Source organism: Ruegeria sp. CK1, from assembly GCF_056536545.1.
In genome coordinates, this window is record NZ_JBQFPX010000005.1 from 169,441 (window position 1) to 227,111 (window position 57,671).

At 56.7% G+C, this 57,671-nt stretch carries 55 protein-coding genes (2 of these 55 only partly in view); 19 read left to right on the forward strand and 36 right to left on the reverse strand.

What is annotated here, in order from left to right:
• On the forward strand, positions 1-846 hold the 3' portion of the coding sequence (locus ACR0L3_RS13580) for a tyrosine recombinase XerC (RefSeq protein ID WP_480746274.1). The gene continues 75 nt to the left of window position 1, outside the view; the window shows 846 of its 921 coding nt (coding positions 76-921); the start codon falls outside the window, past its left edge; its stop codon occupies positions 844-846.
• An 82-nt stretch (positions 847-928) separates the two neighbouring features.
• Complete coding sequence (locus ACR0L3_RS13585; protein WP_480746275.1) at positions 929-1,642, forward strand: CDP-alcohol phosphatidyltransferase family protein; 714 nt, start codon at positions 929-931, stop codon at positions 1,640-1,642.
• On the opposite strand, the gene ACR0L3_RS13590 is transcribed toward ACR0L3_RS13585, so the two are convergent.
• From ACR0L3_RS13590 to ACR0L3_RS13635, 10 genes are all read right to left on the reverse strand, one after another.
• A complete protein-coding gene (locus tag ACR0L3_RS13590) occupies positions 1,627-2,094 on the reverse strand; it encodes a hypothetical protein (protein ID WP_480746276.1) in 468 nt (155 codons plus the stop codon). The genes ACR0L3_RS13585 and ACR0L3_RS13590 overlap by 16 nt on opposite strands.
• A gap of 76 nt (positions 2,095-2,170) precedes the next feature.
• Entirely contained in the window at positions 2,171-2,626 is a 456-nt protein-coding gene (locus ACR0L3_RS13595) for a methylated-DNA--[protein]-cysteine S-methyltransferase (RefSeq protein WP_480746277.1), read from the reverse strand.
• An 81-nt stretch (positions 2,627-2,707) separates the two neighbouring features.
• Positions 2,708-5,620, reverse strand: a complete 2,913-nt coding sequence (gene ileS, locus ACR0L3_RS13600; RefSeq protein ID WP_480746278.1) for an isoleucine--tRNA ligase — start codon at positions 5,618-5,620, stop codon at positions 2,708-2,710.
• Positions 5,621-5,784: 164 nt separating this feature from the next.
• Positions 5,785-8,484, reverse strand: a complete 2,700-nt coding sequence (locus tag ACR0L3_RS13605; protein WP_480746279.1) for a DUF2339 domain-containing protein — start codon at positions 8,482-8,484, stop codon at positions 5,785-5,787.
• 81 nt (positions 8,485-8,565) lie between these two features.
• Entirely contained in the window at positions 8,566-9,060 is a 495-nt protein-coding gene (locus ACR0L3_RS13610) for a DUF2269 family protein (RefSeq protein WP_480746397.1), read from the reverse strand.
• Positions 9,060-10,343: an SDR family oxidoreductase gene (locus ACR0L3_RS13615; RefSeq protein ID WP_480746280.1), complete on the reverse strand. Its 1,284-nt coding sequence runs from the start codon at positions 10,341-10,343 to the stop codon at positions 9,060-9,062. The genes ACR0L3_RS13610 and ACR0L3_RS13615 overlap by 1 nt, the downstream gene beginning before the upstream one ends.
• 117 nt (positions 10,344-10,460) lie before the next feature.
• Positions 10,461-11,171, reverse strand: a complete 711-nt coding sequence (locus ACR0L3_RS13620) for a VIT1/CCC1 transporter family protein (protein ID WP_480746281.1) — start codon at positions 11,169-11,171, stop codon at positions 10,461-10,463.
• Between the two features lie 54 nt (positions 11,172-11,225).
• The gene (locus ACR0L3_RS13625; RefSeq protein WP_480746282.1) at positions 11,226-12,215 is read right to left on the reverse strand and encodes a YcjF family protein; all 990 of its coding nucleotides are present in this window, start codon (positions 12,213-12,215) and stop codon (positions 11,226-11,228) included.
• Entirely contained in the window at positions 12,208-12,663 is a 456-nt protein-coding gene (locus ACR0L3_RS13630; protein WP_480746283.1) for an N-acetyltransferase family protein, read from the reverse strand. The genes ACR0L3_RS13625 and ACR0L3_RS13630 overlap by 8 nt, the downstream gene beginning before the upstream one ends.
• A complete protein-coding gene (locus tag ACR0L3_RS13635) occupies positions 12,660-14,072 on the reverse strand; it encodes a YcjX family GTP-binding protein (RefSeq protein WP_480746285.1) in 1,413 nt (470 codons plus the stop codon). The genes ACR0L3_RS13630 and ACR0L3_RS13635 overlap by 4 nt, the downstream gene beginning before the upstream one ends.
• 107 nt (positions 14,073-14,179) lie before the next feature.
• Here ACR0L3_RS13635 and truA point away from each other — a divergent pair, with 107 nt between their 5' ends.
• The gene (gene truA, locus ACR0L3_RS13640; RefSeq protein ID WP_480746286.1) at positions 14,180-14,947 is read left to right on the forward strand and encodes a tRNA pseudouridine(38-40) synthase TruA; all 768 of its coding nucleotides are present in this window, start codon (positions 14,180-14,182) and stop codon (positions 14,945-14,947) included.
• Here truA and ACR0L3_RS13645 read toward each other — a convergent pair.
• The 3 genes from ACR0L3_RS13645 to ACR0L3_RS13655 form a co-directional block, all read right to left on the reverse strand.
• Entirely contained in the window at positions 14,944-15,873 is a 930-nt protein-coding gene (locus ACR0L3_RS13645) for a nickel/cobalt transporter (protein WP_480746287.1), read from the reverse strand. The genes truA and ACR0L3_RS13645 overlap by 4 nt on opposite strands.
• Complete coding sequence (locus ACR0L3_RS13650; protein WP_480746288.1) at positions 15,858-16,457, reverse strand: DUF1007 family protein; 600 nt, start codon at positions 16,455-16,457, stop codon at positions 15,858-15,860. Before ACR0L3_RS13650 ends, ACR0L3_RS13645 begins: the two co-directional genes overlap by 16 nt.
• Before the next feature lie 121 nt (positions 16,458-16,578).
• Positions 16,579-17,385: a thioesterase family protein gene (locus tag ACR0L3_RS13655; RefSeq protein ID WP_480746289.1), complete on the reverse strand. Its 807-nt coding sequence runs from the start codon at positions 17,383-17,385 to the stop codon at positions 16,579-16,581.
• 148 nt (positions 17,386-17,533) lie between these two features.
• Between ACR0L3_RS13655 and ACR0L3_RS13660 the strand changes: the two genes are divergently transcribed.
• The gene (locus ACR0L3_RS13660) at positions 17,534-18,469 is read left to right on the forward strand and encodes a 2-hydroxyacid dehydrogenase (RefSeq protein WP_480746290.1); all 936 of its coding nucleotides are present in this window, start codon (positions 17,534-17,536) and stop codon (positions 18,467-18,469) included.
• 7 nt (positions 18,470-18,476) lie between these two features.
• Here ACR0L3_RS13660 and ACR0L3_RS13665 read toward each other — a convergent pair whose 3' ends face one another.
• The gene (locus tag ACR0L3_RS13665) at positions 18,477-18,833 is read right to left on the reverse strand and encodes a hypothetical protein (protein WP_480746291.1); all 357 of its coding nucleotides are present in this window, start codon (positions 18,831-18,833) and stop codon (positions 18,477-18,479) included.
• Positions 18,834-19,008: 175 nt separating this feature from the next.
• On the opposite strand from ACR0L3_RS13665, the gene ACR0L3_RS13670 reads away from it, so the two are divergent.
• From ACR0L3_RS13670 to ACR0L3_RS13680, 3 genes are all read left to right on the forward strand, one after another.
• Entirely contained in the window at positions 19,009-19,842 is an 834-nt protein-coding gene (locus ACR0L3_RS13670) for a bifunctional allantoicase/(S)-ureidoglycine aminohydrolase (RefSeq protein ID WP_480746292.1), read from the forward strand.
• A gap of 90 nt (positions 19,843-19,932) precedes the next feature.
• The gene (locus tag ACR0L3_RS13675) at positions 19,933-20,256 is read left to right on the forward strand and encodes a hypothetical protein (protein WP_480746293.1); all 324 of its coding nucleotides are present in this window, start codon (positions 19,933-19,935) and stop codon (positions 20,254-20,256) included.
• Positions 20,257-20,310: 54 nt separating this feature from the next.
• Positions 20,311-21,297 (forward strand): type I glyceraldehyde-3-phosphate dehydrogenase, encoded by a 987-nt coding sequence (locus tag ACR0L3_RS13680; protein ID WP_480746294.1) that lies wholly within the window; start codon positions 20,311-20,313, stop codon positions 21,295-21,297.
• Positions 21,298-21,393: 96 nt separating this feature from the next.
• Here ACR0L3_RS13680 and ACR0L3_RS13685 read toward each other — a convergent pair whose 3' ends face one another.
• Both ACR0L3_RS13685 and puuE read right to left on the reverse strand, forming a co-directional pair.
• Positions 21,394-21,882 (reverse strand): ureidoglycolate lyase, encoded by a 489-nt coding sequence (locus ACR0L3_RS13685; protein WP_480746295.1) that lies wholly within the window; start codon positions 21,880-21,882, stop codon positions 21,394-21,396.
• Positions 21,879-23,297 (reverse strand): allantoinase PuuE, encoded by a 1,419-nt coding sequence (gene puuE / locus ACR0L3_RS13690; protein ID WP_480746296.1) that lies wholly within the window; start codon positions 23,295-23,297, stop codon positions 21,879-21,881. Before puuE ends, ACR0L3_RS13685 begins: the two co-directional genes overlap by 4 nt.
• A 161-nt stretch (positions 23,298-23,458) precedes the next feature.
• On the opposite strand from puuE, the gene uraH reads away from it, so the two are divergent.
• Entirely contained in the window at positions 23,459-23,815 is a 357-nt protein-coding gene (gene uraH, locus ACR0L3_RS13695) for a hydroxyisourate hydrolase (RefSeq protein ID WP_480746297.1), read from the forward strand.
• 73 nt (positions 23,816-23,888) lie between these two features.
• Here the strand turns inward: uraH and ACR0L3_RS13700 are convergent, their stop codons facing one another.
• Complete coding sequence (locus ACR0L3_RS13700) at positions 23,889-24,803, reverse strand: LysR family transcriptional regulator (RefSeq protein ID WP_480746298.1); 915 nt, start codon at positions 24,801-24,803, stop codon at positions 23,889-23,891.
• Between the two features lie 96 nt (positions 24,804-24,899).
• On the opposite strand from ACR0L3_RS13700, the gene ACR0L3_RS13705 reads away from it, so the two are divergent.
• The 3 genes from ACR0L3_RS13705 to ACR0L3_RS13715 all read left to right on the forward strand — a co-directional run bounded on the left by ACR0L3_RS13705 (position 24,900) and on the right by ACR0L3_RS13715 (position 32,162).
• Positions 24,900-26,123, forward strand: coding sequence for a urate hydroxylase PuuD (locus ACR0L3_RS13705; RefSeq protein ID WP_480746299.1), 1,224 nt, complete (start codon positions 24,900-24,902; stop codon positions 26,121-26,123).
• A 157-nt stretch (positions 26,124-26,280) separates the two neighbouring features.
• Entirely contained in the window at positions 26,281-28,083 is a 1,803-nt protein-coding gene (locus tag ACR0L3_RS13710) for an autotransporter assembly complex protein TamA (protein ID WP_480746300.1), read from the forward strand.
• The gene (locus ACR0L3_RS13715) at positions 28,080-32,162 is read left to right on the forward strand and encodes a translocation/assembly module TamB domain-containing protein (RefSeq protein ID WP_480746301.1); all 4,083 of its coding nucleotides are present in this window, start codon (positions 28,080-28,082) and stop codon (positions 32,160-32,162) included. The genes ACR0L3_RS13710 and ACR0L3_RS13715 overlap by 4 nt, the downstream gene beginning before the upstream one ends.
• On the opposite strand, the gene ACR0L3_RS13720 is transcribed toward ACR0L3_RS13715, so the two are convergent.
• The 5 genes from ACR0L3_RS13720 to ACR0L3_RS13740 all read right to left on the reverse strand — a co-directional run bounded on the left by ACR0L3_RS13720 (position 32,159) and on the right by ACR0L3_RS13740 (position 39,034).
• Positions 32,159-32,668, reverse strand: a complete 510-nt coding sequence (locus ACR0L3_RS13720) for a thioesterase family protein (protein ID WP_480746302.1) — start codon at positions 32,666-32,668, stop codon at positions 32,159-32,161. The two genes, ACR0L3_RS13715 and ACR0L3_RS13720, sit on opposite strands and share 4 nt — an antisense overlap.
• Positions 32,661-33,449, reverse strand: coding sequence for a cyclase family protein (locus ACR0L3_RS13725; protein WP_480746303.1), 789 nt, complete (start codon positions 33,447-33,449; stop codon positions 32,661-32,663). The genes ACR0L3_RS13720 and ACR0L3_RS13725 overlap by 8 nt, the downstream gene beginning before the upstream one ends.
• A 114-nt stretch (positions 33,450-33,563) precedes the next feature.
• Positions 33,564-36,350 carry a formate dehydrogenase subunit alpha gene (gene fdhF / locus ACR0L3_RS13730; RefSeq protein ID WP_480746304.1) on the reverse strand — a complete coding sequence of 929 codons (2,787 nt, stop codon included), beginning with the start codon at positions 36,348-36,350 and terminating at the stop codon, positions 33,564-33,566.
• A gap of 13 nt (positions 36,351-36,363) precedes the next feature.
• Positions 36,364-38,067: an NAD(P)H-dependent oxidoreductase subunit E gene (locus ACR0L3_RS13735; protein ID WP_480746305.1), complete on the reverse strand. Its 1,704-nt coding sequence runs from the start codon at positions 38,065-38,067 to the stop codon at positions 36,364-36,366.
• An 85-nt stretch (positions 38,068-38,152) separates the two neighbouring features.
• Positions 38,153-39,034 carry a LysR family transcriptional regulator gene (locus ACR0L3_RS13740; RefSeq protein WP_480746306.1) on the reverse strand — a complete coding sequence of 294 codons (882 nt, stop codon included), beginning with the start codon at positions 39,032-39,034 and terminating at the stop codon, positions 38,153-38,155.
• Between the two features lie 156 nt (positions 39,035-39,190).
• Here ACR0L3_RS13740 and ACR0L3_RS13745 point away from each other — a divergent pair, with 156 nt between their 5' ends.
• The gene (locus tag ACR0L3_RS13745) at positions 39,191-39,703 is read left to right on the forward strand and encodes an ester cyclase (protein ID WP_480746307.1); all 513 of its coding nucleotides are present in this window, start codon (positions 39,191-39,193) and stop codon (positions 39,701-39,703) included.
• Positions 39,704-39,751: 48 nt separating this feature from the next.
• Here the strand turns inward: ACR0L3_RS13745 and ychF are convergent, their stop codons facing one another.
• A complete protein-coding gene (gene ychF / locus ACR0L3_RS13750) occupies positions 39,752-40,849 on the reverse strand; it encodes a redox-regulated ATPase YchF (RefSeq protein WP_480746308.1) in 1,098 nt (365 codons plus the stop codon).
• A gap of 198 nt (positions 40,850-41,047) precedes the next feature.
• On the opposite strand from ychF, the gene ACR0L3_RS13755 reads away from it, so the two are divergent.
• From ACR0L3_RS13755 to ACR0L3_RS13785, 7 genes are all read left to right on the forward strand, one after another.
• Positions 41,048-41,533 carry an acyloxyacyl hydrolase gene (locus ACR0L3_RS13755; RefSeq protein WP_480746309.1) on the forward strand — a complete coding sequence of 162 codons (486 nt, stop codon included), beginning with the start codon at positions 41,048-41,050 and terminating at the stop codon, positions 41,531-41,533.
• Between the two features lie 78 nt (positions 41,534-41,611).
• On the forward strand, positions 41,612-42,403 hold the full coding sequence (trpA, locus tag ACR0L3_RS13760) for a tryptophan synthase subunit alpha (RefSeq protein WP_480746310.1): 792 nt from the start codon (positions 41,612-41,614) through the stop codon (positions 42,401-42,403).
• 136 nt (positions 42,404-42,539) lie between these two features.
• Complete coding sequence (locus ACR0L3_RS13765; protein ID WP_480746311.1) at positions 42,540-43,706, forward strand: alpha-hydroxy acid oxidase; 1,167 nt, start codon at positions 42,540-42,542, stop codon at positions 43,704-43,706.
• A gap of 121 nt (positions 43,707-43,827) precedes the next feature.
• Entirely contained in the window at positions 43,828-44,484 is a 657-nt protein-coding gene (locus ACR0L3_RS13770) for a 50S ribosomal protein L25/general stress protein Ctc (protein ID WP_480746312.1), read from the forward strand.
• Positions 44,485-44,611: 127 nt separating this feature from the next.
• Entirely contained in the window at positions 44,612-45,292 is a 681-nt protein-coding gene (gene pth / locus ACR0L3_RS13775; protein WP_480746313.1) for an aminoacyl-tRNA hydrolase, read from the forward strand.
• Positions 45,293-45,373: 81 nt separating this feature from the next.
• Positions 45,374-46,537, forward strand: coding sequence for a serine hydrolase domain-containing protein (locus ACR0L3_RS13780; RefSeq protein ID WP_480746314.1), 1,164 nt, complete (start codon positions 45,374-45,376; stop codon positions 46,535-46,537).
• A 9-nt stretch (positions 46,538-46,546) separates the two neighbouring features.
• The gene (locus ACR0L3_RS13785; RefSeq protein WP_480746315.1) at positions 46,547-46,924 is read left to right on the forward strand and encodes a DUF2237 family protein; all 378 of its coding nucleotides are present in this window, start codon (positions 46,547-46,549) and stop codon (positions 46,922-46,924) included.
• Between the two features lie 82 nt (positions 46,925-47,006).
• Here ACR0L3_RS13785 and trpB read toward each other — a convergent pair whose 3' ends face one another.
• The 13 genes from trpB to metK form a co-directional block, all read right to left on the reverse strand.
• Complete coding sequence (gene trpB / locus ACR0L3_RS13790) at positions 47,007-48,254, reverse strand: tryptophan synthase subunit beta (protein WP_480746316.1); 1,248 nt, start codon at positions 48,252-48,254, stop codon at positions 47,007-47,009.
• Between the two features lie 70 nt (positions 48,255-48,324).
• Positions 48,325-48,657, reverse strand: coding sequence for a hypothetical protein (locus ACR0L3_RS13795; RefSeq protein ID WP_480746317.1), 333 nt, complete (start codon positions 48,655-48,657; stop codon positions 48,325-48,327).
• 47 nt (positions 48,658-48,704) lie between these two features.
• Entirely contained in the window at positions 48,705-49,346 is a 642-nt protein-coding gene (locus ACR0L3_RS13800; RefSeq protein WP_480746318.1) for a phosphoribosylanthranilate isomerase, read from the reverse strand.
• A 9-nt stretch (positions 49,347-49,355) separates the two neighbouring features.
• Positions 49,356-49,706: a lipopolysaccharide assembly protein LapA domain-containing protein gene (locus ACR0L3_RS13805; protein WP_480746398.1), complete on the reverse strand. Its 351-nt coding sequence runs from the start codon at positions 49,704-49,706 to the stop codon at positions 49,356-49,358.
• A 6-nt stretch (positions 49,707-49,712) separates the two neighbouring features.
• Entirely contained in the window at positions 49,713-49,997 is a 285-nt protein-coding gene (gene ihfB / locus ACR0L3_RS13810) for an integration host factor subunit beta (RefSeq protein ID WP_037310872.1), read from the reverse strand.
• 271 nt (positions 49,998-50,268) lie between these two features.
• On the reverse strand, positions 50,269-51,945 hold the full coding sequence (rpsA, locus tag ACR0L3_RS13815) for a 30S ribosomal protein S1 (protein WP_480746319.1): 1,677 nt from the start codon (positions 51,943-51,945) through the stop codon (positions 50,269-50,271).
• A gap of 248 nt (positions 51,946-52,193) precedes the next feature.
• Complete coding sequence (locus ACR0L3_RS13820) at positions 52,194-52,409, reverse strand: DUF6525 family protein (protein WP_480746321.1); 216 nt, start codon at positions 52,407-52,409, stop codon at positions 52,194-52,196.
• Positions 52,410-52,598: 189 nt separating this feature from the next.
• Positions 52,599-53,123, reverse strand: coding sequence for a hypothetical protein (locus ACR0L3_RS13825; RefSeq protein WP_480746322.1), 525 nt, complete (start codon positions 53,121-53,123; stop codon positions 52,599-52,601).
• 254 nt (positions 53,124-53,377) lie between these two features.
• Entirely contained in the window at positions 53,378-53,995 is a 618-nt protein-coding gene (locus ACR0L3_RS13830; RefSeq protein ID WP_480746323.1) for a (d)CMP kinase, read from the reverse strand.
• Positions 53,992-55,338 carry a 3-phosphoshikimate 1-carboxyvinyltransferase gene (gene aroA / locus ACR0L3_RS13835; protein ID WP_480746324.1) on the reverse strand — a complete coding sequence of 449 codons (1,347 nt, stop codon included), beginning with the start codon at positions 55,336-55,338 and terminating at the stop codon, positions 53,992-53,994. The genes ACR0L3_RS13830 and aroA overlap by 4 nt, the downstream gene beginning before the upstream one ends.
• A gap of 98 nt (positions 55,339-55,436) precedes the next feature.
• The gene (locus ACR0L3_RS13840) at positions 55,437-56,510 is read right to left on the reverse strand and encodes an amidohydrolase family protein (RefSeq protein ID WP_480746325.1); all 1,074 of its coding nucleotides are present in this window, start codon (positions 56,508-56,510) and stop codon (positions 55,437-55,439) included.
• 87 nt (positions 56,511-56,597) lie between these two features.
• Complete coding sequence (trmB, locus tag ACR0L3_RS13845; RefSeq protein WP_480746326.1) at positions 56,598-57,311, reverse strand: tRNA (guanosine(46)-N7)-methyltransferase TrmB; 714 nt, start codon at positions 57,309-57,311, stop codon at positions 56,598-56,600.
• 94 nt (positions 57,312-57,405) lie between these two features.
• On the reverse strand, positions 57,406-57,671 hold the end of the coding sequence (gene metK / locus ACR0L3_RS13850; protein ID WP_480746327.1) for a methionine adenosyltransferase. 916 nt of this gene lie beyond the right edge of the window; 266 of the gene's 1,182 nt are visible here — the last part of the coding sequence; the start codon falls outside the window, past its right edge; it ends in the stop codon at positions 57,406-57,408.

Here is a 57,671-nt window from a genome sequence, read left to right on the forward strand (position 1 = left end):
TCTGCAAACACACAGACCGCTTATCGCGGCGACGTCACCGATTTCCTTTCCTTCATGACCCTGCACCACAGCGAAAGGCAGGGTTTGGCTGCTTTGGCACGGATCACTGTATCTGACATGCGTGCTTGGATGGCTGATCAGCGTGCCGCAGGTGTCGGCGCACGTTCCCTCGCCCGCAAGCTGTCGGCTGTCAAAAGCTTCTACCGCTGGCTGTCCGAACGTGAGGGGTTCGAACCGACTGCTGTCCTGTCCACTCGCGCACCGAAATTCACCAAGAAACTACCCCGCCCTCTGGCCGAGGACGCCGCGCGCGCCATGATCGACACGGTCGAATTACAATCGTCCAACAATTGGGTCGCAGCACGTGATTTGGCTGTTGTCACCCTACTCTATGGCTGTGGGCTGCGCATATCCGAGGCGCTCTCATTGACGGGAAAAGACGCACCACTGCCTGCGACCTTGCGTATTGTCGGAAAAGGCAACAAGGAACGAATTGTTCCCGTTCTACCCGCAGCCCGCACAGCGGTGGACCGTTACATTCAGCTTTGCCCGCACCCACAAGCGAATGATAAGGCCTTGTTTAGGGGCGTGCGCGGCGGCCAACTGAACCCCCGCGCAATTCAGGACGTAATGTCCAAAGCCCGCATGCAACTCGGCCTACCCGCGACGGCCACGCCCCACGCTATGCGGCACAGTTTCGCGACCCACCTTTTATCCGCCGGAGGAGATCTGCGCGCGATTCAGGAACTGCTTGGTCACGCTTCACTTTCAACCACTCAGACCTATACAGCCGTTGATACTGCGCGGCTGATGGAAGTTTACAACCACGCCCACCCCAAGGCCTGACGCACTGCATCGTGGCGTCAGGCATTCACCGAAGTCCGGCTTTTGGTTTGCATCTGCCGAACGCATCGTCCATGACACCTGTATGACACTCAGATTCAAAGCACTTTCCGTCCATCTGTTCACCGCGACCGGCGCCGTTTTTGCCATGTTGGCTATGCTGGCCGCAGTCGAGGAAAAATGGAGCCTGATGTATCTGTGGCTGGTGGTCTCGTTTATCGTGGACGGAATCGACGGTCCTCTGGCGCGGCACTACCACGTCAAGAAAAACGCGCCCGAGTTTGACGGGGTGCTTTTGGATCTGATCATTGATTATCTGACATATGTCTTCATCCCAGCCTTTGCGCTATTCAAATCCGGATTGATGGATGGCTGGACCGGCTGGTTCGCGATCATCGTGATTACCTTTGCCAGCGCGATGTACTTCGCCGACACTCGCATGAAAACAAAGGACAATTCCTTCTCTGGCTTTCCCGGATGCTGGAATATGTTCGTTATTGTCGTTTTCGCGTTAGAGCCCAATTTTTGGGTTATCTTACTGCTGGTTTCTGTCCTGTCGCTGGCAATGTTCTTACCGCTTAAATTCATTCACCCGGTCCGTACGGAAAGATGGCGTTCGGTCTCGTTGCCGGTCGCGTTCGCATGGACTTTCTTTGCTGGCTGGTCCGCGTGGGTTGATTTCCATCCGGAAAGCTGGGCGCACTGGGGTCTGGTCATAACCAGCCTTTACCTCGTGTTCGCAGGAATAGCGCAGCAAATCATTCCGCAGCGCAAAAGAGCGGACTACAAGACTTCCTGAACTTCGAACTCGGTACTGTTATGGGTGAATACATCACCCTCTTGAAGGCCGACCATAGCCAGGTAGATCGGGCTTTGGGTTGAGATGCCCATATAAGTTTTACCATCCACATCAAACCGCGTCGTCGACACACACACTACGAACCGACGATTATTGAACTTGACTACGGCGCCGGGCTGCACTGTATCTGTAACGCTGAAATCCGTATTTTCGATTACGTCAATCTTGGCATGATGCGCATGAACGGGGGCGTCAAAAGCCGCCGCCAGATCTGCATTCTCACGCGAGGCGGCGATGTCATCCTTGTCATGCCCTTCCCGGTCATCCAGTTGAGAATCCTTCAAAAACGCGTCGTAATGCGCTTGTGCGGTCGCCAATTCCTGCTCTTCCAGAGACATCAGTCGGTCGATAATGGCCTTTTTGCGGGTGGCCTGGTCAGTTTGGGCGGTCATGCAATTCGGTCCTTTGAATTCTCTATCTGATACAAATTGGGCCGCAACCAGCGGGATTGCAACAGATTTCCAACTTTCAGATCAGCAGTCCCGCCGCCCTTTCATGGCGTAACAGAGCAACTTTGGTCTCGACCCCGCCATCACCAGAGAAGCCCCCTAAACCGTTGGCAGCGAGTACCCGATGGCAAGGTATGATCACGGGGATCGGGTTGGCACCACACGCTTGGCCAACAGGCTGGGGTGGTTGGCCAAGTTCTTTAGCGATGTCGCCATAAGTACGGGTTTCGCCCAACGGAATGGCAAACATCAGATCGCAGACTTGGCGCTGAAATTCGGATCCGGCCACGTGATATGGCAGGTCGAACCGTTCCAGACGCCCTTGATCATAGGCCATCAACTGCGCAGCGGCCTCTTGCAACAATGGCGTTATCGGCCCTGCGGTTTTTCCATTCCACACCAGGCGCGTGATGGCGCCTTCAGTCTCTTCGACACCAAGGCGACCAAATTGGGTTTCAACAGCGATCATCGGCATAAGTACAGCGTTTCAGATCGCTGAAACCAGTGCAAGCGGTGAATGAAAAACCCCCGGACTGACGACCGGGGGGTTCAATGGTTAGCCGAGAGCGTCGTTACAACGCCCGCAAACGCCGGGATGCGCATGAAGACCCACATCCGGCAAGATTTTCCAGCACCGTTGGCACTTTGCACCTTCGGCCTTTTCGAACACCACCGCGACACCTTCAATTTCCGGTACGCGGAATGCCTCGGCCGGGGCCGGGTCGCCCGTGACAGTAAGGCCGGACGTGATGCACATGTCGTCTACGTCGAATGTCGCCAGCAGATCGCGGGTATCGCCATCTTCGACATGCACAATCGGGGCCGCTTCGAGGCTGGAACCGATCACCTTGTCCTGACGCTGGATTTCCAAGGCCGCAGTCACGGCCCGGCGCACGCGACGGATTTTGGCCATGCCCGCCTCAAGTTCTGCGTTGCGCCATTCGGCGGGTGTTTCGGGGAAGTCCACCAGATGAACCGAGCTGTCATCGCCAGGGAAGCGTTCCAGCCAAACCTCTTCCATGGTGAAGACCAGAACCGGTGCCAGCCATGTGGTCAGGCGGTGGAACAAGATATCCAGCACGGTGCGCGCTGCGCGGCGGCGCAAGTTGTCACCGTCGCAGTACAGCGCATCCTTTCGGACGTCGAAGTAGAAGGACGACAGATCGACCGTTGCAAAGGTGAACACGGCACTGAACACGCCTTGGAAATCGAACGCGGCATAGCCCTTGCGCACCTGCTCATCCAGCTCGGCCAAACGACTGAGCACCCAGCGTTCCAGACGCGGCATATCCTCGGGCGCGACGCGGTCGGCCTCGGTGAAATCAGCCAATGATCCCAGCATGAACCGCATGGTATTGCGTAGACGGCGATAGCTGTCCGCGGTGCCTTTCAGGATTTCCGGCCCGATCCGCTGGTCAGCGGTGTAATCGGTCTGAGCCACCCAAAGGCGCAGGATATCGGCGCCGTATTGCTTGACGACCTCTTCCGGCACGATGGTGTTGCCCAGCGATTTCGACATCTTGTTGCCCTTGGCGTCCAGCGTGAATCCGTGGGTCACAACGTTCCGATACGGCGCGCGACCCTTGGTGCCGCAGGCCTGCAGCATCGAGGAATGGAACCACCCGCGGTGCTGGTCGGTGCCTTCCATGTAGACATCGGCGATCCCGTCCTCGGTGCCGTCCTCACGGTCGCGCAGAACGAAGGCATGGGTCGAACCGGAGTCGAACCACACGTCCAGAACGTCGAAGACCTGATCGTAGTCCTCGGGATTGGCGATGCCGTCCAGCACCTGCTCTTTGAACCCGTCGGTGTACCAGATATCCGCGCCGTCTTTCTCGAACGCTGTCTTGATGCGAGCATTGAGTTCTTCATTGCGCAACAGATAATCCGCGTCGGTGGGCAGAGCGCCTTTCTTGGTGAAGCAGGTTAGCGGCACGCCCCAGGCACGCTGACGCGACAGAACCCAGTCCGGGCGCGCTTCGATCATAGAAAAAAGTCGGTTGCGACCAGTTTGCGGCGTCCATTTCACCAGCTCGTCGATCGAGCGCAGGGCGCGTTCGCGGATGGTGTCGCCCATCTCGCCCATGCCGTCATCCAGCTTGCGGTCGACCGAGGCAAACCACTGCGGCGTATTGCGATAGATGATCGGAGCTTTCGAGCGCCACGAATGCGGATAGCTGTGCTTGATCTTGCCACGTGCCAGCAGCCCGCCGACCTCGGCCAGCTTGTCGATAACGGCCTTGTTCGCATCACCCTCACCGCCCTTGCGGGACAGGATGTATTTGCCGCCAAAAAACGGCAGATCAGCGCGGAACGAGCCGTCATCCATCACATTGTAGGTGATGACCTGCTCAAGCATGCCAAGATCGCGGTAGAGTTCAAATTCTTCCATACCATGCGACGGCGCACAGTGGACGAAACCGGTGCCTTCGGTATCTGTCACAAACTCAGCCGCGCGGAAGTCGCGGATGTCATCCCATTCGCCATTGCCGCCCTCGGCCCCGGCCAGCGGGTGGGTCAGTTGGACACCTTCCAGTTCATCGGCGGTCACGTCGCGGACGCGGGTCCACTGGTCGTCGTTCAGACGGGCGCGGCCCAGCACATCGGCAGCCAGGTTGTCGGCCAGCAGGAACTTGTCGCCTACACTGGCCCAGCATTCCTCGGGCGCGCCGGTGACTTCGTATAGGCCGTAGGAGATGTCCTTGCCGTACACGACCGCCTTGTTCGACGGCATGGTCCACGGAGTCGTCGTCCAGATCACGACAAACGCATCATCCAGATCACCCGCATTCACGACCTTGAACTTCACCCAGATGGTGAAGCTTTCCTTGTCGTGATACTCCACCTCGGCCTCGGCCAGTGCAGTTTTTTCGATGGGCGACCACATCACGGGCTTGGACCCCTGATACAGCGTGCCGTTCATCAGGAACTTCATGAACTCGTCAGCGATCACGGCCTCGGCGTGATAGTCCATGGTAATGTAGGGATCGGCCCAGTTGCCGGTGATGCCCAGGCGCTTGAACTCTTCGCGCTGGATGTCGATCCAACCCTCGGCGAACTTGCGGCATTCCTGGCGGAAATCGACAACGTTCACCTCATCCTTGTTCTTGCCCTTCTTGCGGTACTGTTCTTCGATCTTCCATTCGATGGGCAGGCCGTGGCAGTCCCAGCCGGGCACATAGCGCGCGTCAAACCCCATCATCTGATGGGACCGCACGATCATGTCCTTGATGGTCTTGTTCAGCGCGTGGCCGATATGCAGGTGGCCGTTCGCGTACGGAGGGCCATCGTGCAGCGTAAAGGGCGTACGGCCTTCTTTTTCGCGCAGGCGGTCATAGACACCGATAGTTTCCCAGCGTTCCAGCCATGCGGGCTCGCGCTTGGGCAAGCCGGCGCGCATGGGGAATTCGGTTTTAGGCAGGTTCAGCGTGTCTTTGTAATCAGGTGTCTGGATCGTGTCGGCGCACATTGGGGGCGTCCTTTGGATGATCTGGTCGTACTAGGATCGAAGCGGTCGGTGCGAAGTCTCAAACACCTTTGCCCGGCGTCTCAGAAGGTCAGAGCGCCGGGGTTATAATTCGAATAATGATGGCCATCCGGTCATACATGGCCGCGCTTATAGGATGCCCGCGCCTAATGGTCCAGAGGTTCCGGGTCCTGCGGCGAATGGCGCAGCTTGGCCCAGCGGTTCAGCCATGCAAGCCCGGCGAGTGCGAGGCCCAGCGCCAACAATGAGAACACTCGGATCAACCCGCCCAACCCTGCAATATCGATCAGAAACACCTTGGCCACAGCCAGCCCGATCACCACCAGCCCCGCCTTGCGCATCAGGTCAGACCGGCGCGCCAAAGACTGATAGAACAGCGCCGCACCGATAACCAACAGCGCCATTGTATAGGTATAAAGCTCAGGCTGGCTTACGCCGTTGCCTTCGTACATGCCGCCAGCGCCCTGCCAAAAATGACGGATCACCAGGCCAAGCCAGACCGCCGCCAACAGGCCGCTCAGCCCCCAACTGGCACGCCTTAGCCAAAGCGGGGTTGCGTAGATCCGCCAGTTTGAGAAACCGATGACCAGAGCTGGAAGCAGATAAGCCACGGCCAATGTATTCAACACCGGTGGCCCCAAAACCGGCGGTGCAACTGTACTCAGCACCGGGTTTGCGTCCGTCAAAGCCTGAGCCAAGCGCAGCAGGCCGTGCCCGGCAAAGAACGCAGCCAGCAAGTAGCGAACATAGTTGAGCTTTCCGCCAAGTTCGAAGCGCTGAACTTGCGCAAAAGCAAGCAACAGCCAGATGACAGCCAGCAGCCCAAGCCCCCAGTGGCTGTTGGTGGCATTGCCTTCACCAAAGCTTTGAAGCCAACGCTCCAACAGCAAGGACAGCAATATACCTCCGGTCGCCCAGACAGCGCTTTCAAGTAACAGCGCTGCAACAGGACGATCCATTGGTCTGATCAGCAACCAACCCGCCAGGAAACCAATGGTGGCCGCTGCGTAAACCAACGCCATCTCGATCACTGGAGCGGTGCTTGCCCAGTCTAAACCCGGATTCAATACCAATCGTACCGTTACGGTGAACACCCCGACCCAGATGAACCAGCTCATTGGAGGCAGAGTAAATTTTCGGTCCAGTGCGGCCGCTATTACGACCATCACAACCAGGGCGATGGTCAGGGCTGCCGAACTCAGAACGATGATGCAGGCGAAAGAAAGGCAGGACAGCGCAGACAGAGCGGCCAATGCCGGACGTATACGACTGTCTCCATCGACACGCGCAAACCGCTCAGCGAAGACAACCATCAGAACGCCCAGAGCGACGGCGTGCAGCGCCCACGGGTAAGCCCCAATGACCACTGCCGGGTGCCATCCGATCTCAAGCGCGATGGCAAGTACAGGCGCGAAAACAGCCGCTGCTCCGGCCCAGATCGCGGCGTAAGTCTGCGCGCGCATTGATCGCCAAGCAGCAGTGATAGAAATCACCGCGCCCAATGCCGTCAGAATTGAAACCACCCAGGGGTAGTCCGCTTCGGGCGTTTCTGCATAGGTTTCGGAAAATACGCGCAGAACGATACCGTTGTCCCAACCATGCATCAAAACGAACCAAACAAGGCCCAGCGCAGGCAGCACAATCGCATCCTGAAGGGCTTCGGCCCGCTGGCCCCACAGCATAAACCCCAGCGTCAGCCCTGACAGCAGAGCAACGCCCAACCAGAATTCATCAGAACTGTCCGCCCAATGCACCGCAACGATCGCGGTACTGGCGGCAACTGCGGCAAAGGCCACGCGTGTTGGAAATTCCGGCCAGGCATCCCCCGTTTTGCGCCAGATGATTGAAGTTACCATCGATCCGCCGTGATCCGGCCAGATTCGACGGACGGGAATAGCAATGGCAACCACTGCCAGAGCCATAACGCAAATCAAATACGCGGCCTCGGTCGATGGCGAGGACAACACCAGCAGTAGGCAGGCGGAATAGGCGCCAAACAAGGTTAAAACCGAAATCCATGCCCAGCGCCGCACTGTGTCGATTCCGAGCCCTAACACCGTGATCACGAAGAAATAGGTGTAGAGCCAGGCAGGATTTTCCGATGTGCCCCCGACGACAAACGGAGCTGCAAACGCTCCGATCAAACCAACCGCGGCCAGTAAGGGGCCGTGAAACCAGCCCAGCACAAGTCCCACCAAGGCCAAAAGGACCATTGCGGCCAACGCAGCTTCGGGGCCGATCAGATCATATAGCTGTCGCGCGGCCAGAATACCTCCGAACAGGGTAACCAACCCTGCCCCGGAAAACACAGAAGGCAGATATGCCGTGGCCGAGGATTCGTCGTCGCCGTATTTACGCCTGATGACCTCGCCGACGACGATGAGTGCTGCGCCAAAAAGCAAAGCCCCAATTACTCGGGCGGACGGAGGCAGCAAACCGTTTTCCACTCCGTACTGCACCAGGAATATGCCTGCCAGAGCGAGTGACAGGGCCGAAACAGCATAGAACCAATTCTCGCGCAGCCAGTCTGTCAAAGCCGCAAATCGTTCTTCACGGAATACCACGGCAGCTGTCGGTGTACTTTCATCAGCAGGCTCGGCTGGTTTTGCTTTCGCGGCGCTCCAAGGTGCAGCCTTTGTCGTCTCTTCCGGCTTTTCGGTGGGTTTACGCGGCTCCGGGCGCGTCGCCGTGGGGGCTGTTTCAACCGCACCCTCTGCTACCGATAGAATTTGCTTTTCCAATTGCTCAACGCGCCTGCGTAGACGTGCATGGCTGACCAATAAAACAATGATGGCCACCGGAATGGCCAACACGATCAATCCGACAAGAACAAGCAAGGATTCCAAGTGGCTCTCCGAGTGGTTGCCGTGTCAGGCTACCCGAGGTGAACGCTGTGCAACAGTCAGAAATCCCAGAGAATTCGGGGATTATTTCCCAAATGGCAAAGTCCAATCAAAATCCGGGCGCGCGATCATCAACCAGACAATGGCCAACACTGCCACAAAGGCTGGAATACCGCATGTGAACCAGATGCGGAAAAGCCGATTATAGGAGTACGGCAGTGGTTCGGCATTCTCAGCCGCCATTCGTGCCAGGTTGCGCATCTGAACTTGTATCCACACAACCGGCAACCAGAACAAACCAGTTATCACATACAAAAACAGCGAAGCCAGAAGCCACCCCTCGGTAAGCGGCCAACCCAGCCGCCAAGCCAGCAAGCCTCCGGTTATTGGCTGCGCTATGACCGCTGTTGTCGTGAATACCAGGTCTGCTAGCACCACGGTCCCCGCCGTCTGAGCGATGAACCGGGCGTCCCCCGTGTGATGCGCGACGAGCATAAAAAACGCAATGCCGGCACCGGTTCCAAGCAAGACGCAAGCTCCGATAACGTGCAACCATCGAAGGATCAGGTCGGGATCCATCATCGTTTCTGCAACATCGGCCAGGCCACAAGCGATAGGACCATCGCCGGTAAGATTTTTGTGAGAGGGCCAAGTGGGTCCAACCACAAGGCGGGAACCGTAACGCTTGCTGCAATAAGGTAAACCATCGCGACACCAAATTGAACCAAGCATACGCGTGCAGCCCACGGACGCCAGAGAATGGCAAGTCCAAGCGCGACGTCCACCACCGACCAAAAGGCAACGCTCAACGTGGTATGCACAGTGCCCCAACCAGCGTTCGTCAGGACCTGCGTGGCCTGAGATAGGCCAAGAAGCCCGAACACGCCGGACAGTAGCCAGAACAGGCTCAAAACGCCCACGACCAGCGGCATCAACAGGGACATACGCGCGCTTAGCCGATGTTCACGCGAACTGGCCAGTTCTGCATATACTTGGCGCAAGGGTGCCATAGACCGGCCTGTCGCGGCACGATAGATTTCTGGGTTTCCAACGACTCCGCCAGCCATGATGTTCATTGCGTTACTACGCAAGGACGAGCGCCACCCTAAACGACCTAGTGCGTCCGCAGAGTGCGAAATCAGACGCGCCGCCCAAACAGGAATGTTCACTGTCATCCGTGCTGCTGGAAACCCCAACCAGCGACGTGTTTCTGCCAGTACGTCGGACAGTGGTGCAGGCGAATCCTCGACAAGATCATAGGTACCTTCCGCGATGTTTCCGGCAATGACTTCTACGACGGCATCACAGACGTCTTGCATTCCTACACATTGAACCGGCGCTTGCGAATACGCGACGGGCTGCACGATTGGCATAGCCGCTAGCATTCGCAGCAAAGCAGTTCCGCCATAGTCTGACTGCCCAATAACTAAACCGGGCTTAAGGATCCAAAGTGGCGCTCCACACGCGCGCAACGCTTGATCACCCGCTGCCTTCGTCTTCATGAAGTCCGTATCGGCATCGGCTTCGGCGCCAATGGCCGATACTTGGACAATGGCAATGTTCTTTGCAGCACAAGCCGTCCCTAAGGCTGCTATGGCAGTGTGGTGAACGGCCTCAAGGTCGTCGGCTGGACCATCCTGTAACGCTCCTGCACAATTGACGACACAATCTATGCCTGTGAGCACGGCATCCCAATCTTCAGGCTGCAAAAGGGTGCGCATGTCGCCTGGCACAAACAACACACTTGGCAAAACCTGAGCCGCCGTTTTCTTGCTGCGACCTAAGCCTGAGACCTGCGCTCCGTTGGCCCACAGCGACCGCGAAACGGCGGAACCGATAAAGCCATAAGCTCCTAAAACCAATATATTTTTGCTTTCTAAGCGCAATGTACGGACAATCTGTTTAAGCTTTCCGTCCCAGCCTAACGCGCCATCGATCTTTGACCAGCCTATTGTCGCAGCCTGCGACAATCTCGGCCGTTAAGGATGGAAAAGAGAGCCGACAAGATACGCAATCAGAGCCGCAGCACCGCCAATCACCAAAGTCTCTCCGCCAGATCGCCACCACGGAGACAACGACCAGCGGCTTTTGAAAGCCCCGATGGCGAAGAAAACACCCATGGTCATCCCAGCCGAAATTGCAAAGGCCCGATCAAGCGACAACAGGAATGGCAACAACGGCACCAATCCGGCCACGAGAAAGGCGAGAAACGTCGCAGTTGCGGCCTTGATTGGATGTGGATCGACGCTGCCCAGTCCGTATTCGCCCTCGATCATCAGGTTTATCCAGTTTTCATTGTTGGCCGTGATAGCATCTGTGGCGTCCTCAAGCACACGACCTGACAGCCCTTTCTGCGCCAAAATCTCACGTACCTCGCGCCGTTCTCCGTCCGGGTATTGAGTTATGTGGCGTTCCTCGATGGCGCGAATCCGGCGGATATTGTCCAATTCGGCCTTGGTCCCCGAGTAGTTTCCCGCCGCCATCGAAAACCCGTCGGCCAACACATTGGCCAGCCCGAGCGCTACAATAATAAATGGCGAAAGCCCGGCCCCAGCAACCCCAGCCACAATGGCGAAAGTGGTGACCGACCCGTCGATGCCGCCGTAAACAATGTCCCGCAGCACTCCGCGCCCCGGAGGCGCATTGATCCGTGCGGCAATTTCCTGCTGGCTGTGTCCGTGATCGGTCATGGCTGGCTCCGACGTTTTTATGCCAGCCAGCAGATCGAAAAACTTTGCGTCAGGTCAAGTTTTCGCAAACAACCCGCTGAGCGCGCGCTTAATCATACCGCGGGTTGAGGGTTTGTGCCGGTCTGAGAACGGCAAGGGGCGACAGACCTCCATCGCAGCCACTCCGACCCGCGCGCTCAGTGCACCATTTACCAGACCTTCACCGAAGCGGCGCGAAAGTTTGCTCAGAACCGAACCGCCCAGAACCGGTTCCAAAAGATCATCGCCCACGGCCACAGCCCCGGTTGCCACTAGGTGCACAAAGACCGCGCGGGTCAGCCGCCAACTGCCCAGAAAGCCCGCGCGACCACCGTAGATCTCGGCCACACGGCGGATCATCCGCAACGAAGTCGCAAGCGCCGTTGCTACATCCGCCAAGGCCAATGGAACCAACGCAGTCACGGTCGCTACCTGACGCGCGGCGGCCTCGACCTCGCGGCTGGCAGCCGCGTCTAACGGGGCCAGCAGCTCATCCTCGACCAAGGTTAACAACGTCGATGCGTCGAATTGCTCTCCCATCCGTTCGGCCAAGCGGTCGCGGCCCCATTGGGTTTCATCGCGCCCTTTGTAAAAGGCGATCAGACGGTTTGTCACCGCACGAGCTTGGGCGAGTTCCCCCTCCGCCAGGGCGGCGTCCGCCGCGCGGCGCATTCCGTCAACGCGCGACAACCTGCCAATGGCAGCCAATTCCCGAACCGCGATGATCAACGCGACCAGAACAAGCGCCCCCATCAGGCCAGTCACAATCCACCCCAATATTGGCGCGCGCATTAGCAAAGAAGTGACAAAATCCCACGCGGCAACTGAGACCACGGCACCGATCACCGCAAACGCCAACCCCCAGAACCAACGCGACAGGGTTGATGGCTTTCGGGTTGCAAGCCGCGCTGCAGTCTGCATCGCTTGCCCTTGTGGCTGCGCAATATCTGGAACCGGAGGGGCATTTGCCACGTCGGCTGCGGGCTCTTCCGCGTCAAGATCAATCAGGACAGGACCTTTAGCCATCGACAGCTCCTTCCCGATGCCAGACATATTCAATGTCGGGCAAGTTCTCATCATTTCGCGCCCCATCGCTGCGGGCGACCTCGGAAAATCCGTTGCGTTCATAAAACCGGCGCGCACGCTGGTTGGCTTGAAAAGTGAACAAAGACAGCTTCGCACGACGTGATTTGGCTTGTGCCAGCAATCGCTCACCGATCCCTTGTCCGCGCGCGTCAGGGGTTAGATATAGCGAGTGTATGTCATCGCCATTCATCGCCAGAAATCCAACAACACCGAAATCGGCTTCGGCAACGGTCACCCAGTCCTGATCAATCATCCGCCCGCAAAACGCGATGGTTTCTGCGCATGAGTGTAGTTCGGGCATCCATTCGTTTTCACGGGAAAACCCATGTAAAATTTGGCCAGCCGCACCGGCATCCGTGCTGCGGGCGGGACGGAAAATTACGGTCACAAGCGATCTCCGATCAGGAATTGCGCTGCCCGGTCCAAACGGATGTGGGGCGGGCCGTCGCCCGGGCGCAGTGTCAGATGGGCAGGCGCGAACGCCATGAAACCGAAATCGTCATTCAGCCAGCTCTCTGCCCCGTTCCGCGCCGGACCCAGTAAATGGGATGGGTCATCCGGCAGGTCACCGGGGTAAAACGCCGCCTGTTTACCATCAAGCAAGGTGCCCCTCACACAAGGTAACTCAGCGCCATTATGCGTCCGCAACTCCTCGGTCGTTGCTCGCAGAGCAGCCAACGATAGCGCCGCCGTCTCGGCCCCTGCAAAGCTGGCACGGTCGCGAGCATCGCGCGTTAACGCCTCCATGATATGCGTCAGACGCGGGTGTTGTGTATGGTGCAAGTGATCGGCCTTGGTGGCGGCGAACAAGATACGTTCGACCCTTTTGCCCAACAGCAATTGACTGAGCCACGCATTGCGCCCGGGCCGGAAGGCCGAAAGGATATCGGCCATCGCGCGGCGCATATCCTCGACCGCTTGTGGCCCCTTATGGATCGCGCCCAGCGCGTCAACCAGAACCACCTGCCGGTCGATCCGGGCGAAATGGTCCCGAAAGAACGGCTTTACGACCTGCGATTTATAGGCCTCGTACCGTCGCGCCATTTCGCGGTGCAAGCTGCGCCGGGGCGCGTGCCCCTCCACGTTCAGTGGCGCGAAGGTTAAAACCGGTGATCCCGCCAGATCTCCCGGCAGCAGGAATCTTCCCGGCGTGCAGTCATAGAACCCGGCATCGCGCGCAGCGCCGAGATAAGATGCAAATTCCTTAGCAAGGGTTTGCGCCTTGGGTTCGTCATGCGTTTCAACCGGATCGCTCGTGTTGGCCAAGTGAAGAAACGCGGCGGCCTCGGCACGTCCGGCGATGCGTTCCAGAGTCTCAGCGGACCAAGCCTCATAAGATTTTTCCAACAGCGCCAGGTCCAGCAACCATTCGCCCGGATAATCCACGATATCCAGATGAACCGTCCGCGGTCCCTGCAGACCCGCTAGCAACCCTGCCGGACGCGCTTTGAAAGACAAACGCAATTCCGACACGGCGCGCGTGCTGTCCGGCCAGTGTGGCTTTGCGCCGGTCAAGGCGGCCAAATGGTTTTCATAGTCAAAGCGCGGCACCGTGTCGTCGGGCTGCGGCTGTAGGTAGACCGAATTGATCCGACCCTCTTGTTGAGCGACCAAACCAGGCATCCGCCCCCGGTCCAACAGGTTCGCGACCAAGGAGGTAATGAACACCGTCTTACCCGACCGCGCCAATCCTGTAACGCCCAGACGTATGACTGGCTCGAAAAGTGTTTCTGACACGCGGTCGCCCACGGATTCGACGCCGCGCACAAGACTGTCTGCCAGTGATGAGATGACCAAACCGTCGCCCCGCTTTTATCGTTTCGCTCAAGATAGGTAGAGGTCGCCATACATGCCAGAGCTTTCCCGCCCTTGCCCCCTTTCGCGCAGCGGGTTACGAGCGGGTCATGCCTAGATACGCGCTAAAAGTCGAATACCAGGGGAAGCCGTTTGCCGGATGGCAACGGCAAAAAGAATTACCTTCCGTGCAGGGCGCAATCGAACAGGCCATGTCGCGCATTCAACCCGGAGATCACACCATCGCCGCCGCTGGCCGAACCGATGCAGGCGTTCACGCGCTTGGTCAGGTTGCCCATTGCGATTTGATCAAGGAATGGGATCCCTTCCGCCTGTCCGAGGCGTTGAACTATCACCTAAAGCCGCAACCAGTGGCCATTGTCAAAGCAGCACGGGTCGATGATGACTGGCATGCCCGGTTTTCAGCATTAGAACGGCAGTATCTGTTCCGCATCCTTATGCGCCGCGCGCCAGCGACCCATGAGGCCGGGCAAGTTTGGCAGATCAATCATCGCTTAGACGTCAGTGCCATGCAGGCCGGGGCGGACATGCTGATCGGAAGGCATGATTTTACAACCTTCCGCTCGTCTATCTGTCAGGCTGCCAGCCCTGTTAAAACACTAGACGAATTACGCGTAGAACAGGTTCAGGGATTTTCCGGACCCGAGATCCATTTCCACGTGCGCGCGCGCTCATTCCTTCACAATCAGGTACGAAGTTTCGTGGGTACTTTGGAACGTGTTGGCGCTGGCGCATGGTCGCCTGACGATGTGCGCGACGCGTTGGAAGCGGCCGACCGCTCAGCATGCGGACCGGTATGCCCACCGCAGGGTCTTTATCTGGCACGGGTCGGTTATCCAGACCCGGTTTTCGACTAGATCGCGCGCATCAACAAACCGCTGGCGATCACCGCGATTATCAATCCAGCCACCAGTTCTATGGTCGGGGCAAGCACCGCTGCAAATCGTGTGGCCGACGCCGAAGCCAGCAATCCTCCGCGAAGGCCAAACGATGTCCAACCGACAAGGGTTGTTATCATCGCGGTTCCCAACGACATCGCAAACGCGCCTGCGATGCCAACCATAGCAATACCCATCTGCCAAGTCAGAATTAGGACAAAAAGCGCCCCTGTGCAGGGACGAGCGGCAATACCTGCGATCAGTAGCAAGGCCTCGCGCAAGCTACCAACCTGGGCAACCTCTTCTGCAGTGGGGCCGTGGCGATGTCCGCAATCAGAACATACTGCGTGGCCATCGTGATCGTGATGGCGGTGGTGATCATGATGGTGGTGATGTTCGGTTTCGCTGCGATGCCGCCGGGCAAAGCTGCGGACAGCCCGAAAAACCAACCACAAGCCAATCGCAGCGATTGCGCCATAGCTAATCGGCGCCATGACCTGTTCGGTCGTTCCAACAAGGCTTTCGCGCGACATCTGAAAGACCAGAATTCCGGTGTAAACCAATACAATCGCCGTCACTGCCTGCCCCAAACTTGACAGCACACTTATCGCAGACAAGCGCCAAAACGCGACACTGCGACCCAAGCCATATCCGCCAATCAAAACCTTTCCGTGGCCGGGGCCGATGGCGTGAAAAAACCCATAGGCAAAGCATACAGTCAACAGCGTCGCGACCGCCTCGGGCTTTTCAGCCCGTGCTGCCCGCAAGGCGCGTGCGATTTGGTTCTGAAAATCACGCTGTTCACCAGCCGCCCAAGCGGCCAAGTTTTCAAAGCCACCGCTGCCCCAAAACCACAGCAGCACGCCGATGGCTATAGCGATCGGAATAATCAAGTATTTGGACATGAAACGAAAATCTCGGTCGCAAAGCTTTCTCCGACAAGCGGAATATCATTTTCCTCAAGGTCGTAGTTAGCGTCCAGTGTTAGCAGAAATGCCTGCATCTGGGCCAATTGCCCGTCAATATCGGGATCGATCCGATCGATCTGGCAGGTTACGGGGCCCGACACTGTGACAGGGCGGTTCAATTCGTAAGCCGTATAGTAACTTTCATCATAGGCCTTCGCAGTAAGTGACGATGCGGGCACCGCACCCCCTTCGACCGCACGCAGATGAGAGGTCACGACGCGCCCATCCTCGGTCGTTGCTGCAGGCTCCAACGGGCCAGATAGCGTAATTGGCACGCCATCCGCAAAAACGACAAGATCACCATTGTACCCTTCAACCCATTGCGCATCGAAACCCGACAAATACTGCTTTTCACTTTCGGTCAAAACACCATCTGCATCCTGATCAAGTTTCATATCCTCAAGGACCAGCAGCGAGTAGAACTCATCATAGGCCCAAGTCACCCGTACATGAGTCAATTGGCCGGAATCGTCCACCATGAACTCCAACCCGGTGTCGATAAAGACATGCGGGTGTGCCAAGACGGGGATCGGCAGGCAACATATCAGAAGGGTTACTATCCGGCGCATAGACGAAAGATAGGGCTAAGGCTGACAACCCGCAACGCGTTTCGCGTCGCGCACGCAGATTCCAGCCGTAGGCTCACGTCGGTGGAAACAAAACCAACGTCTGCAATGCCGTCCCAACTGGTCCTTCGGTGTCAAAAAGCACAGACTGAGACATCCCGATCCCAGAAGATTGCCAATGGCATATCGAATCCGATGCCAACCAGTCCGAGACGGGCTCTCGATGGATCTGAACGGTCAGATCGGTGTTCATGAACCCCATCTCGGTCGTCGGCGCGTTCCACGAAATACCGTTGCCACAATCGGCCAGCGGGCACAGTGATTGAATGGGCGACTGCTCCTCTCCTTCCAGCAACTTAGGCGTGCGCATCCAAACAGTTTTTGGTCCGGCCTCTTGATTGCCGCCCATCGGATAGAGCACCTGAGAATGGTGGGCGAATCCTGGTAGGTCGTGGCGCATCTCACCGATTGGAAAGGGGCCGGTCACAGTATCATCCAAACGTGGCGATGGCAGCGTCACATTCGGAACCGCCCCCAAATCGCGGCGCAGCAGATGCATGGTCGACGCCCTGGCACAAAGGGTGTCGTCCAGATCGTGTACAGTCACGCGCGTCGTCGCCAGTGTCTTTGTATGGCGGGTCGTTTCCGCCGCCACACGCAACCCAGCAAGAGGCAGCGGTCGGATCAGATCGACCGTTAAACGGGTCAGCATTTTCTCGGGCCCAACCTCCGTCTCTGCCGCGCGCACGATCAGGCCACTGACCGGCCCCGCATGACAGTGATCCGCAGACCACGGGCCGCGCGCAGGATCGTTGCCGACAAATGCTCCGTCTTTGCGCAGATGAAAATACGCCTGCTGGCTCAGGTCCTGTGTCCCGTTCATTGACTGCCTCAATCGCTTTATTCGCCCACTCGTCCCTGCGATCGGGCTTTACCTTCGAGCGTAGAATGACTTAGCTGCAGTTAAGATGTCCAGCCGGATAACGGGACGTTCTGACATTCAAAACCAAGGACAAATGGGGGAGCACAAGATGGCGTTGTTGATTGAGACCGGGCTGTCCGATTGGATTAGCGATAGCGACATTGCGCATGAGGTAGAGCGCCTGTTCCCCGGAACGGATGTGCGTACGCCAGAAAATCTTGGCAATCCCGACGACATCACGATGGTTGCGGTGGTTGGATTGCAAGACAATCATCCCGAACGTTTGCCCAATCTGAAACTGGTTCAAAAGCTGGGCGCCGGTGTAGAAACCATTGTCAGCAACCCCAACCTGCCTGACCATGTGCGCATCGCACGGCTAAAGCCGGACGCCCCTGCACAGGGTATCGCAGAATGGTTCGTCGCCTATATTCTGCGCCACCAGCGCCACATGACTTTTCACGAGGCCGCACAAAGCCGCGCGGAATGGGTGCCGAAGGCACCAATATACTCGCCCGATACTGTGGTTGGAGTGCTGGGCTTGGGCCATATAGGCGCGCGCAGCGCCAAGATGCTGCGGGCGGTGGGTTTTCAGGTCATGGGCTGGAGCCGCTCACCCAAGCAAATCGAAGGCGTTACCTGTCTGCACGGCGATGCGGCATTGCCCGAACTGCTGGACCAGTGTGACCACGTCTGCTCCATTTTGCCTTCGACCCCTCAAACCATCGGGCTGTTCAACTCAGATATGCTGGCCGCTATGAAACCCGGCAGCCAGTTGTTGAACGCCGGTCGCGGCGACCTGATTGACGAGACCGCTCTGATCGCCGCGCTCGACAATGACACGCCTGGCCATGCGGTTCTGGACGTTACCACAACCGAGCCGCTGCCATCCGACAGCCCGCTCTGGGCACATCCAAAGGTGACCATTACTCCGCATGTTTCGGGATGGCATCTGGGCGAAGCACTGGCCGATGTGGGTGAAAACTTCCAGCGTCTGAGTTCGGGCGAACCGCTGCTGCACGAAGTCGATCGCACGCGCGGATACTAGGCGCGGCTCAAGGCGTCAAAATCCAGTTGCCGTTTGCATCGCGGCAGCGTCGGGTCCTGATTTCCCTGCTCTGTTCTGTGCCTTCGGGTTGAATGAAGTGCTGCAAATGAACGCAGTTATCGCGGACATCCCGCACCCGGATTGTGCCTTTGGATCCGGAGTCATCGTTAACCCACGTGCTTTCTTCACCAACCCGCGGTGTACCGCCCGCCAGCATCGCGGCCGATGTTGCATTCAATACCTCGAAGTCCGCAGGGCTCAGCCCCATATCCGCAATGATTCGGGATATCGTTTGGGCCTGCACACTTGGGACCGATATCAGTATTGCGGCTGCCGCAACTGTAGAAAAAATCCAGGCTTTCATGATTGTCCCGCCTTTCTGAAATAGGTTTGCATTCAAGAATATACCGGCATTGAGTAAGGGCCAAGCCCTGTTGGGCGACCTTCAAATTATCCCGAACAAACCTATCGTGACTCGGCCGCTAGGACCAATGGCGCAATCACCGCATAGTGCCGAAACCAGAAATCAGAGGCACTCGATGGCACATCCCAAATATTACGCGCCTACAGGCGGTCACCCCGGTCAAGACCAGCTATTGACCGACCGCGCCATGTTCACCGAAGCCTATGCGGTGATTCCCAAAGGGACCATGCGCGATATCGTGACAAGCGCACTTCCGTTCTGGGAAAAGACTCGGCTCTGGGTGCTTTCTCGCCCCCTGAGTGGATTTGCTGAGACTTTCTCGCAATACATCATGGAAGTTCAATCTGGTGGTGGCAGTGACCAACCCGAAACCGACCCACTGGCGCAGGGCGTGCTGTTCGTGGTCGAAGGTTCCATAACATTGACGCTTAATGGTTCCCTGCATGAGTTGGGCACCGGCGGGTACGCCTATATCCCGCCCGAATCCGATTGGAGCCTGCAAAATCGAGCCGACGAAACTGCACGGTTTCATTGGGTCCGCAAAGCCTATCAGGCGGTTCCCGGTCTGCCCACGCCCGATCCAATTATCACCAATGAACGAGACGTTCACCCCGTTGAGATGCCTGGAACACAGGGGCGCTGGTCCACAACCCGCTTCACCGATCCTCAGGATTTGCGCCACGACATGCACGTGAACATCGTCAATTTTGAACCCGGCGGCGTTATTCCTTTCGCCGAAACTCATGTGATGGAACACGGGCTGTATGTGCTTGAAGGAAAGGCTGTTTATCGGCTCAATCAGGATTGGGTCGAGGTTGAAGCCGGCGATTACATGTGGCTGCGCGCCTTCTGTCCTCAGGCATGCTACGCAGGTGGTCCGGGGCGATTCCGCTATCTGCTTTACAAAGATGTGAACCGGCACATGCCGCTGTCACTACCTAATCGGTGACGATGAATTGACCATTTCTGACGCAGGGGTTCACAGAAGCGCATGAATCTGGTGAAATAACAGCGGTTTTTTAGCACTGGAGATTGTTCAATGGTACTGCGCGGATCCCTGCTGGCATTTGCAGCTGTAGTTGGCCTGACAGCCCTGGAGGCAACCCCTGTTGCCGCCAAAGAGGAAACCAAATCGGTCTTCGTCATGAGCCGCACTTGGGCCGTTACGCTGGTCTCGGATGCTCCGGTTGTTTACCGCGCCACGCGGGACAACAACAACCTGAACCCGTTTGGCCCGCCCCCGCGCCTGCGCACCATTCAGGCCATAGCAGCTATTCAGGCGGCAACCGGGTGCAAGCCCATCGTGGCCAGCATGTATCAAAACATCTCGGGTCAGTTCTATTCGCAGGTCAGCTGCAACTAAGCTTGACGCGAAACGGGCATTGAGGTCGGCGCAACGCGCTGCCATAGCTTGCGCATGAAACTCGCGATCAACGGATTCGGCCGCATTGGCCGCACGATCCTGCGGCAACTGCTGGCGTTGCCGTGGGGCAAGGATATGGAGCTGGTGCTGATCAACGATATCGCACCGCTTGAAACCTGTGCCTATCTTTTCAAATACGACAGTACCTTTGGACCGTACTCTGGCGCGGTTGAAATCGACAATGGAACACTTGTCGTCGACGACCACGCAATCCCCGTGACCCATAGCCATGACTTGTCCCGTGTCGACTTGACCGGCGTTGATGTTCTGATGGATTGCACCGGCGTTGCGCGAACCTCGGACGTGGCATGTCAGGGGGTGGTCGCGGGGGCAGGCAAAGTGTTGATCTCCGGTCCCTCGCCCGCTACCGAGGTTACCATCGTTTTGGGCGCGAACGAGGATCAATTAGGCGACGCGCGTATCGTGTCGAACGCGTCCTGCACCACAAACGGACTGGCGCCTCTGGTCAAGGTTTTGGATCGGATAGCAGGCATCGCCTCGGCTCACATGACGACGATCCATTGCTATACCAACAGCCAACCTATGATCGACGCGCCACGTGGCGATCTGGCCCGTTCGCGGGCCGGGGCATTGTCCATGGTTCCGACGACAACCAGCGCCACGCATTTGATTGACGAAGTCATACCCCACCTCGCCGGCCGCATCTCGGGCGCGGCAGTTCGCGTCCCTACCGCCAGCGTGTCTGCGGTGGATTTGGTCGCGACTCTTGAACAAGGCATGTCAGCGGCGGATTTTGAGGCTGAAATGCGCAAAGCCGTAGCGGAATCCTCGGTTCTGGGCTGGACCGATCACCCACTTGTGTCGTCGGACCTGCGGACGCGACCCGAATCCCTGGTGATCGCTGGCCCCGAGACGCGTGTGGTAGGTGACAAACAAATCCGCGTCTTTGGCTGGTATGACAACGAGTGGGGCTTTTCGGCGCGTATGCTCGATGTTGCGCGCCTGATGACCCAGTCCTGAGAGCATGATAATGCAGTGTGCGGGCCTGCCCGCGCGCTGCCACGCCCAACGGGTCTCAAGCATCTATGATGCGCTAGAGGATCGGCGGGAGCGCCTTCAAGCGGCCACCACCTCATAAGGTTCGTCGAACCAGACCTCTTCCAAATTGGCCCCTTCTCCAATTCGATCAACAACAGCGAACAACCCCGGAGCGTGCAATGGTGTCAAAACCCCATGCCACGTGCCCCGATGATAATTCACCCCCTGCCCCGGCGCAGTGATAAACGCAAAAGGTTCGCCGGGCTGTCCACCAACATCAGGCGCTACGACGACCAAAAAGGGGTGCTGCGTCATTGGAATGAACGCCTGACTTCCCGTTGGGTGCCGTTCGACCATGTCCAATTTATAGGGCAAGCTCCTTGGTTCTGCATCGAACAGGCTGATCCCGGCGCGACCGTCCGAAAAGTCCAGCAAGGCGCGATCATGATAACGGCCGCAGTGCCCTTGGTTGATGATTTTATCGGGGTCACCCGCAACTTCGACCACGTCTCCAAAGGGCGCAAAGATTTCGTGTGTTAACGGAACGGCAACTATCCGGCGGTTCATGACGGTGACAGGTCCTGCAGACGAAACTCAGCTATTCGTTCAACTTGACGGCAGGCCTCTGCGAATTCTGTATCGCGATCCTGATCAATACGTCGTTGGAACGCCTGCAGAATCGATGCCTTGTCGTGATCGCGCACCGCAATGATAAACGGGAACCCAAATTTCTCTGTGTAGCGTTGGTTCAAATCGGTAAACAACGCACGCTCTTTATCTGTAAGCGCGTCCAATCCGGCCGAGGCTTGCTCGGACGTACTTTCCTGAGTCAACCGCTTGGCCTGCGCCAACTTGCCAGCCAAATCTGGATGTGCGGTTAAGACACTCAAACGTTCTTCTTGCGAAGCAGAGCGGAACACACGGCTTAACGCATTATGCAGCCCGCCCGCGGTGTCATGCGCGGGGCCCAATTCCAACCCGTAGGCACGCTCTGCAATCCAGGCCGAATGCTCAAATATGCCTCCATAGGCATTGACGAAAACATCACGTTCCATCTGCGAAGGTTTCGGGTGCCGCACTGGCGGAATCTGCTCCGCCCAATGCTCAGCGATTTGCAACCTGGTTGCGAACCAAACATCCGAAAAACCGCGCGCATAATCCAAGAACCGCTTCAGGGCCATCACCCGTCCAGGTCGCCCTATCAGACGGCAATGCAGGCCGACCGACAGCATTTTGGGCGTCCCGGCCTCTCCTTCAGCATAAAGCGCGTCGAAACTGTCTTTGAGATAGGTGTAGAACTGATCGCCCGAATTGAACCCTTGAGGAGTCGCAAAACGCATATCGTTGCAGTCCAAAGTGTACGGAATGATCAACTGATCCCGCCCCCCGGTTTGCATCCAATAGGGCAAATCGTCAGCGTAAGTGTCCGCCACATAAGAAAACCCGCCCTCTTCCCCCACCAAGCGAACAGTGTTTTCCGAACAGCGCCCTGTATACCAGCCGCGCGGCCGTTCACCCACAACCTCGGTGTGCAGTCTGATGGCCTCGGCAATCTCGGCGCGCTCCTGCGCCTCGGGCATGTCTTTATGTTCGATCCATTTCAGACCGTGGCTGGCGATTTCCCAGCCTGCCGCCTTCATCGCCGAAACCTGATTCGGTGACCGGGCCAAAGCGGTCGCCACGCCATATACGGTGATCGGAATGTCTTGCATCAACCGATGCAAACGCCAGAACCCGGCGCGCGACCCGTATTCATAGATCGATTCCATGTTCCAATGACGCTGTCCGGGCCATGGCGCCACGCCGACAACCTCGGACAGGAAGGCCTCGGACGCGGCATCACCGTGCAGGATATTGTTCTCACCACCCTCTTCGTAGTTCAGCACAATCTGAACGGCCAGTTTTGCTCCGCCGGGCCAGTTGGCGTTTGGCGGAGTAGCTCCGTAACCGATCATGTCACGAGGGTATCGAGGCGGCTGCATGGTATCTTCCGTTCTTGGGCGTTTCGTCAGCCTTAGCCCAGAAACACGTATTTGATTATCAAACTAAACAAAACGCTCTTTCCGGTTCTTTCGGCATTTCCACTATTTTGAACTTTGCGTCAGACTGTGACAAAGCAAAAGACTTATCAAAGGAGGTCCTCGTGGCTGGTTATCTGACGACCCATGTTCTGGACACGGCACGCGGTTGCCCGGCCGAAGGGCTAAAGATCGCGCTTTACGAAATCACCGGCGAGAGTCGCCGAAAACTAGCAGAGACTGAAACCAATTCCGACGGTCGCACCAACAGCCCAATTCTGCCGCAAGCGGATTTTAAAACAGGCAATTACGAATTGGTCTTCTTTGCCGGAGATTATTTGCGCAAGACCGGTCAGACTGCAGAAGAGCCATTGTTTTTGGATCAAGTACCGATCCGTTTCGGTATGTCCGATGCAGACGCGCACTATCACGTACCGCTTTTGCTGTCGCCTTTCGGCTATTCGACTTACCGAGGCAGCTGAACCAATCTAGACAGGCTTTCACTCGTAGACTGCCCCTGCAGGACGCAGGCAGGGGTGAAAGATCGGTCTAGTCTCAAGTTTCAGAATTGCGCACGACTTTGCTGATCCGTGCGATCATGAAGTCCATGAACAAGCGTGCTTTTGGGTCCTGATGCCGACGGTGCGTGTAAAGGCAGGCCATCTGCACGGTGACCGGAGGTGTGTCGACCGCGACCGGTACCAGCCGTCCAGCCTTCAGGTGATCGGCCACCTCGAACACTGGCTTCATTGCAATGCCCTGCCCCGACAAAGCCCAGTCAGTCAGAACATCTCCGTCATCGCATTCAAACCGGCCGGACACTGGAAATCGTTTGGGACCTTCGGGCGTTTCCAATTGCCATTGGAACTCTGCCGCGCCCGGAAATCGCAGGTTCAGACATTCATGCTTGCCCGAGATCAAATCGGCACCGGTCTGCGGCATGCCGCACCGCTGCACATATTCTGGAGCCGCGCAGAGTACCCTCTGACAGTCCGCAATCTTGCGAATTCGCAACGTACTGTCCTCGGGCTGTCCGATGAAAAACGCCAAGTCCAGACCTTCAGTCGTCAAATCCACTGATCGATCTGTTAAGCGCAAGCGCACATCGATCTCAGGGTATTCTTTCAAAAAATCAGGCACATGCGGTGCCAATAGTCGACGCCCAACACCCAGTGGAGCCGCCACAAAAAGCGAGCCGCGCGGCGCTTCGGTCAGATGGACGACCTGCGCCTCGGCCTCGTCCACCGCGTCCAGAACAGCCACCGCACCGGGATAAAACGCCCGGCCCTGCTCGGTTGGACTAAGATTGCGTGTTGTCCGTTGAAACAGGCGCACTCCCAGATGGTCCTCAAGCTGAGAAATCCGCGCCGAAGTGACCGCAGGTGAAATCCGCAAATCTCGGCCAGCAGCAGACATGCTGCCCAGGTCGTAGACGCGGACGAAGGTGCGAATATTGTCGAGATAGGACATCTTATCGTTTTTTTTGATACAGTTTGACAATATACGGGAATACCGAAGAAAAGCCCATTTGCCTAGTGTGGCGGTAACTTACCGGAGAAACCCCTCATGTTCGAATTTGCCGTGTTCTGGGATTGGATGGCTTTCGCCGTGCGATGGCTGCACGTGATCACTGCTATCGCCTGGATCGGATCGTCTTTCTATTTCATCGCGCTTGACCTTGGCCTGAACCGCAATATCCCCGGTCCGGCGGATGGCGAGGAATGGCAAGTACATGGCGGCGGTTTTTACCACATCCAAAAATACTTAGTCGCACCCGAGCGGATGCCCGACCATCTGACGTGGTTCAAATGGGAAAGCTACGCCACCTGGCTTAGCGGCGCGGCACTGTTGATGATCGTCTACTGGGTCGGCGGGGAACTTTACCTGATCGACGCCGACAAAGCCGATCTGGCCTTGTGGCAGGGTATTCTGATTTCTGCAGCCTCGCTAACCATAGGCTGGTTGATTTACGATTTCCTTTGCAAATCTGGGCTAGGAGAGCGCCCGACCCTGCTTATGGTTCTGCTGTTCGTTCTGCTGGTGGCGATGGGCTGGGGCTATAATCAAATCTTTACCGGACGCGCGATGATGCTGCATCTGGGCGCGTTCACGGCCACGATCATGACCGCCAACGTGTTCTTTATCATCATGCCGAACCAACGGATCGTAGTTGATGACCTGAAGAACGGCCGCACGCCCGATCCGAAATACGGCAAAATCGCCAAGCTGCGCTCGACCCACAACAACTATCTGACGTTGCCGGTCGTTTTCTTGATGTTGTCCAACCACTACCCGCTCGCTTTTGCAACGGAATACAATTGGATCATCGCGGCGCTGGTGTTTTTGATGGGTGTCACGATACGACACTACTTTAACACCCGTCACGCCCGTGCTGGTGATCCAACCTGGACCTGGGCTGTAACAGCCGTGCTGTTCATCGCGATCATGTGGCTATCTACAGCGCCGATGTACAAACCGTTGGAAGAAGCCGAGGCTGAACCGCTAACGCTCTACGAGCAGAAATTCGCAGCGGCAGAGGGTTTTGAAGAAGCCCACGACGTCGTGTTGGGACGCTGTTCCATGTGCCACGCGCGTGAACCCGTGTGGGAAGGCATCCTGTGGGCCCCTAAGGGGGTATTGTTGGAAACCGAAGGCGATATTGCCCGCAACGCCAAACAAATTTATCTGCAATCCGGCGTCACCCACGCGATGCCACCAGCAAATGTCACGTACATGGAACCCGAAGACCGCGAAGCTATTATTCGCTGGTTCCGCAATGCCGGGTCCTGAAATAGGGGCTGGACGGGCACACAAACCGCTATTTTGGAACCACTTTCGATAATTTCTTTCCCTGCGTGTAAACTGATGCTCTAACATGAATGTGTCAGCCGTTGTGTTGCATAAGACGGCGACGTTGATTTCGACTTGGGGCAGTTGGAGCCATTCGATGCAGGGAAGCAGGCCACGGGCCTTCGTGAAATATTGTCTTCTCGGCGTTTTGTTTGCCGCTCCGTCATCTCTGGCAGCGTTAGAGACAACGCTAAACGCGCCGGGTGCTCCAAAAGAGCTGGTTGAACGGATTGAAGAAACCGCGTCGGTTACAACTGCCGAAAACCGTGGTTTGGACACGCCGCTTGAAATCTTGTCCGCCGCCTTGTCGGATTACCGCACCATCGTTCAGATATTGTATGATGAGGGCTATTTCAGCCCGGTTGTCAGTATCAAACTCGACGGGCAGGAAGCGGCGGATATGAGTTCGCTAACTGTGCCCAACAGGATCAACCGCGCGGTTATCACGGTCGACACCGGGCCGACCTTCACATTTGGTGAAGCCGTTGTTGCCCCTGTCGCGCCCGACACTGTCCTGCCAGAAGAATTCGCACCGGGAAAACTTGCCACAACAGGCGCAATACAGCAGGCCTCGTCTGCCGGAGTGCAAGGTTGGCGCGATGCTGGCCATGCGAAAGCCGCAGTCGAAGATCAGCGGGTCATCGCCCGACACGCCCAAAACCTTTTGGACGCTCAGATTGATCTTGCACCGGGACGGCGGCTTACTTTTGGCAAAATGTACATCAAAGGCGACACCGACGTGCGCCATCGCTCAATCGAAAAGATCGCCGGTTTCCCATCGGGCGAAGTGTACTCGCCTGCTGAAATCCAAAAAGTTGGCACCCGGCTGCGTCGCACAGGTACCTTCAGTGTCGTCTCAATCGAAGAGCGTGAAAACGCGAACCCCGACGGTACGTTGGACTTTGATGCCACATTCGAAGATATGCCCAAGCGTCAAATTACGCTCGGCGGCGAAATTTCATCGAACGCTGGATTGGACCTGACCGCGACTTGGACTCATCGCAACGTATTCCGTCGCGCTGAACGGTTAAGGTTTGAGGCCGCACTGCGCAATATTGGCGGTACCGAAGATCTGGACGGTCGGATCGGGTTGCGTTTGGACCAACCCGACAGGCTGGGGCCGGATGACAACACCTTTTGGAGCGCTTTGCTGGAACGGCGCAATACAGAGAATTACAATGTGACCGTTGCGTCGCTGGCTTATGGTGCACGACGCACCTTTTCCGACCGGCTTTATGCCGAAGCTTCGGTTGGTTTCCAGTGGTCCGACGCAGATGATGCCTATGGCACAGGGCGCAAGTTCCGATACTTCATCATACCAACTCGATCTGAATGGGATGAACGCGACAGCAAAGTCAGTGCGACCCGCGGATTTTATCTGGATGCGCAGGCCATGCCCTTTGTTGGGTTTTCAGGCACGGATAACGGCATAAGGCTGTTTTTTGATGGCCGTACTTACACAAGCCTGAACACGGGTGGACGGATTGTATTGGCAGGCCGAGCACAATTGGGATCTGTGATCGGACCTTCGGCAAGTGACGTAACGCCCGATTTCTTGTTCTTCTCGGGTGGCGCAGGCACTGTTCGCGGGCAACCATTCGAAAGCCTTGGCATTCCTGTCAACGGCGGCGTCGCTGGGGGAAAATCCTTTGTAGGACTATCCGGTGAGATACGCGGAAAAATCACAGACACGATTTCTCTTGTCGGGTTTTATGACTTCGGCACGGTGGATACGGCGTCCTTTATCGGCAGCGATGCGGAATACCACTCTGGCGCAGGTCTTGGCGTGCGGTATGATTTGGGTGGCTTCGGCCCATTGCGCTTTGACCTCGCTTTACCCGTTCAGGGTGACACAGGCGATGGTCTGCAATTCTATATCGGGATCGGACAGGCGTTTTGATACGGCAGTACACATATCCGATAATTGCCACGGCGCTGTTTCTAAGCGCCCCACCGGCTGCCTCGCAAGAAGAGGACAGCGGCGGCAGTATGATCGAGCGGTTCTTGCAGGACACGCTGTCTGGGGATGATCAGAACGTAACTGTTACAGGTCTTCAAGGAGCGTTAAGCGCACGTGCCACGATAGAACAGATCACTGTCGCAGATGACGAAGGTGTCTGGTTGACCATCAAGGACGCGGTGCTGGACTGGAACCGCCTGGCACTGATCCGAGGACGGTTTTCCGTCAATGCGTTGACCGCACAAGAAATCGACATCGCCCGTGCGCCCGGAACCACGACCAAGGATGCCCCGCCGCCGTCTGCTGAAACCGAGCCGTTTCAATTGCCCGAATTACCCGTCTCAATCGAGATCGGAGAGATTAAGATAGATGAACTAACCCTAGGCGAGCCCCTTATTGGGGTCGCCGCTGACCTGTCAGTAACAGGAAATCTATCCTTGGCCGATGGGACGCTGGACACCAATCTAGATGTTACCCGGCTGGATCGCGCTGGCGACGAGATCAAATTGACCGCTGGTTTCCAGAATAACTCTCGTGAGATCAATTTGGACTTGCAAGTGACTGAGGCTGCAGGCGGGTTAATTTCGACCGCGCTAAAAATCCCTGACAGCCCACCGATCGGCCTTTCCGTCACCGGTGCTGGGCCTCTGACAAATTTCACGGCAGATATTGCGCTGAGCAGTGACAACCAGCGGCGCGTTTCCGGACAGGTGCAACTGCGCGCTGCCGAAACCGGTGCGGCGGATGGCATTGCATTCACCGCCAATCTAGGTGGTGATCTGACCCCGTTTATGGCCGAGGATCTGGACCCATTCTTTGGCCCGAATACACGCCTGTTCGTCGATGGACAGACAAAGCCCGACGGGGCGCTGGACATCCCCGAACTGGAGCTGACGACGCAGGCCCTGAACCTCAAGGGCGAATTGCAACTGGCCGAAGGCAGCAGCTTGCAACTTGCGGCATTGCAAGGGCGCATTACTCCGCCTGATGGACAAACGGTTGTATTGCCTGTGGCTGGCGGAGACACCTCTATTGAGGCGGCGCAGATTTCAGTGCTGTTCGATCAGAAGAACGGCAATTTATGGGATCTAAGCCTGACCGCAAACGCGTTTCAATCTCCTCAAGCACGTTTGGACACCGCCCGCATCACTGCGCAAGGCACATTAGAACAGGGCAGCACATTCACCGTACAAGGGGACTTGCAGACCATCGTCGACGGCCTTGATCTGAACGATCAAGGACTTAACTCAGCTATTGGTGACCGTATCACCCTGGACGGACAATTCGACTATGGCAGCGACCAGTCCTTGAACCTGACTGGTTTCGAGCTGGTGGGGACCGACTATACTCTCGCGCTGGACGCATTGATCGACGGTCTTACCAGTGGGTTAACGGTCGACGGATCGGCCACGCTCGAGGCGTCGGATCTGTCCCGCTTCTCGGAAGTGGCCCAGCTTGACCTAGGAGGGTCAGCCTCGGCGCGCGTCGACGGGAAAGGCTCACCGCTAGAAGGCAGTTTTGACGGCAAGCTAATCGTCGAAGGTCAAAATCTGATCACAGGTCGCGACGATATCGATCCCGTTATCAAGGGTGAGACCACGATCACAATGGACGGCAGTCGAGGCAGCGATGGTATCAACATTCGCGAATTCAACCTGAACAGTGAGGCTGCGCAGGCGCAAGCCAGCGGCGACGTCACGACGTCTGATGGGAATCTGACCATTGACGGGCAAGCCAGCGTGAACGCACCCGATCTGGCAGTCTTTTCAGGGTTGGCCAAGCGCGATCTAGGTGGCGCCGTGCAGGCCGAAGTTAACGGAAAAGGTACAGTTCAAACGTTGGAGTTCGACGGAACTGCCAGCGTCATCGGGCAGAATATCCAAACTGGAATGTCGGACATTGATCCCTTGCTGACCGGTGAGACGATAATCAAATGGGATGGCGCGCGCACCGCCGACCGGATCGAGATTCGTGACGCAACAGTCAACGGCACAGCTCTTACCGCGCAAGTCGCCGCGACAGTGGACGACCCCACTGGTGACCTGGCGGTGGATGGCAACGCCCGCGTGAACGCCCCAGATCTGTCGTTGTTCTCTGGCCTCGCCCAACGCGACCTCAGCGGATCGGTTAACGCCAGTGTGCAAGGCAACGGAAACCTCGCCGACAAAGTCTTCGACATTCAGGGTAACATGGACGCCGATGACATTCAGATCGGCATCGAAATGGTCGACAAACTTATCCAAGGCCGCACGACCTTAAACGTCGATGCTGTGAAGGAGGACGAGCTAATCGATGTTCGCACCTTCAGCTTACAAGGCACTGCTTTGTCGGCAACCGCGTCGGGGCAATTGGACCGAGAATCGGGAGGATTGAATTTCACTGCTCAGCTTGATGACTTGTCTCGCGTCATCACGTCGATGTCTGGGCCGCTCACCCTGGATGGGAATGTCGCCCCAACCGGTTCTGGGCTCGATGGAAACATCAAGCTCAGCGGGCCTGACAGCTCTTACGCAACCCTTACCGGGGAAGTCGCCACAGACGGCTCGGCAGATTTGGACTTTGACGCAAAACTGAACAAGATCGAACGTTTTGCGCCCGAGTTCCCAGGCACCATCGCGGCCAAAGGCAATGCCAAACGCAACAATGGCATCTGGACTATCGATGGTTCGGCAAATGGCCCGGCCGAGATCAGCAGCACGATCGCGGGAACCTTTGATGAAACCACAGCCGAAGCTGACATACAGGCACAGGGTGGTATCAATCTTGGTGTCGCCAACATCTTTATCTCACCCAACAAGATCGAAGGGTCGGCCCGGCACAATCTTAGGCTCAAGGGCAAGCCCGCGCTTAGTTCTCTGAGCGGCAGCATCACCACCTCAGGGACGTCGCTGGCGATTCCAGATATCGGCCAAACAATCACTGGTATCAGCGGATCGGTGGAATTGGCCCAAAGCCGTGCCACCATCTCGTTGAATGGCGGTATGCGGGCCGGTGGCAGCTTTACCGTCTCTGGTCCTGTCGATCTGGCACCGCCGTTCAATGCGAATATCGTTACGCGGCTCAATCAGCTCGTGATCACGGATCAGCTACTGTATGAAACCACACTGAATGGCGAAGTCGCTATGACGGGTGCTCTGACCGGGAACAGCTCGATAAGCGGTCAGATTGTCTTCGAAGAGACCAACATCAACCTCGCCGCAGCGACCGGTGCCGTTGGCGCCGCCCCTATCCCGGAAATTGAGCATGTCAACGAAAGCGCAGCTGGCTTCCAAACTCGCCAACGTGCTCGGTTGGTCGTAGAGGAAGGCGCGGCAAAAAGCGACTCACGTATTGCATTGGATATCAGCCTGCTGGCTCCGAAGGCGGTGTTCGTACGTGGCCGAGGTGTTAACGCCGAGCTTGGTGGCAGCCTCTTTATCCGCGGAACTACAACTTCTGTCATTCCCTCCGGCCAGATCGAACTGATCCGGGGCAACATCGACATTCTGGGCCGCAGGTTGACCCTGACCAAGGGGATCGTTTCGCTGCAAGGCGACCTGAAACCCTATATCGAGTTCGCATCATCAACCAGCACCTCTGATGGCACTGCCACGATCGAAATCTCTGGTCCGTTGGATGCGCCAGCTGTAGACGTCTATTCTGACCCCGAGCGTCCCGCAGAAGAGGCGTTGGCCATGCTCTTGTTTGGCAACCGCTTCACGGAAATTTCGCCATTCATGATTGCGCAAATGGCGGCTTCGCTTGCCGAACTCAGTGGTACCGGTGGAGACGCGACAAAAGGTGTCCGCGAAGCAACCGGCTTGGATACGGTCGACGTTGGATCGGCTGAAGGCGGTGGTGGAGTTTTGGGTGCTGGCGCTTACCTCAGCGACAATCTTTATACCGATTTCAGCGTCAACACCGAAGGCGATACTGAGGTGAACCTAAATCTGGACGTAACAGACAGTTTCACGGTGCGTGGCACGGTTGATGGTCGCGGTGAAACCGGTGTGGGCATCTTTTTCCAACGGGATTACTAAGATCGCCGGATGCCAATCGGTTGCCCAACATGCTGTACAGGCTCAAGATTTGCATGGTCCCGCACCATTCGGGACAAACGTTCGACAGCCCAGTCCGGGTAAGGAGCTGATCGACCGGTCTTGTGGCTTACATTCATGAACAGCGCCTCTTGTGTGGCGCAGATGTCGCCGTCTTCTGATAGCATCTGGGCAAAGTAATGACCGCGCTTTTGATCCGCGTCCAACATGCGAAAGCGAAACCAGATCGGTTCGTCTTGCCGCACTTCCTGCAGAAAACTCATATTGGACTGCAGGATGTATGGGCCCTGCCCCAATGCGGCTACCTGCATCTCACCCAAGCCCAAGTGATCGACCATCAGCTTTTCCAGCGCCATGTCGAACGCTACGCCATAATAACCCACATTCATGTGGCCGTTATAGTCGATCCATTCAGGCAGAACCGAAAAACCCCGAATTTCGACCGGCGCGTCATAGGGCCCATCGTGACCGCTAAGTGGGTTAGTCATCGGTGTCATCCTCGAATATCGCGACGGCACGAACAAAGCCCGCCGAGGCACCTTTGATCTTGAATGGAAAGCACGAGATTTCGAATCCTGTGGGCGGGAGGTCTTCCAGATTGGTCAGCTTTTCCATGTGACAGTAACCAACATCCATCGAGGCCCGGTGCCCTTCCCAGATGATCGAAGGGTCGCGCGTTTCCTCATATTCCTGAGCCGTCAGCGCAAAAGGCGCATCCCAACTCCAAGCATCAGTCCCTGTTACCCGGACACCGCGTTCGGTCAGATACAGCGTTGCCTCGCGACCCATGCCACATCCCTTCATCAGGTAATCGGGTTGCCCGTATTGTGTCCCGGCCGATGTGTTCACGACTACAATATCCAGTGGTTGCAAGTCATGCCCGATCCGCTTCAGCTCGGCATCAACATCCGCAGCGGACACCACATAGCCATCGTCGAAATGACGGAAATCCAGTTTGACGCCTGGGTTCATGCACCATTCCAGCGGAACTTCGTCGATGGTAATCGCGCGCTGACCTTTGTTCATGGTAGAATGATGGTGATAGGGCGCGTCCAAGTGGGTGCCGTTGTGTGTGGCGATCTTCAGCCTTTCGATTGCCCAACCCTCTCCGCCAGGCAAGTCATCTTTCTGTAATCCTGGAAAGAAAGACATGACCTGCTCAGCGGTCTGATCATGGGTCATGTACTCGATTTCAGGCAACATGATCGGCGGGTCCGACACGATGCCCGTTTCCAAAGGAACGGATAGATCCACAAAACGGCGAGGCATCGGTAACTCCATCATAAATGACGGTGTCAGGGTTGGCCGCGCATAAGCAGCTGTCAAGACGCGAAAAAGGCGACCCTATCTGGCCGCCTCTTCCAAAATTCTTGAGTACTTATGTTATTCCGCCGCGATGGCGTCTTCGACCTTCTCGACACGGATCGCCGAAAACTTGAATTCCGGGATCTTGCCATACGGGTCGATGGCTGAGTTGGTCAGGATGTTCGCAGCCGCCTCGACATAGGCGAACGGGATAAACACCATGTCCTCAGCAATCGCTCGGTCGGCACGGACCATGATCTCAATCGAACCACGACGCGTGGTCAGACGGATCATATCACCTGGCTCAATACCCATCAGCTTCAGCTTGCGCGGGTTCATTGAACAGTTCGCCTCGGGCTCGACAGCGTCAAGAACCTTAGCCCGACGGGTCATGGACCCAGTGTGCCAATGCTCTAGCTGACGACCGGTTGTTGCGATCATCGGGTATTCATCATCCGGCGCCTCATCTGGCGGGATGACGCTGGCCGGGGTGAACCGGGCGCGACCATCCGGGCGTGGGAATCCATCGCCGAATACAATCGCTTGCCCCGGATCAGTTTCGGACAACGACGGATAGGTGATGGTCTCGGTCTCCAGACGCTCCCACGTGATGTTGTTGAGCGAGTTCATCGTCAACTTCATCTCGGCAAAGACCTGCGAAACGTCGGTGTAATCCCAATTCAAACCGATCCGCTGTGCCAATTCGACGGTGATCTTCCAATCCTCACGCGCCTCACCCGGAGGGGTCACGGCCGGACGGACGCGCTGTACCTGACGGTTGGTGTTCGACACGGTCCCGTTCTTTTCATACAGCGCCGAGGCAGGCAGGATGATGTCAGCATAGTTCGCCGTCTCGGTCAGGAAGATGTCCTGCACGATCATCAGCTCGAGCTTGGCAAGTGCTTCGCGTGCATGACCGACATCGGGGTCGGACATGGCCGGGTTTTCACCCTGAATATACATGCCCTTGATATTGCCCGCATAAGCCTGATCGATGATCTCGGTCACCGTCAGACCCTTCTCATTCGAGAAGTCGCGCTCGTCGTTCCAGACATTGTTGAACTTGGCGCGGATATCGTCATCCATCACCGACTGATAGTCCGGCAGGAACATCGGGATCAGACCCGCATCCGAGGCTCCCTGAACGTTGTTCTGACCACGCAGCGGGTGCAGACCTGCGCCGGGTTTGCCGACGTTACCGGTCATCAGAGCCAGCGAGATCAGGCAGCGCGAGTTATCCGTGCCATGGATGTGCTGGCTGACGCCCATGCCCCAGAAGATCAGACCGGCCTTGGCCTGCGCAAAAGTGCGGGCCACACGGCGCAACTGATCCGGTTCAATGCCGCAGATCGGTGCCATCGCCTCGGGCGTGAACTGGCTCAGATGCTCTTTCTCGGCCTCCCAGTTCTCGGTCCAGCGGTGGATGTACTGGCTGTCGTACAGCTCTTCCTCGACGATCACATTCATGATCGCGTTCAGCATCGAGACATCTGCACCGGGGCGGAATTGAAGCATCTCGGTCGCGAACTTGCGCATGCCAACGCCGCGCGGGTCCATTACGATCAACTTGCCACCGCGTTTGGTGAACTGCTTGAAATAGGTCGCAGCCACGGGGTGGTTTTCAATCGGGTTGGCCCCGATGATGATCGCCACATCCGCGTTCTCGATCTCATTGAACGTCGCGGTCACAGCGCCCGACCCCACATTCTCGATCAGCGCCGCCACAGATGACGCATGGCACAGACGTGTGCAGTGGTCGACGTTGTTGTGGCGGAAACCCTGACGGATGAACTTCTGGAACAGATATGCCTCTTCGTTGGTGCATTTGGCTGAACCAAAACCCGCAACGTTGCGCGGATCATCTTCTCGCAGAGCCATCAGTTTGGTTGCGGCCAAATCCATCGCTTCTTCCCATGAGGCTTCACGGAAGTGGGTCGAGAGGTTTGACGGATCGACGTTCAGACCTTTTTCAGGCGCATCTTCCCGCCGGATCAGAGGCTTGGTCAGGCGGTGCGGGTGGTGGATGTAATCAAAGCCAAAACGGCCTTTGACGCACAAACGTCCTTCGTTTGCAGGGCCATTGATGCCTTCCACATATTTAACCTTGCCATCCTTGACCTTCAGCGAGACTTTACAGCCGACACCGCAGAACGGGCAGACGCTTTCGGTCTCGGAATCATAGTCCTTGCTGTCCCCCTGCTGCTGATCGTCCAGCACGGTGGCTGGCATCAAGGCACCCGTGGGGCAGGCCTGAACGCATTCGCCGCAGGCCACACAGGTCGAGTCCCCCATCGGGTCGTTCTGGTCAAACACCACCTGCGCGGTGTGTCCACGACCAGCCATGCCAATCACATCATTCACCTGCACATCACGGCAGGCACGAACGCACAGGTTACAATTGATGCAGGCGTCCAGATTGACGCGCATCGCGACGTGGCTGTCATCCAGCAGCGGGATTTTCTCCGGCTCTTTCGCCGGGAAGCGGCTGTCGCTGACATCGTTCAGCTTGGCCATGTCCCAGAAATGGCTGGATACGTCATGCGGCTGCTCGGGCTGGTCTGCGACCAGCAGTTCCATCACCATCGCGCGCGATTTTTCTGCGCGTTCCGTATCGGTATTCACGACCATGCCTTCCGCCGCAGGACGGATGCACGAGGCGACCAAGGTGCGCTCGCCCTCCACCTCAACCATACAGGCGCGGCAGTTGCCGTCTGGTTTGTAGCCCGGCGCCGGTTTGTGGCACAGGTGCGGGATTACCAGTCCACGGCCATTGGCCGCTTCCCAGATCGTGGTGCCCTCGGGCACGGTGACGTCATCGCCGTTCAGGTTGAAGGTGACGGTCTTGGTTGGGCTTGCATCAAGCATGGCTCTGTCTCCCTCAGATTTCGTCAGCGAAATGTTTCATGACAAGGCGGATCGGGTTCGGGGCCGCCTGCCCCAGACCGCAGATCGAGGCATCGCCCATGACCTGACAAAGGTCTTCCAGCAGGTCCTGATCCCACTTGTCGGCTTGCATCAGCTTGACCGCCTTTTCGCAACCCGCCCGGCAGGGCGTACACTGACCGCAGCTTTCATCTTCGAAGAATCGCAGCATGTTCAGCGCTGCATCGCGGGCGGTGTCCTGATCGGACAGAACCACGACGGCAGCCGAGCCTATAAAGGTGCCATGCGGTTGCAGCGTGTCGAAATCCAACGGGATGTCATCCATTGACGCGGGCAACAGACCCGAGGACGGGCCTCCCGGCTGATACGCCTTGAAGGTCTGACCCTCGGCCATGCCACCGGCCGCTTCGATCACGTCCAGAATGGTCGAACCCGCAGGCAGCAGGTAGACGCCCGGCTTAGCCACCCGGCCCGAAACCGAATAGCTGCGCAGACCTTTACGTCCATTCTTTTCGGTGCTGTTGAGGCATTCCGGCCCCTCACGGCAAACTTTCGTGACCCAATACAGCGTCTCGACATTGTGCACCAAGGTCGGGCGATTAAAGACCCCAACCTGCGCCACGAACGGAGGACGGTGACGCGGCAGACCCTTTTTGCCCTCAATCGACTCAATCATCGCGGATTCTTCGCCGCAGATATACGCACCGGCGCCCCGGCGCAGATCGATGTAGCCTTCTTCGACGATCCCCGCCTGTTCCAGCGCGGCAATTTCACGGCGCAGAATCTCAAGCACAGCCGAGTATTCATCGCGCATGTAGATAAAGCAAGTTTCGGCCTCGACAGCCCAAGCAGCGATCAGCATCCCTTCTAGGAAGATATGCGGCGTGCGCTCCAGATAGTAGCGGTCTTTGAAAGTTCCAGGCTCGCCCTCATCCCCGTTCACGGCCAGATAGCGCGGACCTTCGTTCATTCGAACAAAGCCCCATTTCTTACCCGACGGGAAACCAGCGCCACCCAGACCACGCAGGCCCGAGGACAGAACGTCTTCCTGTACCTTCTCCCAATCGCCGCTCTCGCGCAGCTCTTTCAGCTTGGAGTAACCTCCATTGGCCTCATAAGTCGCGAATGTTTCGTATTCAGGCAGGTGCGCGTGAGTGTCGTCGGCAGCAATGGCAGCCTGCACCTTTTCTGGCGTCGCATGGTCGATGTGGTTGTGACCGATCTCAAGCACCGGAGCGGTGTCGCAACGGCCCATGCATGGCGCTCGCACAACACGGACCTCGGATGGGTCCAAACCATCTTCCAACGCCTTTTGCAACTGCTGTGCACCGGCCATTTCGCAGGACAGAGAATCGCAGACGCGGATTGTCAGCGCGGGCGGAGGAGTTTCGTCCTCTTTCACCACATCGAAATGGGCATAGAAGGTCGCGGTCTCATAGATTTCGGCCTGACCAACCCGCATTTCAACGGCCAGGGCGGCGATGTGATCAGCGCTGATATGGCCGTGTTCATCCTGAATCAAATGCAGAAACTCGATCAGCAAATCACGGCGGCGCGGGCGATCGCCCAGCAAGCGTGCAATTTCAGCCTGCGCTTCGTCCGTGAATTGACGGCCTTTGGGCGTGTGCCGCCCCTTGCCTTTACCTGACTTCCAGACGCCCTTGGGTGCGCCTGATGGCTTGGTGTCTAATGGTGCCATGATGCCCTCCGATTAAGGCTCCGTGTCTCATCAGAGTATCATATCGTCAAATCTCTTGTTGCAATCGCACGATAACGACAGCTTATCACCGTAAAGACGTCACCACAGCACGCAAAGCCTCAACCGTTGGCAGTTCCGGGTCGCGGGACAGAGTCGCCAGACAAATCGGTTTGCTGACAACGGGATCGACCAGAGGCAGCACCTTTGTTCCCTTCAGATCGCCCAGCGCCCGGACGAGAACCCGAGGGACAACAGTGGCTGCCAGCCCTTCGCGCGCCATAACCATCGAGGCGGTGAACCCGCTGGTTTCCGCAACGACATCAGGGTGCAAGCCTTGTTCGGCAAAAATCCGGTCTAGAATACGCCGGTTCTGCATCTGCGGCTCAAGCAGACTGAGCGGAAATCCCGCCACGCGCGCCCATGGAATCGAGCCCGTGTCGTCCGTCATATGAGACGGGATCAGTAGAACATAGGTTTCCTCGTAAAGAGGTTGCACCTGTCGCAGATCCGTACCGATACTGTCGCCATAAGTGATGCCGGCATCCAAACTGCCCTCGTCCAACCGATGTTGAATCGAAGTGGCTGACATTGTTTCGATCCGGGTGATGATGCGGGGATGAGCGTCGCGTAACCGTTTAATCAAGCGCCCGGTGAAGGCAATCGCGGTGGGGATCACGCCCAGAATTAGGGTACCGGTGATTTCGCCTTTTGCAGCCAACACCTGCTGTTCAAGCGCCTTTGCATCATCAAGGATACGGCGCGCCCGCTGAACGATCATCTCACCCTCTTCGGTCAGGCCCTGAAACCGGTTGGCACGGCGGACGATTGAGACACCCAACCGGTCCTCAAGATTGCGGATGCGCATCGAAAAGGCGGGCTGAGATATCCCACATTCCTCGGCCGCTTTAGCAAAGTGCCGGTGCCGCGCCAGCGCGCTGAGCAATTGCAGGTCGCGTATTTCGATCATGCCAGTGTTTCTTCTATGAGTCAGAGGCGCAGATTAGCGCGTTTACAATCCCGTGGAAGCTATCTTCGCGATTCAACATGCTGCAAATCGAAGTTTCCTCAATCTAAAGGAGCACGTTATTGTGACCCAAGTCGACATGATGGACGGAGGAGGTCAATGGCCAGAAAGTACATCGGCTTGGTCGCACGCATTTGGGCATTCACGGTTTTTCTGGCACTTGCCGGAGGAGGAGGCACGATGGCACAACAAAACGACAGTTCCACAGCAAAAGACCTGTCCCGACAGGCGGTTGAGATGTGGGCAGCAGAATCTACGATTGACGAGTCAATTTTCGCTGAAAACTATCAAAACCATCAAGCTCCTTTGGCAACAGGCGGCACTGGAAGCGTCGATCTGGCGACTTGGGCCAGTATTGTTGCAGAAAACCACAAGGCCTTTCCCGATTTGAAGGTCGAGATATTTGGACAGATCGCAGAAGGTGATCGCGTGTCCACCCATTGGCGTTTCTACGGAACCCAGCAAGGGGCCTATCTTGGCTTGCCCGCCTCTGGTCGTCCGGTCAACTGGACAGGAGTTCAGATCGACCGGATCGCTGATGGAAAGATTGCGGAAAGCTGGGTCGTCTGGGACTATTTCACGATGCGGAAAGAGCTCGGATTGGGTGACTAACCGATCAAGTGTGCCCGGCTCCTGACAGACCGGGCGCTTGCCCTATACTCAGGTGTTGAACAGGAAGTGCATCACATCGCCGTCCTTGACGATGTAGCCTTTCCCTTCGGCCCGCATCTTGCCTGCCTCTTTGGCGCCCTGCTCACCATTGGCGGTGATGTAGTCGTCATAGGCGATGGTCTCGGCACGAATGAAACCTTTTTCGAAATCCCCGTGGATCACACCAGCGGCTTGTGGAGCCGCCGTACCGGTGCGGATGGTCCAGGCGCGGGCCTCTTTCGGGCCTACGGTGAAATAAGTTTCGAGTTTGAGCAAGTCGTAACCGGCGCGGATCAGACGGTCGAGGCCGGGTTCTTCCAGACCCATCTCTTCCAGGAACATCTGCGCTTCGTCTTCTTCAAGCAAGCTGATCTCTTCTTCGATCTTGGCGCTGATAATGACGTGAGAATTGCCTTGCGCGGCGGCCATCTCGGCAACCTTGGCCGAGTATTCATTGCCTTCGGCAGCTTCTTCCTCGGACACGTTGCAGACGTAGAGTACAGGCTTGGTGGTCAGCAATTGAAGGTTCTTCCACGCTTTGGCGTCTTCGTCCGAGACTTCGACCAGACGTGCAGGCTTACCGTTTTCCAGCATCTCCTGCGCTGCGGCCAGCAGGCGGTCTTGCTGCTGCGCTTCTTTGTCGTTGCCTTTAAGTTTGCGAACCAGATTGGCACGGCGTTTTTCGATGCTTTCCAAGTCAGCCAGCATCAATTCGGTTTCGATCGTGTCAGCATCAGCAACCGGATCAACGCGGCCATCGACATGGGTTACGTCGCCATCTTCAAAACAACGCAGCACATGGGCGATGGCGTCGGTTTCGCGGATATTGGCCAAAAACTGGTTTCCCAGCCCCTCACCTTTCGAAGCACCTTTGACCAGACCGGCAATATCAACAAATGTCATCCGCGTCGGGATGATCTGTTTGGAACTGGCAATCGCCGCCAACTTGTCCAGCCGGTCATCAGGAACGGCCACATCACCCACATTGGGTTCGATGGTGCAAAAAGGGAAATTCGCCGCCTGCGCGGCCGCAGTCTTGGTCAGCGCGTTGAAAAGGGTCGACTTACCCACATTCGGCAGACCCACGATTCCCATTTTAAAGCCCATGATGGCCTCCTAAAGCGATACGACGGCGTCTTCTAGGCGGGTCCGGGGAAATGCGCAAGGCAGACTGCGTTCTGGCCCGCAAGTCCATTTTGCAACATCACAGAAATGTTCATCCTTGAGGAGCTTGCCCGGAACGAATCCCGCGCTTTAAGGTCAACACGTAGTACCTTGTGATCAAACGTATAGTGATTAACTAGTATGAAGAACTTTGCAGCAACCGTCGCGTTGATACTTATGGCCCAGACGGGCCAGGCACAGTCACTTATTTTTGGCGCAGGATATGCCGATTTTTCCGGTGACGCCGCCGCCGACGAAGCCGTCTTCTCGCTTGAATACCAACACAGCCCGTTTCACGAAGCCACGCGCTTTTCTGCCACTTGGGGAAGTGCGTTGACTGTGGACACCGCAGGCGACGTTCACATCGGCATTGGGCTTATTGGGTTTTACACCTTTGCAGACCGATGGTTTTTGGAAGGCAGTGTCATGCCCGGATATTTTGCTGAGGGGGATGAATTGAACGACCTTGGCGGAGAGTTCCAGATTCGTAGTCTATTGGGCCTCGGGTATACACTGAACAGCGGCAAAAAAATTTCGGTCGCGATAACGCATGTATCCAACGCTAGCACCCAAGACGACAATCCGGGCGTGGACTCGGCTCTACTACGTTACCATTACGAGTTCTGAGGCAATGTGACCCGGCGGGATTGATTTCCGGGCAAAGTTTCTGCACATCAGGTTTAACTCTGAATGCAAGGACTGCAGATGACCCGTATTGACGCCAAGTTCGCCGCCCTGAAAGCCGAAGGGAAAAAGGCTTTTGTAGCTTATATCATGGCGGGCGACCCCGATTTCGATACCTCGCTTGAGGTCGTAAAAGGTTTGCCGGGCGCGGGGGTCGACGTGATAGAACTGGGCCTTCCATTTACGGATCCCATGGCAGACGGCCCGACCATTCAGGCGGCCGGTCAACGGGCGCTGGAACAGGGTATGACCCTGGAAAAGACACTGGAACTGGCACGCGCGTTCCGTGAAACGGACGACACTACACCGATTGTACTGATGGGCTACTACAACCCGATCTACAACCGCGGCGTTGATACGTTTCTGGCCGACGCCAAAGCCGCAGGTATCGACGGTCTGATCGTGGTCGACCTACCTCCGGAAGAAGATGAAGAATTGTGCCTGCCCGCCCAGGCCGCAGGGCTGAACTTCATCCGCCTGGCGACACCGACCACCGATGACAAGCGCCTGCCCCGCGTTCTGCAGAACACATCGGGCTTCGTATACTACGTTTCAATCACCGGCATCACTGGCGCGGCCGAGGCGCAGGCAACGAATGTTGGCCCTGAAGTGGCTCGGATCAAATCCGCAACAGACCTGCCAGTGATTGTGGGTTTTGGGATCAACACGCCCGAGAAATCCCAGGCCATCGCCAGCGTGGCCGATGGTGCGGTAGTCGGGTCGGCCATTGTCAGCCAGATCGCCGCGGGCAAACCCGTGACCGAGGTTCTGGACTTTGTCAGAAGTCTGGCCGACGGCGCACACTCAGCCTGATCTTTTGACGAAAACTCCAATCAGCAAAACCGCAGCAGGCGCTTGGTCCGCTGCGGTTTATCAGACGTGCATCTGATTGCACCGCACGGGGTGCCCCATTAGAAATAGTTAACCACTCAACTAAAGGCCTTGGTTCATGCCCGTAATCACTACTATCGAAGACCTTCGGCAAATCTATGAACGTCGCGTTCCCCGCATGTTCTACGACTATGCCGAAAGCGGCAGTTGGACCGAACAAACCTTTCGCGAAAACAGTACGGATTTCTCTGATATTCGCCTTCGGCAACGGGTAGCAGTGGACATGGCTGGGCGCTCGACCGCTTCACAGATGATCAGTGAAGATGTCGCGATGCCGGTGGCGCTGGCCCCGGTCGGTCTGACGGGTATGCAGCACGCGGACGGAGAGATTAAAGCCGCCAAAGCAGCCGAAGAATTCGGCGTACCGTTCACCTTATCCACCATGTCGATCAACTCGATCGAAGATGTGGCAGAGAACACAAACAAGCCGTTCTGGTTCCAACTTTATACGATGAAGGACCAGGACTATGTCAGCCGCCTGATCCAGCGCGCGAAGGATGCTAAATGCTCGGCACTGGTGATTACGCTAGACCTGCAAATCCTGGGTCAACGGCACAAAGATCTTAAAAACGGATTGTCCGCACCTCCGAAGCTGACGGCCAAAACCATCGCGAACCTGATGACCAAATGGTCATGGGGTATCGAGATGTTGGGCGCGCAAAGACGTGAGTTCGGTAATATTGTTGGCCATGTAGAGGGTATTTCGGACGCCTCTTCATTAGGTGCTTGGACAGCCGAACAGTTTGACCCCAGCCTCGACTGGGGCAAAGTCGAAAAACTGATGGATGAATGGGGGGGCAAGGTCATCCTCAAGGGCATTCTGGATGCTGAAGACGCAAAAATGGCCGCGAAACTTGGTGCCGATGCCATCATCGTCTCGAACCACGGCGGTCGCCAACTGGACGGTGCGCTCAGTTCTATTCGCATGCTATCGCAAATCATGGATGCAGTCGGAGACGACATCGAGGTTCATTTGGACAGTGGTATCCGGTCGGGCCAAGACGTTCTAAAAGCCCTCGCAATGGGGGCCAAGGGCACCTATATCGGCCGCGCCTTTGTCTACGGACTGGGTGCGATGGGGCAAAAGGGTGTGACCACCGCACTGGATGTCATTCAAAAAGAGTTGGACACAACAATGGCGCTGTGCGGTGAGCGTAATGTCGGCGACTTGGGTCTACATAACCTGCTGATCCCCGAAGACTTCGGCGGCCGCTGGCAGCGTTGACCTAGACATAGAAACAAAAGGGCAAAAAGCCCTTTCCAAATACAATGAATCAAGCTAAGGACGCGGCTTCACGCGGGCATACAGCCTTGGAGGATGCCCGCCCTAACATTGGAGATTTATCATGGCTGGTGAGATTCCTGATCTCGTAGCTCTGGAACGGACGGGGACAGGCAAGGGCGCCGCTCGTCAAACACGCCGCGACGGCATGGTTCCGGGCGTTGTATTCGGTGGCGACAAAGACCCGCTGGCGATTCAGATTCCGTTTAACGAACTGTTCAAGCGCCTGAAAGCAGGTCGGTTCAAGTCGACCCTGTGGAACCTGAAGGTTGAAGGCCACGAAGACGTTCGCGTTATCTGTCGTGACGTTCAGCGTGACGTCGTCAAAGACCTGCCGACCCACCTGGACCTTATGCGCCTGCGTCGGACCACCAAGATCGCGCTGTTCATCCCGGTTGAGTTCATCAACGAAGAAGAAGCACCCGGCATCAAAAAAGGCGGCGTTCTGACCGTTGTCCGCCCCGAAGTCGAACTGATGTGCACCGCCGGTGACATTCCTGAGAAGATCACCGTCGACGTGACCGGCATGGAGATCAACGACGTTGTCACCATCTCGGCGGTTGACCTGCCCGAGGGCACCAAGCCGACCATCGACCGTGACTTTGTGATTGCAAACGTTTCGGCGCCGACCGGCCTGTCGTCCAGCGACGATGAGGAAGAAGGCGAAGAAGTTGCAGCTGACGAAGTTGAAGTCGTCGGTCAGGAAGAAGCAGAAGAATAACTCCGGACTCGACATTCCGGAATTTGAAACGGGGCCTAAATCGGGCCCCGTTTTCTTTTGGTACATGGGCTGGAAAACGGGTGGCATTTCGTGCCATCAACCACGTACATCGGACAAGGACGAGACAATGAAACTGTTTGTCGGCTTGGGGAACCCGGGATCGAAATACGCCCGCAACCGGCACAATATCGGCTTCATGGCCGTAGACCGGATCGCTGAGGATCACGGGTTTAGTCCGTGGAGATCCAAGTTCCAGGCTGAGATCGCCGACGGGCGGCTTGGAAGCGACAAGGTGTTGCTGGTCAAACCGCAAACTTTCATGAACCTCTCGGGCCAGTCCGTGGGCGAAGCGATGCGGTTCTATAAGTTGGACTCGACCGACGTAACTGTTTTTCACGACGAGTTAGACCTTGCCCCCGGCAAGGTGCGCGTCAAGGCAGGCGGCGGACACGCGGGGCACAACGGTTTACGCTCAATCCACGAACACATCAGCCCGGCGTATGACCGGGTACGTTTGGGGATCGGTCATCCGGGCCAGAAAGAAATGGTTTCGCCCTACGTTCTCAGCGATTTTGCCAAAGCTGATGCGGATTGGCTGGATGACGTACTGCGTGGCGTGTCAGATGGTGCAGCTTATCTGGCAGACGGAGATGGCGGCAAGTTTATGAATGCAGTTGCCCTACGCACGGCCCCTCCTCGATCATCAAAAACACCCGTTGAGGCATCCAAGCCAGCAGGGAACCCCGCGCCTACGCCAGAAGCTGACGAGCGCACGGCCATGCAAAAGCTGCTGGACAAGTTTAAGTAGCACTGACCACTTTGCCGTAACGTCTCAATTGAAGAATGACGTGACACGAGTTCCAATACAGCAGGGATAGGAGAGGCAAACATGAAAGCTGTGTTGAAATGGGTGCTGCGCATCCTCCTGATGCTGGTGTTGGCTGCAGTTGTTGTTGGGTTTTGGAAACGCGAAGAGCTTCAACGCTTAATGGCAGTGAACTCTTTGTTTTCTGAAGAAAAGATCGTTCACAACTTCTCAAACATGGATGAAGCCTTCCTGACGGTAAATTTGCCGCGTGGCGATGGCCCGACATCCGAACTCTCTTATGGTCCTGGTTTTGAACTGCCTGCAGGTATCGACACGTGGATCGAAGATCGTGCAGTAACTTCGCTGCTGGTGATGCAGGACGGACAGATAAGGTTCGAAGAATATTATTTGGATACCAGCCCCGAAGATCGGCGTATTTCGTGGTCAGTGGCAAAAAGCTATCTGTCCGCCTTATTCGGTGTTTTGCTGGCCGAAGGTGCAATCGAGTCGCTGGACGATCCCGTAGTTAAATACGCTCCTAAATTGGAGGGCACCGCATATGACGGAGCAACGATCCGAAATGTTCTGAACATGGCAAGCGGTGTCACCTTCAACGAGGATTATTTCGACCCCAACTCTGACATCAACCGCATGGGCCGGGTTGTTGCCTTGGGCGGGGAGTTGGACGACTTCGCGGCGTCGCTACAGGACACCTTCGTTGCACCGGGTGAGGCTTGGCAATACGTATCGATCGACACACACGTCATCGGCATGGTGATCCGAGGTGCAACCGGGCGCAGTGTGACCGAACTGCTGACCGAGAAGATCATCCAACCCTTGGGGTTGGAATACGACGGCTACTATGTGACCGACGGTGCCGGGGTCGCATTTGTGTTGGGCGGCCTTAATTTCACCACCCGAGATTTCGCTCGGTTCGGTCAGATGATCCTGCAAAACGGCACCTACAACGGTACGCAGTTGGTGCCAGAAGAATGGATTGCCGAATCCGTTTTACCCAGCGCTCCGACCGAAGCTGGAAAAATCGGCTATGGCTACCAATGGTGGATTCCGATTGGTGCGCATGAGGGCGAATTTCTGGCTCGAGGCGTTTACGGCCAATACATATATTTCGACCAACCACGCGGCGTCCTGATTGTAACAACAGGCGCAGACCGTCAGTTCCGAGATCCGGGCATAAACGAAGCCAACATAGAAATGTTCCGCAAAATCGCTGAAAGCCTGTAAGATATCCCCATGCAAAAACAAGACAGTATCAATGTATTTGGCGGGGTACTCGCCCCATGTTCGCGTGATCCACTGACTGGGTTCTTTCGCGATGGTGCCTGCAATACTTGCCCCGAGGATCAGGGAAGCCATACGGTGTGTGCAGTGATGACGGCTGAGTTTCTGGCCTTTTCCAAATATGTGGGAAACGATCTCAGCACCCCGCGCCCAGAGTTCAATTTCCCCGGACTGAAAGCCGGTGACAGCTGGTGCTTGTGCGCTGGACGTTTCCTGCAGGCGCATGATGAGGGCTGTGCACCGAAAGTGCATCTTGAAGCAACCCATCAGCGGGCGCTGGATGTGGTTCCACTGGATATTCTTACGCAGTACGCCGCTGACAAAGCCTGATCCTCCGGCCAATCGGCTGGGCAAGTTAAAACCCCCACCTGTCTTCAGATGGGGGTTAAAAATTTCTAGAACTAGCGATCTGTTAATCTGCCGTGCGGCCTTCGGTGTCCGACATATCGAAGTTCAGATATTTGGCGACTGTCTGAACGTCCTTGTCACCGCGTCCACACATGTTCATGCAAATCAGATGGTCCTCGGGCAAATCCGGAGCGATTTTCATCACATGCGCCAGTGCATGGCAGGGTTCCAGCGCGGGAATGATGCCTTCGGTCGCGCAGCATAGCTGGAACGCTTCCAGCGCCTCTTTATCGGTGATCGAAACATAGTTCGCCCGACCGATATCATGCAGCCAGGAATGCTCTGGTCCGATACCCGGATAGTCCAGACCAGCTGAGATCGAATAACCTTCCAAAATTTGCCCATCGTCGTCCTGTAGCAGATAGGTCCGGTTGCCGTGCAGCACGCCTGGGCGGCCACCTGTCAGCGAAGCGCAATGCTCCATCTTTTCGTTCACGCCCTTACCACCAGCTTCGACGCCAATGATATTAACGTCGTTGTCGTCCAGGAACGGGTGGAACAAACCCATCGCATTCGAGCCGCCACCGATTGCCGCGATGATCGTGTCAGGCAAGCGGCCTTCAGCCTTCATCATCTGTTCTTTGGCTTCCTTGCCGATGATCGACTGGAAGTCGCGAACCATAGCCGGATAGGGATGCGGGCCGGCAACAGTACCGATGCAGTAGAACGTGTCTCGCACATTGGTCACCCAATCTCGTAGCGCGTCATTCATTGCGTCTTTCAGCGTGCCGCGGCCGGAGGTTACGGGAATCACTTCCGCCCCTAAGAGGCGCATGCGGAACACGTTCGGCGCTTGGCGCTGTACGTCATGTGCGCCCATATAGACCACACATTTCAGGCCAAATTTGGCGCAGACAGTGGCAGTGGCTACTCCGTGCTGGCCTGCACCGGTCTCGGCAATGATCCGGGTTTTACCCATGCGGCGCGCAAGAATAATCTGACCCAGAACGTTGTTGATCTTGTGCGCGCCTGTGTGGTTCAGCTCATCTCGCTTGAGGTAGATTTTCGCGCCACCCAGATGCTGAGTCAGACGTTCAGCGTAGTACAGCGGTGAAGGACGACCCACGTAGTTCGCCCACAGATCATCCATCTCGGCCCAGAAAGTCGGGTCATCCTTGGCTTTCTCATATTCCTCTTCCAGCGACAGGATCAGAGGCATCAGCGTTTCGCTGACGAACCTTCCGCCGAAGATACCAAAGCGGCCCTTTTCGTCAGGGCCGGACATGAAGGAATTGAAAAGATCGTTGGCCATGGGTGTCTCCCTCGTCGTACCCGTTGTTCATAGGTGGTGGCGACAGGATTTGCCATGCCAAAACGTATCATTATGCCGCTTCAAAATGCTGCGCCCAGACTTGTAACGCCTGTTCTCTGGTAGGCACGGCAATACAGTGAAAATGGTGGAACTCACTTACATTTGCCAGTCTCGAAGCCGCCTGCGCGACACGGCGATGTGGACCAGAATGCGCAAATGTCAGCATGGCCTCAGCGTCGTGCCAGACGCTCAGTGAAAAATACAACCCTTCATGTTGGAACACATCTGCCCGTAAGCACAGCGGATCACCTCGCGCCTGTATCAGCGCCTGATGGGCGCGCCAGAACAATTCCGGCCCGTAATACCAGTGCTTTAACGACACCCCGCCAATTGCTGCTAGCATGGTTGCGCCCTCCCCTAACGGAGATACGCAACCACCGCGTAATCAGATCACCGCGTGGCGTCGATAAAAGCTTGGATAAGGCTCGCGTCTTTAACACCCGGCGCGCTTTCCACGCCTGATGCAACATCGACCTGCTGGGCACCGGTCACCTTTATCGCTTCGGCCACGTTGTCCGGAGTCAGCCCTCCAGCCAACATCCACGGTTTGCGCCAGTACTTGCGCCCAGCCAATAGACGCCAATCAAACGCCAATCCGTTTCCACCCGGCAATACCGCGTTTTTTGGGGCTTTCGCGTCAATGAGAAGTTGATCGGCCACATCACTGTAGACGTCGATTGCCGCCAAGTCCTCGGCGTCGGCAACACCAACAACCTTCATCACAGGCAGACCATAGCGATCCTTGACCTCCCGCACTCGCTCAACTGTCTCGGTGCCATGCAGTTGCAGCATGTCGAAAGGTGCAGTTCGCGTGATGCTGTCAAGCAGTTCATCCGTGGCATTCACAACCAAAGCCACCTTGGCCACACCAACCGGTACTGAAGCCATCAATTCAGCAGCCTGTTCAGGTGAAACGTACCGGGGCGACTTGGGGAAGAAGTTAAATCCCAAATAGCGCGCGCCCGCATCCACTGCAGAACGCACGTGATCTGGTGCGGTTAGGCCGCAGATTTTGACAGACACTTCTGGCATTGCGCTGACTCAGCTGGCCTCATCAAGAAGGGCCAACACTTCATCCTGACCTTCGTTCTGCTTTTTCTTGAGCTTTTTGACCTCACGCTCAAGCTTGCGCACTTCGCTTTTCTTCACCGATGCATCCCGGCGATGTTTATGCTCGCGCAGCCACTCCCACAGGAACCCGATGATCAGGCCCGCGACGACACCACCCAGCACGACCACGAACAACGGCAGCGATGTGCTGAGGTTAAAGCCCAAAAGCTCGGCAAAAGGCTCAGGCATCAGCGTCAGTTCAACTGTTTCACGATTTGCCAGAGAAACAGAAATCAACACGATCCCGAGGACCGCAAGAAAAGCATATCGAAGGTAGCGCATCATGCCCTAGGCTTTACCGTTCAACCGATCCCTAAGCAACTTCCCAGTTTTGAAAAACGGCACACATTTTTCTTCGACTTGAACTGTCTCGCCAGTGCGAGGGTTGCGGCCGACACGCGCGTCACGCTGCTTGACCGAAAAGGCACCGAAGCCGCGCAGTTCCACACGGTCACCACGCGCCATTGCGTCAGTCACCTCTTCGAACACAGTATTCACAATCCGCTCGACATCGCGTTGATAAAGATGCGGGTTTTCATCGGCGATTTTCTGAATCAGTTCTGAACGGATCATAAGCGTTACCCTCCCAGGCGACTGGTTAGCCATCTCTAGTTATTTGGACAGTATAGAAAAAAACCGGGTTCGGGGGAACGTCGACTCTGGGTGCAAAGCCTTGATTTTCCCACATTCTCACGCGTTTTTTTGCTTGTGAGCGGGAATTATCCGCCTAATGCGTAAACCACAGGTTAATAAAGTCCGGAATTCGGAACATATTGATTCGCAACAAAAACGGCCCCGCACTTGCGTGCGAGGCCGAAAATCTTGTTCGGGATGCGCACCGGGCTTAGTCGCCCGATTTCAGCGCTGCACCAAGGATATCGCCCAGCGATGCGCCCGAGTCGGAGGAACCGTACTGTTCCACGGCCTCTTTCTCTTCGGCGATTTCGCGTGCCTTGATCGACAGACCCAGACGGCGGGTTTTGCTGTCAACGTTGGTGACGCGGACGTCGACCTTGTCACCAACCGAGAAACGCTCAGGGCGCTGCTCAGCACGGTCACGCGACAGGTCCGAACGACGGATGAACGACTTCATGCCTTCGTACTCGACCTCGATGCCGCCGTCTTCGATTGCAGTCACTTCAACGGTGATGACAGAGCCACGCTTCACGCCGCCCACGGCTTCGGCGAACTTGTCACCGCCCAGGGCTTTGATCGACAGCGAGATACGCTCTTTTTCGACGTCAACTTCCGAAACGACGGCCGAAACCATGTCGCCTTTGCGGTAGTTCTGGATCGCATCCTCGCCACGCTCGTCCCAGGACAGGTCCGACAGGTGGACCATGCCGTCGATGTCGCCTTCGAGGCCAATGAACAGGCCGAATTCGGTGATGTTCTTGACTTCGCCTTCGACCTCGGTGCCCTCGGGGTGTGTTTCTGCAAACACTTCCCATGGGTTGCGCTGAGTCTGCTTCAGGCCCAGAGACACGCGACGCTTGGCGCCGTCGATTTCCAGAACCATGACGTCGACTTCCTGGCTGGTCGAAACGATCTTGCCGGGGTGTACGTTTTTCTTGGTCCAGGACATCTCGGACACGTGCACCAGACCTTCGACACCAGCTTCCAGCTCGACGAACGCGCCGTAGTCGGTGATGTTGGTGACGCGACCCTGATGAACCGAGCCCAGCGGGTACTTGGCAGCAACCAGATCCCAGGGATCTTCCTGCAGCTGCTTCATGCCCAGGCTGATACGGTGAGTGTCTTTGTTGATCTTGATGACCTGAACCTTGATGGTTTCGCCGATCGTCAGGATCTCGGACGGGTGGTTCACACGGCGCCATGCCATGTCAGTGACGTGCAACAGGCCGTCAACGCCGCCCAGGTCAACGAATGCACCGTATTCGGTGATGTTTTTGACGACACCCTCGACGGTCTGACCTTCGGACAGGTTGCCGATAACTTCGGCACGCTGTTCGGCACGCGATTCTTCCAGGATGGCGCGACGCGAAACAACGATGTTGCCACGGCGGCGGTCCATTTTCAGAATCTGGAACGGCTGCTTCAGACCCATCAGCGGGCCAGCGTCGCGCACGGGGCGGACGTCAACCTGCGAGCCGGGCAGGAACGCAACTGCGCCACCCAGATCGACGGTGAAGCCACCTTTGACGCGACCAAAGATTGCACCTTCGACGCGCTGGTCGTCGGCATATGCTTTTTCCAGACGGTCCCATGCCTCTTCACGGCGGGCCATCTCGCGCGAGATGACGGCTTCGCCACGGGCGTTTTCTGCGGCGCGCAGGTAAACTTCGACCTCGTCACCAACAGCGATTTCAGGGGCTTCGCCGGGATTTGCGAATTCTTTCAGATCAACGCGGCCTTCCATTTTGTAGCCTACGTCGATGATGGCTTGGCCGGCTTCGATCGCCAGAACCTTGCCTTTGACAACAGAACCCTCTTCGGGTGTGTCCATTTCGAAGCTTTCATTCAGGAGGGCTTCGAATTCCTCCATGGATGCGTTAGCCATGTGGCGTTGTTTTCCTTTACATAACGTTTTTACTGGCCGAGCGGTTGTCTCCGCCGGTCTTGATTCATGATGTCCTCAGGCGTGACCCGGAACGCATATGAGCAAACAAACACAAAGGGCCGAGGTAACCCGGCCCTGCTCAGATACGTCATCCAGACGTTAACCGCCCTTGTTCAGACAGCGCGCGTATAGGCCGAATTCCCGGAATGTGCAAGTGCTATACCAATAAATGCTGGGTGTTCGGCGCATTAACGGCTGTTAGTGCTCTGCCAAATACGGGCGTCCTTCTGCAACATCGACCGTTCAATGACGTTCAGCCGGGATATGGCGTTTTCTGGATTCGTAGAACCACCTGCTGCGTTCCAGATTTTCCGAGCCGATTCTGCGCTCCAAGGAAGACAGGCAGCAGCAAGCCAGCGCCTAAGCTCTGGCGGTAAAGCGTCAAAGGCTTGCATTGGAGACATACGTCGCCGACGCCGCTTCAAGGTGCTGCTTAAATTGCGCCCTTTTCTCACGCCGCCTCTGGCCACTTGACCGCCGCTGGCAGCACATCGTTGAACTTGCAATGAATGCACTCCGCCTTCACCCTTTGTGATGATATCACATAATATAAAAATGGGTACAAGGCGTTCTTACCTAAAAGGTAGGCAGGTTCAGATTTCTTCGCCCTTCTTCAGCAGCTCCTCGATCAATTCGCGTTGCAAGTTCCCGCTGTCACCACCACCAAATTGCTGCGCTCCGCCGGAATATAGCGAACCATAGGTCTTTGCGATGTTCACGGTCTGCGCCAACCCTGAGATGAGTTGATCCTTTTCCAGCGGCGACAATGGGTGAATAAACGCGGCCCATAATGTCCCATTGGCAATCGCATAGCGCGCGTCCAAAGCTGTATCGAAATTGGCCTGCATCATACGCTGCATGTCTTCAGTCGTAAGACCTTCGGCGCTACGGATCGGAACCATAGCACGCATTCTGTCCGCGTTAGGGTCCGTGATCACCAGCACCGGGACATCTGAAACCATCAGTTGAAAGCCGGGACCTTGGGGTTGCGCTTCGGGGTCGAGCGCAAAGATAATCTTGCCCAAGCGTTCGTAGTCCATTGGGGGCTCTGTCTCGGGATTTTCCTGTGCTGCCAGACCTCCGGCCAGAAAAATCAACATCATGGCTAGTCGGATCATCGCGTCTCTCCTGCAGGATACACATCAACCATAGAAACCCATTCGGGCTCTGACCAAACACAGCTTGGTGAAGAGTATGTCTTGCGTAGCCACGGTTCCGCACGATCTGCAGGGTTTGTCATGCTCGCTGCAACAGCTCACTCAGAACCGGCCAATGAGCTTTGTTGCATCGGTTGGCCTACACGCCGACCCGATCCTGAAAACGAATGAACGCTTTGATCTATAGCACCCGATCGTCGCCCTGCTCCGCGGTACTATCGAGCCGCGGTGCGCCTGTGTTCAACTAACGCCACGGCCTGAGCCAGCGCCGCATCAATACTCAGGTCAGACGTGTCCAACAGAACCGCGTCATCGGCAGGTTTCATAGGTGCGGTGCTGCGCTCGGCGTCCCGCGCGTCACGCTCACGCACATCGGACAACACCTGCTCGGGCGTGACGTCTGCACCCTTGGCACTCAATTCCAGAAAGCGGCGTTCCGCCCGAACCTCAGCACTTGCGGTTACGAAAAGCTTAACTTCGGCCTCTGGACAAATCACCGTTCCAATATCGCGCCCATCCAGAACCGCTCCTCCGTCCCGCCGGGCAAAGGCGCGTTGGAAGTCCACCAAGGCTGCGCGAACCTCAGGTATCACTGCGACTTTCGAAGCCGCCTGAGCAATCTGAGCCGTCCGCAAATCCCCTTGCTCTAGTTCATCAGAGGTCAGTGCCTTTGCAGCCTCGATTGGACCCATCCCTTCTAGCGTCCGACGACCAACAGCTCGGTACAGCAAACCCGTATCCAGATGCGCAAAGCCAAAATGCGCTGCGACCCCCTTGGATATCGTTCCCTTGCCAGCCGCTGCTGGGCCGTCAATGGCGACCGTAAAACTCATGCACGTTCGACCTTGGCACCCAACGCCGCCATCAGAGGTTCAAAAATCGGGAATGAGGTCGCGATGGGTCCACCGTCATCTACGGAAACCGGAGTTTTCGCACCCATGCCCATCACCATGAATGACATGGCGATGCGGTGATCCAGAAAGCTTTCGCAGGTGCCGCCGCCGGGGACGTTGCCAATGCCCAGCCCTTCGACCGACCACCATTCTTCGCCCTCATCTACGGTAACGCCATTGGCGCGCAGACCTTTTGCCATGGCGTCGATCCGGTCGCTTTCTTTGACGCGCAGCTCTTTCACTCCACCCATCATCGTGGTGCCAGTGGCATTTGCTGCGACCACGGACAGAACCGGATATTCGTCGATCATCGAAGCCGCACGCTCAGGCGGCACGTTGATACCCTTCATGTTGGGCGAGTATTTGGCACGCAGGTCGGCAACAGGTTCACCACCCTCTTCGCGCTCGTTCTCATAGGTAAGATCGGCGCCCATCTCGCGCAGCGTGGTAAACAAGCCTGCCCGTGTCGGGTTCAGGCCGATACCGGGCACCAACACGTCCGAGCCCGGCGTGATCAAGGCCGCACACACAGGAAAGGCCGCGCTGGACGGATCACGCGGTACAGCGATGACTTGCGGTTTCAACTCGGGGCGACCGGTTAGCGTTATAACCCGACCCTCATCAGTATCTTCGACGGTGATTTCAGCACCAAAGCCCGCCAGCATCCGCTCGGAGTGGTCTCGCGTTGCCTCTTTCTCGATCACAACGGTCTTGCCCGGTGCATTCAAACCGGCCAGCAGAACGGCAGATTTCACCTGTGCTGACGGCACTGGAACTTCATAACGCACTGGCACGGGTTCTGCCGCACCTACGATAGTCATCGGCAATCGCCCACCCGAACGGCCTACCGATTGCGTGCCGAAAAGTTCCAGCGGATCGGTGACCCGAGCCATAGGGCGTTTGTTTAGACTAGCATCCCCCGTGAAAGTCGCGGTGATAGGACAGGTTGCCATTGCGCCCATGATTAGCCGCACGCCCGTGCCCGAATTTCCGCAGTCGATCACCTGATCGGGTTCAGCAAAACCGCCGACACCCACACCATGCACCGTCCATTCACCGTTGCCGTGATCAGTCACCTCGGCACCGAATGCACGCATCGCTTTGGCTGTATCTAGAACATCTTCGCCCTCTAGCAGGCCCGAAATCTTGGTTTCGCCAACCGCCATCGCGCCTAGGATCAAGGACCGGTGGGAGATCGACTTGTCACCCGGCACCTCTGCTGTGCCAGTCAGCGGGCCGCAGGGATGCGAGGTCATCGGGATGGGCGTGCCGTGTCCGGACATGGAGGCTCCTTTTGCGCTATCAGTGCTCAAGCCGATTAGCGAATTGGGGGCGGATGGTCCAGCAGCAATGCGGCGTCGCTTTGACGCGAAACCGTCTGTCAGGCCTCCCCTAGCCATTTTGCAGGATTTTCTTCGGCGATCTGCCGGAAGATCTCTTCTCCCAGCGCATTTCGCAATCGGATACAAACCGCCTTTTCCGACAGCGCCTCTTGTCGTGTCATGTAGTAATCCGATCCGAACAGTACCCGAGACCTTAGGCGCTCACTCGCCTGATCATCGCCCGTCAGGAAGATGCGCAAGAACGGGGCGTAATCCTCGAACTGGAAGAGTGTATACGAAATGTCGGTCCACAGACCTGGATAGTCTCCGCTGCCGATCATACGTCGTATAGCGACCTGCCAGTTCCGGTTGAACGCATCCTCCAAAGGGTTCTCACGATCCGGGTTGACGTAAGCATCCCAATCGCGCTGCCCTCCAAAATGCGCTAGGCAAACCCGAAGCTTGGGATGCGCGCGCATTACCGGAATAAAGGCGTCCGGTTCCGTGTAGCGGTCAGCCCAATAGTCCGAAAGATTGCGTCCCTGCACACCACCACGCGAACAGTGCGACATCACGGGAAGGTTCATTTCCTCTAGGCGCGGATACACGTGCTGCATCAGAACTGGGTCGTTGGGTGCAAAGCCCAATCGCGGATAGAGCTTTACACCACGGAATCTAAGGTCGTCTATCGCGCGCCAGAGTTCCCTTGCCTGTGGATCAGCGCGCGGGTCAATCGTTGCAAAAGGGATCACGGAACGACCGACTTCTGGATCGCCAGACAGTTTGGCCAACTCGTCATGTTGCGCACTAAGTAGCACCTCTGGCGCGCCGAACCCAAAGGCCGACATCTCCATTGGCAAAACAACGAAACGGGTGTTACCGGGATAGTGTCGACGTAGATTGTCCAGAATATCGCGCTGACTGTCTTCGTCCGTCTCTTGTTGGAAGCGGTACAAACGATCCAGCTTTTCAGCGACTGCATGTTGCCCAATCAGGCGCGCGCCGAAAGACAGTGCCTTTATCAGCCAAGGCATCTTTTTGAACGGTTTTAGCGCCGGATACGGATAGTCCTCGGGCACATGGCACGAGTGAAATAAATGCGTGTGGCAGTTCGTGATCTGAATGTCAGACATGATAACCCTGAAAAAACGTATGCTAAAAATAAACGCTGGCGCGCTCAGCTTAACATAGCGATCAGGATTACAGAAATTTGACGCGGATCAGGCCCCGGTCCGCCGGAAGGTCAGGTAATGTGGTGTCCGACCTTCACGCAGCGCCTTCTGTTCATATCGTGTGGACATCCAATCATCCCACGGCTCGCGCCAGTCTGTCGGACGCTCAGCCAACCATTCAAATCCGGCGCGCGGAACCTCTTCCAGCGTTTGGCGAACATAGTCGGGAATGTCAGTCGCTACACGAAAGATCGAGCCCGGCTTTAGCACGCGGGCCAGCGGCTCCAAATGTTCCTGTGTCACAAAGCGGCGACGATGGTGCCGCGTCTTGGGCCATGGGTCGGGATACAAAAGAAAGGCGCGCGAGATGCTGGCCTCGGGCAGCACGTCGAACAGGTCACGCGCATCACCGGGATGTACGGCAAGGTTTTCAACGCCTGCCTTGCGGATTTTGCCCAGCAGCATGGCGACGCCGTTGATGTAAGGTTCGGCCCCTATGATGCCGATATCGGGATTGTTGGCGGCTTGATGAACCAAATGCTCGCCGCCGCCAAAGCCGACCTCAAGCCAGACATCCTTGCCACCAAACAAAGCTTGCAGGTCTAGCGGATTGCGTTCGGGGTTGGTCTCCCAATCCACCGCGCCAGGCGACAGGGCGTCGAGGTCTTCGCTCAGATACGTCTTTTGACTCTGCTTCAAGGTCTTGCCCTTCAAGCGGCCATAGAAGTTTCTGCGAGGGCGTTGTGGTGTCTGGGTACTCATGGCGGTGCCCATACTGCGCAGGTCGCAGTGTTGCAACCCCAGTGCGACAACGAAAAAAGCGCGCCGGTTTCGACGCGCTTTAGTTTATTTTGAATCAGACCGCTGATTTCAGCGCGTCGGCCAGATCAGTGCGTTCCCAGCTGAAACCGCCATCCGCATCTGGCTGGCGTCCGAAATGGCCGTAGGCTGCGGTGCGCTGGTAGATCGGCTTATTTAACTGCAGATGCTCACGAATACCGCGCGGGGTAAGATCCATCACCTGCCCAACGGCCTTTTCGATCACGGCGTCAGCGATCTGACCGGTTCCGTGCGTGTCGGCGTAAATCGATAGGGGTTTGGATACACCAATCGCATAGCTCA

Bases quoted from the DNA above. Each gene is read 5' to 3' on its own strand.
- ACR0L3_RS13820 (WP_480746321.1), bottom strand. From the start codon at position 52,409: ATGTCTCCAATGCAAGCCTTTGACGCTTTACCGCCAGAGCTTAGGCGC.
- ACR0L3_RS13595 (WP_480746277.1), bottom strand. From the start codon at position 2,626: ATGCCGATGATCGCTGTTGAAACCCAATTTGGTCGCCTTGGTGTCGAA.
- ACR0L3_RS13830 (WP_480746323.1), bottom strand. From the start codon at position 53,995: ATGAGTTTTACGGTCGCCATTGACGGCCCAGCAGCGGCTGGCAAGGGA.
- ACR0L3_RS13780 (WP_480746314.1), top strand. From the start codon at position 45,374: ATGAAAGCTGTGTTGAAATGGGTGCTGCGCATCCTCCTGATGCTGGTG.
- ACR0L3_RS13645 (WP_480746287.1), bottom strand. From the start codon at position 15,873: ATGTCCAAATACTTGATTATTCCGATCGCTATAGCCATCGGCGTGCTG.
- truA (WP_480746286.1), top strand. From the start codon at position 14,180: ATGCCTAGATACGCGCTAAAAGTCGAATACCAGGGGAAGCCGTTTGCC.
- ACR0L3_RS13590 (WP_480746276.1), bottom strand. From the start codon at position 2,094: ATGACCGCCCAAACTGACCAGGCCACCCGCAAAAAGGCCATTATCGAC.
- ACR0L3_RS13685 (WP_480746295.1), bottom strand. From the start codon at position 21,882: ATGAACCGCCGGATAGTTGCCGTTCCGTTAACACACGAAATCTTTGCG.
- ACR0L3_RS13660 (WP_480746290.1), top strand. From the start codon at position 17,534: ATGGCGTTGTTGATTGAGACCGGGCTGTCCGATTGGATTAGCGATAGC.
- ychF (WP_480746308.1), bottom strand. From the start codon at position 40,849: ATGGGCTTTAAAATGGGAATCGTGGGTCTGCCGAATGTGGGTAAGTCG.
- ACR0L3_RS13795 (WP_480746317.1), bottom strand. From the start codon at position 48,657: ATGCTAGCAGCAATTGGCGGGGTGTCGTTAAAGCACTGGTATTACGGG.
- ACR0L3_RS13720 (WP_480746302.1), bottom strand. From the start codon at position 32,668: ATGACTAACCCACTTAGCGGTCACGATGGGCCCTATGACGCGCCGGTC.
- trpB (WP_480746316.1), bottom strand. From the start codon at position 48,254: ATGGCCAACGATCTTTTCAATTCCTTCATGTCCGGCCCTGACGAAAAG.
- ACR0L3_RS13825 (WP_480746322.1), bottom strand. From the start codon at position 53,123: ATGATCCGACTAGCCATGATGTTGATTTTTCTGGCCGGAGGTCTGGCA.
- ACR0L3_RS13665 (WP_480746291.1), bottom strand. From the start codon at position 18,833: ATGAAAGCCTGGATTTTTTCTACAGTTGCGGCAGCCGCAATACTGATA.
- ACR0L3_RS13610 (WP_480746397.1), bottom strand. From the start codon at position 9,060: ATGGATCCCGACCTGATCCTTCGATGGTTGCACGTTATCGGAGCTTGC.
- ACR0L3_RS13770 (WP_480746312.1), top strand. From the start codon at position 43,828: ATGGCTGGTGAGATTCCTGATCTCGTAGCTCTGGAACGGACGGGGACA.
- ihfB (WP_037310872.1), bottom strand. From the start codon at position 49,997: ATGATCCGTTCAGAACTGATTCAGAAAATCGCCGATGAAAACCCGCAT.
- puuE (WP_480746296.1), bottom strand. From the start codon at position 23,297: ATGCAGCCGCCTCGATACCCTCGTGACATGATCGGTTACGGAGCTACT.
- ACR0L3_RS13680 (WP_480746294.1), top strand. From the start codon at position 20,311: ATGAAACTCGCGATCAACGGATTCGGCCGCATTGGCCGCACGATCCTG.
- ACR0L3_RS13840 (WP_480746325.1), bottom strand. From the start codon at position 56,510: ATGTCTGACATTCAGATCACGAACTGCCACACGCATTTATTTCACTCG.
- ACR0L3_RS13670 (WP_480746292.1), top strand. From the start codon at position 19,009: ATGGCACATCCCAAATATTACGCGCCTACAGGCGGTCACCCCGGTCAA.
- ACR0L3_RS13625 (WP_480746282.1), bottom strand. From the start codon at position 12,215: ATGGCTAAAGGTCCTGTCCTGATTGATCTTGACGCGGAAGAGCCCGCA.
- ACR0L3_RS13620 (WP_480746281.1), bottom strand. From the start codon at position 11,171: ATGACCGATCACGGACACAGCCAGCAGGAAATTGCCGCACGGATCAAT.
- aroA (WP_480746324.1), bottom strand. From the start codon at position 55,338: ATGTCCGGACACGGCACGCCCATCCCGATGACCTCGCATCCCTGCGGC.
- trpA (WP_480746310.1), top strand. From the start codon at position 41,612: ATGACCCGTATTGACGCCAAGTTCGCCGCCCTGAAAGCCGAAGGGAAA.
- ACR0L3_RS13785 (WP_480746315.1), top strand. From the start codon at position 46,547: ATGCAAAAACAAGACAGTATCAATGTATTTGGCGGGGTACTCGCCCCA.
- pth (WP_480746313.1), top strand. From the start codon at position 44,612: ATGAAACTGTTTGTCGGCTTGGGGAACCCGGGATCGAAATACGCCCGC.
- trmB (WP_480746326.1), bottom strand. From the start codon at position 57,311: ATGAGTACCCAGACACCACAACGCCCTCGCAGAAACTTCTATGGCCGC.
- ACR0L3_RS13745 (WP_480746307.1), top strand. From the start codon at position 39,191: ATGGCCAGAAAGTACATCGGCTTGGTCGCACGCATTTGGGCATTCACG.
- ACR0L3_RS13725 (WP_480746303.1), bottom strand. From the start codon at position 33,449: ATGCCTCGCCGTTTTGTGGATCTATCCGTTCCTTTGGAAACGGGCATC.
- ACR0L3_RS13765 (WP_480746311.1), top strand. From the start codon at position 42,540: ATGCCCGTAATCACTACTATCGAAGACCTTCGGCAAATCTATGAACGT.
- ACR0L3_RS13700 (WP_480746298.1), bottom strand. From the start codon at position 24,803: ATGTCCTATCTCGACAATATTCGCACCTTCGTCCGCGTCTACGACCTG.
- ACR0L3_RS13585 (WP_480746275.1), top strand. From the start codon at position 929: ATGACACTCAGATTCAAAGCACTTTCCGTCCATCTGTTCACCGCGACC.
- rpsA (WP_480746319.1), bottom strand. From the start codon at position 51,945: ATGGCTAACGCATCCATGGAGGAATTCGAAGCCCTCCTGAATGAAAGC.
- ACR0L3_RS13755 (WP_480746309.1), top strand. From the start codon at position 41,048: ATGAAGAACTTTGCAGCAACCGTCGCGTTGATACTTATGGCCCAGACG.
- fdhF (WP_480746304.1), bottom strand. From the start codon at position 36,350: ATGCTTGATGCAAGCCCAACCAAGACCGTCACCTTCAACCTGAACGGC.
- ACR0L3_RS13740 (WP_480746306.1), bottom strand. From the start codon at position 39,034: ATGATCGAAATACGCGACCTGCAATTGCTCAGCGCGCTGGCGCGGCAC.
- ACR0L3_RS13655 (WP_480746289.1), bottom strand. From the start codon at position 17,385: ATGAACGGGACACAGGACCTGAGCCAGCAGGCGTATTTTCATCTGCGC.
- ACR0L3_RS13675 (WP_480746293.1), top strand. From the start codon at position 19,933: ATGGTACTGCGCGGATCCCTGCTGGCATTTGCAGCTGTAGTTGGCCTG.
- ACR0L3_RS13735 (WP_480746305.1), bottom strand. From the start codon at position 38,067: ATGGCACCATTAGACACCAAGCCATCAGGCGCACCCAAGGGCGTCTGG.
- ACR0L3_RS13705 (WP_480746299.1), top strand. From the start codon at position 24,900: ATGTTCGAATTTGCCGTGTTCTGGGATTGGATGGCTTTCGCCGTGCGA.
- ACR0L3_RS13805 (WP_480746398.1), bottom strand. From the start codon at position 49,706: ATGCGCTACCTTCGATATGCTTTTCTTGCGGTCCTCGGGATCGTGTTG.
- ACR0L3_RS13710 (WP_480746300.1), top strand. From the start codon at position 26,281: ATGCAGGGAAGCAGGCCACGGGCCTTCGTGAAATATTGTCTTCTCGGC.
- ileS (WP_480746278.1), bottom strand. From the start codon at position 5,620: ATGTGCGCCGACACGATCCAGACACCTGATTACAAAGACACGCTGAAC.
- ACR0L3_RS13800 (WP_480746318.1), bottom strand. From the start codon at position 49,346: ATGCCAGAAGTGTCTGTCAAAATCTGCGGCCTAACCGCACCAGATCAC.